Raw genomic sequence first — 55891 nt, 5'->3', positions numbered from 1 at the left:
TCCGACAAGTCGGGCATGCGCATCGTCATCGAACTGAAGCGCGGCGAGGTCGGCGAGGTCATCCTCAACAACCTGTACAAGCAGACGCAACTGCAGGACACCTTCGGCATGAACATGGTGGCGCTGGTCGACGGCCAGCCGCGCCTGTTGAACCTCAAGCAGATGCTCGAGTGCTTCCTGTCGCACCGTCGCGAAGTCGTCACCCGGCGCACCATCTACGAACTGCGCAAGGCGCGCGAACGCGGCCACATCCTCGAAGGCCTGGCCGTCGCACTGTCCAACGTCGATGAAATCATCGCCCTGATCAAGGCGGCGCCGACGCCGCCGGACGCCAAGCGCGGCCTGATGGAGCGCACCTGGCGCAGCCCGGTGGTCGAGGAAATGCTGCTGCGCGCGGCTTCCGACGTTTCTCGTCCAGACGGCTTGCTGCCGGAATTCGGCCTGTCCGAACAGGGTTACCGCCTGTCCGACGCCCAGGCCCAGGCCATCCTCGAACTGCGCCTGCAGCGCCTGACCGGTCTGGAGCAGGACAAGATCGTCGGCGAGTACAAGGAAGTCATGGCCAAGATTCTCGACTTGCTCGACATCCTGGCCCGCCCGGAACGGATCACCGAAATCATCGTCGGTGAGCTGACGGCGATGCGCGACCAGTTCGCCGACGAGCGCCGTTCGGAAATCGTGCTGCACACGCAGGAACTCGGCATCGAGGACTTCATCACGCCGCAGGACATGGTCGTCACCCTGTCGCACGGCGGCTACATCAAGGCCCAGCCGCTCGCCGACTACCGCGCCCAGCGCCGTGGCGGTCGCGGCAAGCAGGCGGCGGCGATCAAGGATGAGGATTTCGTCGATCACCTGTTCGTCGCCAACACCCACGACTACATCCTGTGCTTCTCGAACCGCGGCCGCTGCTACTGGCTGAAGGTGTTCGAGGCGCCGCAGGGGAGCCGGACCAGCCGCGGCAAACCGATCGTCAACCTGTTCCCGCTGGAAGAGGGCGAGCGCATCAATGCCGTGCTGCCGGTCAAGGAATTCGTCGACGACAAGTTCATCTTCATGGCCACCCGCGACGGCACGGTCAAGAAGACGCCGCTGTCCGACTTCTCCAACCCGCGCAAGGCCGGCATCATCGCCGTCGACCTGCTCGACGACGATTATTTGATCGGTGTCGAACTGACCACCGGCCAGAGCGACATCGTGCTCGTCTCGAACGCCGGCAAGGCGGTCTGGTTCGACGAGGAAGATGTCCGCCCGATGGGTCGCGGCGCCCGCGGCGTGCGCGGCATGAAGCTGCAGGAAGGACAGACCGTCATCTCGCTGCTGGTTGCCGAGGATGATCAACAGACGGTGCTGGTCGCCACCGAGAACGGCTTCGGCAAGCGCACCGTGCTTGCCGATTTCCGCCACTCCGGTCGCGGCACGCAGGGCGTCAAGGCGATTGCCGATTCCGAGCGTAACGGTGTCGTGGTCGGTGCCAAGCTGGTCGGCGACGACGACGAGGTGATGCTGATCACCACCGGCGGCGTGCTGATCCGCACCCGCGTCTCGGAAATTCGCGGCATGGGCCGGGCGACGCAGGGTGTGACGCTGATTTCGCTCGACGAAGGCGAGAAGCTGGCGGGCCTGGAGAAGGTTGCCGAGTCGGTCGCGGAAAACGACGCCGACAGCGAAACCGCCGTCGAAGGCGAAGCGCCGGCAGCCGACGAGCAAGGTGGAGAAGCCTAAATGACGCGTATCTGGAATTTCAGCGCCGGTCCGGCTGCACTTCCCGAGGAAGTCCTGCGCCAGGCGCAGGAAGAACTGCTCGACTGGCAGGGCGCCGGTTGCAGTGTCATGGAAATGAGCCATCGTGGCAAGGAATTCATGTCCATCCTGGCCCAGGCCGAAGCCGACCTGCGCGAGCTGATGGGGATTCCCGAACAGTACAAGGTGCTGTTCCTGCAAGGCGGCGCCACGCAGCAGTTCGCGCAGATTCCGATGAACCTGCTGGCCGGTCGTTCGGCCGACTACATCGTCACCGGTTCGTGGTCGAAGAAGGCGGTCAAGGAAGCACAGCGCATCGGGACCGTCCGCGTCGCGGCGACGACCGAGGACAGCGGCTTCACTCGCCTGCCGACGGCCGAGGAGATCAAGCTCGATCCCTTCGCCGCCTACCTGCATGTGTGCACCAACGAGACCATCCACGGCGTCGAGATTCCTGCCGAACGCATCGCCGACACCGGCGTGCCGCTGGTTGCCGACATGTCGTCTCACATCCTGTCGCGGCCGGTCAATGTCGAGAAATTCGGCCTGATCTATGCCGGCGCGCAGAAGAACATCGGCCCGTCGGGCGTCACGCTGGTCATCGTCCATCGTGACCTGCTCGGCATGGCGCCGCTGAACATCCCGACGGTGATGGATTACGCGGTGATGGCCGAGAACGGCTCGATGCTGAACACGCCGCCGACTTTCGGCATCTACATCGCCGGCCTGGTCTTCCAGTGGCTCAAGCGTCAGGGCGGTCTGGCCGGCATCGACGCGGTCAACGCCGAAAAGGCGCGCATTCTGTACGAGTGCATCGACAACTCCGGCGGTTTCTACACCAACCCGGTCGATCCCGACTGTCGTTCGCGCATGAACGTCCCGTTCGTGCTGGCCGACGCCGCGCTCGACGCGCCTTTCCTGGCGGCCGCCAAGGAAGCCGGCGTGCTCGGCCTGAAGGGCCACAAGTCGGTCGGCGGCATGCGTGCGTCGATCTACAACGCCGTCTCGCTCGACGCGGTCAAGGCGCTGGTCGGTTTCATGAACGATTTCGCCAAGCGGAACGGGTGAGCGCATGAACGACGATCTGCAGAAGGCTCTGGCCGGCGTGCGCGCCGATATCGACCGCATCGACGGCGACATCCTGCGCCTGTTGAACGAACGTGCCCGCTGCGCCCAGCGGGTCGGCGAGATCAAGGCCGAATTCGGCGACGCCGGCTTCATCTACCGTCCGGAGCGCGAGGCGCAAGTGCTGCGCCGGTTGCAGGACGTCAATCCCGGACCGCTGCCGAACGAAAACATCACCTTCTTCTTCCGCGAGGTGATGTCGGCCTGCCTGTCGCTCGAACAGCCGCTCGGCATCGCCTTCCTCGGCCCCCTCGGCACCTTTTCCGAATCGGCGGCGACCAAGCATTTCGGCCATGCCGCCCGCCTGCTGCCGCTGGATTCGATCGACGATGTCTTCCGCGAGGTTGAATCGGGCCACGCCCACTACGCTGTCGTCCCGGTCGAGAATTCGACCGAAGGCGCGGTCGGCCGGACGATGGACCTGCTGCTCGGTACCCAGTTGAAGATCTGTGGCGAAGTCGTGCTGCGCATCCACCAGAACCTGCTGTCCAAGGAAAGCGAGCTCGGCGCGATCACCCGCGTCTATTCGCATGCCCAGTCGCTGGCGCAGTGCCATGAATGGCTGAATCGCATGCTGCCGCAGGCGCAGCGCATCTCGGTCGGCAGCAATGCCCAGGCGGCGCAGAAGGCTGCCGAGGAGCCCGGTTCGGCAGCGATTGCCGGCGAGGCGGCGGCGGCTCGCTACGAACTGGCCAAGCTCGCCGAGAGCATCGAGGACGAGCCGAACAACACCACCCGTTTTCTGGTCCTCGGCCGCCACGATACCGGTGCCTCCGGACGCGACAAGACCTCGCTGATCATGTCGGCGGCCAACCGTGCCGGGGCGCTGCACGCACTGCTGGCGCCGTTTTCCGCCAATGGCGTGTCGATGTGCCGGCTGGAGTCGCGGCCGGCGCGCAATGCCCTGTGGCAATACGTCTACTACGTCGATATCGAAGGCCATTGCGACGAGCCAGCGGTCAAGGCCGCGCTCGCCGAACTGGCCGGCAACGCCGCCTATCTGAAAATCCTCGGCTCCTACCCGGTTGCCGTCTTCTGAGGAATGTCGATGTCCCTCACCGAACAAGCCCTCGCCTACGTCCGCGCCATCTCGCCCTATCAGCCGGGCAAGCCGATCACCGAACTGGCCCGCGAAATGGGTATCCCGGTGGACAGCATCGTCAAGCTCGCGTCCAACGAGAATCCGCTCGGTGTCAGCCCGAAGGCGAAGCGTGCGGTGGAAGCGGCGCTGGCCGGTGTTGAACGCTATCCGGACCAGTTCGAACTGATCGCCAAGATTGCCGGCCGCTGCGGTGTTGCTCAGAACCAGGTGGTGCTCGGCAACGGCTCCAACGACGTGCTCGACCTGATCGCCCGCGTCTTCCTCGCCCAGGGCCGCTCGGCGGTGTTCGCCCAGCATGCCTTTGCCGTCTATCCGCTGGCCACGCTGTCCACCGGTGCCGAACTGATCTGCGTGCCGGCCAAGGATTTCGGCCACGACCTCGACGCGATGCTCGCCGCGATCCGCCCGGACACCCGCGTCGTCTGGATCGCCAACCCGAATAATCCGACCGGCAACTTCCTGCCCTATCCGGAAGTGCGCGCCTTCCTGGAAAAGGTGCCGGCCGATGTCGTCGTCGTCCTCGACGAGGCCTACAACGAATACATCCCGCCCGAGGCGCGCGTCGATACCGCGGCCTGGGTCGCCGAATTCCCGAATCTGGTGGTCTGCCGCACCTTCTCGAAGATCTACGGCCTGGCCGGTCTGCGCGTTGGCTACGGCATTGCCTCGCCGGCGGTGGCCGACCTGATGAACCGCGTCCGCCAGCCATTCAACGTGAACAACCTGGCGCTCGCCGGCGCGCTTGCCGCGCTCGACGACGACGAATTCCTGCAGGCCAGCTACGAACTCAACCGGCGAGGCATGGCGCAGATCGTCGCCGCGCTGGAAAAGCTCGGCTTGGCCTACATCCCGTCCTACGGTAATTTCGTCACCTTCAAGGCTGGCGACGGTGCGGTGGTCAACCAGAAGTTGCTGCAGCAGGGCGTCATCGTCCGGCCGATCGGCGGCTACGGCATGCCCGAGTGGCTGCGCGTGACGATTGGCACCGAGGCCGAGAACGCGCGCTTCATTGCAGCGCTGGAAAAGGCCCTGTAAATGGACGCCGGTCAGCCCGAGTTCGGCAAGATCGTCGTCTTCGGCACCGGCCTGATCGGCGGTTCCTTTGCGCTCGGGCTGAAGGCGGCCGGCGCCGTCGAGGAGGTGGTCGGTTTCGGCCGCACGCCGTCGACGCTGCGTGTGGCGCAGGAACTCGGCGTCATCGACCGCGCCGGGATCAACCCGGCGCACGAAATCGGCGATGCCGACATCGTGCTGGTGGCGACCCCGGTGGCGCAGATGCCGGAAATCTTTGCCCGCATCGCGCCTTATCTCGGGCCGAACACCATCGTCACCGACGGCGGTTCGACCAAGGGCGACGTCGTCGCCGCGGCGCGCGCCGCCTTTCGCGGCCACATCGGCAAGTTCGTGCCGGCGCATCCGATTGCCGGCGCCGAGAACAGCGGGCCGTCGGCCGCAAGACACGACCTGTATCAGGGCAAGAAGGTCGTCGTCACGCCGCTGGACGAGAACAACGACGAGCGCCTCGACCGCGTCAAGCGCGCCTGGGCGCTGTGCGGCGCCGACATCTACGAGCTGACGCCGGAGATGCACGACCGTGTTTTCGCCGCCGTCAGCCACCTGCCACATCTGCTGTCCTTCGCCCTGGTCCATGACCTGGCAGTGCGCGACGACGCCGAGCTGTTCTTCACCTTTGCCGCCTCCGGTTTCCGCGACTTCACGCGGATCGCCGCCAGCCATCCGGAAATGTGGCGCGACATCTGCCTGGCCAATCGCCAGGCGCTGCTCGGCGAACTCGACAGCTACCGCGCCCAGCTCGACGATCTGCGTGATGCCCTCGACAAGGCCGACGGCGAGCGCCTCGAAGATGTCTTCGGCATCGCCCGCCAGGCGCGCCGGGAGTGGGCGGGAAGCTGAGCATGCGGCGGCTGCGCGCGCTGCTCTGCGGACTCGCGTTGCTGCTCTCGCTGCCGCTCGCCGCCGCGCCACCGGAACTCCTGCTGGCCAACGTTTACCGCGACAACATCGATGTTTCCGCTTATCTGGTCAGCGAGAAGCTCGACGGTGTGCGCGCCGTCTGGGATGGCGAAACGCTGCGTGCTCGCAGCGGCTACCGGGTCAATGCGCCGGCGTGGTTCACCGACCCCTTGCCGAAAACCGCCCTGGACGGCGAGCTCTGGCTGGCCCGCGGCCAGTTCGATCGGCTGTCCGGCATCGTGCGCCGGGATCAAGCCGTTGATGAGGAGTGGCGTCAGGTCCGCTACATGATCTTCGAGCTGCCGGGAGCGCCCGGCGATTTTTCCGAGCGCGCCGGTCGCATTCGGGAAATTGTCGCCGCCGCCGGCTTGCCCTGGCTGGAAGCCATACCGCAAACCCGAGTGTCCAGTCGGGAAGCACTGCAGCGGATGCTGGCGCAGACCGTCAAGGCTGGCGGCGAAGGCCTGATGCTGCACCGCGCCGATGCCCTCTACGAAACCGGTCGTTCCGATACCCTGCTCAAACTCAAGCCCTGGCTTGATGCCGAGGCTGTCGTCATTGCGCATCTGCCAGGCAAGGGAAAATATCTCGGGCTGATGGGCGCCTTGCGCCTGCGCATGCCGGACGGTCGTGAATTTCGTCTGGGTACGGGATTTACCGATGCGCAACGCAGAAACCCTCCGCCGCTTGGTGCGACGGTCACTTACCGCTATCGCGAACTGACGCCCAACGGTCTGCCGCGCTTCGCCAGTTTCCTGAGGATTCGTCAGGAATGAATGGCGGCTGGGATAAAATCCGGCTTATTTCGTAGGCAGCGACTTTCATGATCCTCGTCACAGGTGGCGCCGGCTTCATCGGCAGCAATTTCGTTCTTGACTGGTGCGCGCAGCATAACGAGAGCGTCATCAACCTCGATGCCCTGACTTACGCGGGCAATCTGGAAAATCTCGCGACGCTCGACGGGAATCCGGCGCATGTATTCGTCCGCGGCGACATCGGCGATTTCGGTCTGGTCGCCAGACTGCTTGCCGAGCACAAACCGCGCGCAGTCATCAATTTTGCCGCCGAGTCGCATGTCGATCGCAGCATTCATGGCCCGGAAGATTTCATCCAGACCAATATCGTCGGCACTTTCCGCCTGCTGGAAGCCGTGCGCGCCTATTTCGGCGGGCTGAACGAAACCGACAAGGCCGCCTTCCGTTTCCTGCACGTGTCGACCGACGAGGTGTACGGCTCGCTGGCCAAGGACGATCCGGCCTTTACCGAGACCAATCGCTACGAGCCGAACAGCCCGTACTCGGCGAGCAAGGCGGCGTCCGACCATCTGGTGCGCGCCTATCACCACACCTACGGGCTGCCGGTGCTGACCACCAACTGCTCGAACAACTACGGCCCTTACCATTTCCCGGAAAAGCTGATCCCGCTGTGCATCCACAACGCGCTGGCCGGCAAGCCCCTGCCGATCTACGGTGACGGCCAGCAGATCCGCGACTGGCTGTACGTCAAGGATCACTGCAGCGCCATCCGCCGTGTGCTCGAAGCTGGCCGGCTGGGCGAGGTGTACAACGTTGGCGGCTGGAACGAGAAGGCCAATCTCGACGTGGTGCACACGCTGTGCGCGATCCTGGACGAATTGAGTCCGCGTGCCGACGGCAAGTCGTACCGGGAACAGATCACCTTCGTGACCGACCGGCCGGGCCACGATCGCCGCTACGCCATCGATGCGACGAAGCTGGAGCGCGAACTCGGCTGGAAGCCGGCGGAAACCTTCGAAACCGGCATCCGCAAGACGGTCCGCTGGTATCTGGACAATCAGGACTGGGTGAAAAACGTCACCAGCGGCGCATATCGCGACTGGCTGGGCAAACACTATGGAGAGTGCGCATGAGTTCGGGAAAAAAACAGCGCAAGGGCATCATCCTTGCCGGCGGTTCCGGTACCCGCCTGTATCCGGTCACGCTGGCAGTTTCCAAGCAATTGCTGCCGATCCACGACAAACCGATGATTTATTACCCGCTGAGCACGCTGATGCTGGCAGGTATCCGTGACATCCTGATCATCTCGACGCCGCAGGACACCCCGCGCTTCCAGCAACTGCTCGGCGACGGCAGCCAGTGGGGACTGAACCTGCAATACGCGGTACAGCCGAGCCCGGACGGCCTCGCACAGGCCTTCATCATCGGCCGCGAATTCGTCGGCAACGACAATTCGACGCTGATCCTAGGTGACAATATTTTCTATGGCCATGAGTTGGCCGCCGATCTGGCGGAAGTTGGTGCCCAGGCCAGTGGTGCCACCGTTTTCGCCTATCATGTACATGATCCGGAACGTTATGGCGTCGTCGAGTTCGACCAGGAGGGTCGTGCGGTCAGTCTGGAGGAAAAGCCCAGGCTGCCGAAGTCACACTATGCTGTTACCGGTCTTTATTTCTATGATGATCAGGTGATCGACATGGCCCGCGATCTTCGCCCGTCGGCCAGAGGCGAATTGGAGATCACCGATATCAACCGCCTTTATCTTGAGCGCGGTCAGTTGAACGTCAGGCTCATGGGGCGCGGTCACGCCTGGCTAGATACCGGTACCCACGAGAGCCTGCTCGAGGCCAGCCAGTTCATAGCCACCATCGAGAAGCGACAGGGGTTGAAAATATCCTGTCCCGAGGAAATCGCCTTCCGTAAGGGCTGGATAGATGCCGGGCAACTTGAAGTGCTGGCTGCGCCGATGCTCAAGAACCCCTATGGTCAGTATTTGTCCGCTCTGTTGTCGGACAGGGCGATGTGATGCGCTTGCTCGCCATGCCCCTTCCCGGTGTCCTGCTGTTGGAGCCGACAGTATTCGGTGATACGCGCGGTTTTTTCTTCGAGAGTTTCAATCAGCGTGCCTTCGATGAACTCGTCGGGGAGCATGTCAGGTTTGTTCAGGATAATCACTCAAAAAGTACCATCGGAGTGCTCAGGGGCTTGCATTACCAACTGCCGCCCAAGGCTCAAGGCAAACTGATACGCGTCATTCAGGGCGAGGTTTACGATGTTGCGGTGGACCTGCGTCGCGATTCGGCGACTTTCGGTCATTGGTCCGGGACGTTGCTGTCGGCCGAAAACAAGCGGCAGATATGGATTCCGCCCGGTTTTGCGCACGGTTTCGTGACGTTGAGCGAAACGGCGGAGTTTCTGTACAAGACGACCGACTACTACTCGCCCGCGCATGAACGCTGCATTCGCTGGGACGATCCCGCCCTGGCCATCGACTGGGGCTTTGCCGGGACGCCGTTGCTGTCGGCCAAGGATGCGGTGGCGCCGAGTTTTGCCGAGGCCGAGAAGGGCTTCTGAGGTTTCGTGCTTCGGACTTTCGCAGTCCACGGGTAAACTGGCGGACTTTCCACACAGTCCCGTCGCCATGGAATTCCTCGACCTCCCGCAATTATTGTCTGCTGCCGGTACCGTTCGCCTGCCCGGTTCGAAGAGCATTTCCAACCGCGTCCTGCTGCTCGCTGCGCTGGCTGAGGGCGAGACCGAGGTGCGCGACCTGCTCGCGTCGGACGATACCGAGCGCATGCTCGAGGCGCTGCAGGCGCTGGGCGTTGGCGTCACGCACCTGGGCGGTGAGCACTGGAAAATTGCCGGTTGCGGCGGTCGCTTTCCGGTCAAGGCAGCGGAATTGTTCCTCGGCAACGCCGGCACCGCCTTCCGGCCGCTGACGGCGGCGTTGGCGCTGGTCGGCGGCGACTATGTGCTGAAGGGCGTCGCCCGCATGCATGAACGGCCGATTGGCGACCTGGTCGATGGTTTGCGCCAGCTCGGCGCCGATGTCACTTACCTCGGCAACGACGGTTACCCGCCGCTGCAGCTCAAGCCAGCGACCATCCGCCCTGGCGGCGTGGTCAAGGTGCGCGGCGATGTCTCCAGCCAGTTCCTGACCGGCCTGCTGATGGCCTTGCCGCTGACCGGCGAGACGGTGGCCGTCGAAGTGGTCGGCGAGCTGATTTCCAAGCCCTACATCGAGATCACGCTGGCGACCATGGCCCGCTTCGGGGTTGTCGTCGAGCGCGACGGCTGGCAGCGCTTTTCGGTCAGGGCCGGTAGCCGCTACCAGTCGCCGGGCACGGTGTATGTCGAAGGCGATGCCTCGTCGGCGTCCTACTTCCTGGCGCTCGGGGCGATTGGTGGCGGACCGGTGCGCGTCGAAGGCGTTGGCGCCGATTCGATCCAGGGCGACGTGAAATTCGCCGAAGCGCTGGCGCAGATGGGCGCCATCATCGAAACCGGGCCGAACTGGATGGCAGCGCGTGCGCCAGAGGGCGGGCTGGTCGCCGTCGACCTCGATTGCAACCACATTCCCGATGCGGCGATGACGCTGGCTACCGCTGCGCTGTTCGCCAAGGGCACGACCACGCTGCGCAACATCGCCAGCTGGCGGGTCAAGGAAACCGACCGCATCGCCGCGATGGCGACCGAACTGCGCAAGCTCGGCGCCCAAGTCGAGGAGGGCGCCGATTACATCCGCGTCACCCCGGCGCCGCTGAAGCCGGCGGCCATCGATACCTATGACGATCACCGCATGGCCATGTGCTTCTCGCTGGCGGCGTTTGCGACGCCGCTGCGGATCAACGATCCGAAGTGCGTCGGCAAGACCTTCCCCGATTACTTCGAGCGCTTTGCCGAAGTCACCCGGGCGGCGCCGGTGATTGCCATCGACGGCCCGTCGGCTTCCGGCAAGGGGACGGTGGCGGCGCGCGTGGCGGCGGCACTCGGTTTTGCCTATCTCGATTCCGGCGCACTCTACCGCCTGACTGCGCTGGCCGCACAGCGGGCCGGTGTGGCCTGGGGCGATGAGGCCGGCGTTGCCGCCATTGCCGCCGGTCTCGACGTGGTGTTTACTGGTGAGGATATTCGCCTGGCCGGCGTTCTGGTTGGCGATGCCATCCGCACCGAAGAGATTTCGGCGGGTGCCTCGAAAGTCGCGGCGCTGCCGGCCGTACGCGAGGCGCTGCTGTTCCGCCAGCGCGCCTTCAACACGGCACCCGGCCTGGTCGGCGACGGTCGCGACATGGGCTCGGTGGTCTTCCCGCGCGCACCGCTCAAGGTCTTCCTGACGGCGACGGCCGAGGCGCGCGCTGAACGTCGCTATAAGCAGTTGATCGAAAAAGGTTTCTCTGCTAATCTCCCGGACCTTCTGTCGGACCTGCAGCAACGTGATGCGCGCGATTCGCAACGCAGCGTGGCGCCGCTCAGGCAGGAGGCCGATGCCCGGCTGCTGGACACCACCCATCTCACCATCGAACAGGCGGTGAAGCAGGTGCTGGACTGGTTTGCCGAAGCATCGTTTCATTAACCTTCAACCCGTCGCGGGTCGTCTGATTCGTGGCAAGGAACTCACTCCGTAATGGAATCTTTTGCTCAACTTTTTGAAGAATCCCTGGCTCGCCAGGAAATGCGTCAAGGCGAAGTCATCACTGCAGAAGTGGTGCTCATCGACCACAATTTCGTCGTGGTCAATGCCGGCCTGAAATCCGAATCCTACGTTCCCGTAGAAGAATTCCTGAACGACCAGGGTGAAGTTGAAGTCGCCGTCGGCGATTTCGTCCAGGTCGCCATCGAAATGCTGGAAGACGGCTATGGTTCGACCCGTCTGTCCCGCGATCGCGCCAAGCGCATCGCCTCCTGGAACTTCCTCGAGCAAGCCCTCAACGACGGTGCCCTGGTTTCCGGCACCATCACCGGCAAGGTCAAGGGTGGTCTCACCGTCATGTCCAACGGCGTCCGTGCCTTCCTTCCGGGCTCGCTGGTCGACATGCGTCCGGTCAAGGACACCACGCCGTACGAAGGCAAGACCATGGAGTTCAAGGTCATCAAGCTTGACCGCAAGCGTAACAACGTCGTCCTGTCCCGTCGTGCCGTCCTCGAAGCGACCGCCGACAAGGATCGCGAAAAGCTGATGGAAAACCTCAAGGAAGGTGCTACCGTCAAGGGCATCGTCAAGAACATCACCGACTACGGCGCATTCGTCGACCTGGGCGGCATCGATGGCCTGCTGCACATCACCGACCTGGCCTGGCGCCGTGTCCGTCACCCGAGCGAAGTGCTCAACGTCGGTGACGAAGTGACCGCCAAGATCCTCAAGTTCGACGCCGAGAAGAACCGCGTCTCGCTGGGCATGAAGCAACTGGGCGACGATCCGTGGGTCGGTATTGCCCGCCGCTACCCGGCCGGCACCCGCCTGTTCGGCAAGGTCACCAACCTGACCGATTACGGCGGCTTCGTCGAAATCGAACAGGGCATCGAAGGCCTGGTGCACGTCTCCGAAATGGACTGGACCAACAAGAACGTCCACCCGTCCAAGGTTGTCTCGCTCGGCGACGAAGTCGAAGTCATGATCCTGGAAATCGACGAAGAGCGTCGCCGTATCTCGCTGGGCATGAAGCAGTGCCAGGCGAATCCGTGGGACGACTTCGCGATGAACCACAAGAAGGGCGACAAGGTGAAGGGCGGTATCAAGTCGATCACCGACTTCGGTATCTTCATCGGCCTGCCGGGTGGCATCGACGGTCTGGTTCACCTGTCCGACCTGTCCTGGTCCGCGACCGGCGAAGAGGCCATCCGCAACTTCAAGAAGGGTGACGAAGTCGAAGCCGTGGTTCTCGGCATCGACGTCGAGAAGGAGCGTATCTCCCTGGGCATCAAGCAGCTCGACGGAGACCCGTACGCCAACTTCATCGCTACCCACGAGAAGAACAGCATCGTTCGCGGCACCGTCAAGTCGGTCGACGCACGTGGTGCCGTGGTCACGCTGGACGGCGAGAACGAAGCCTACCTGCGCGCCTCCGAGTTCTCCCGCGAGCGTACCGAGGACCTGTCCCAGCACCTGAAGGTGGGCGACGAGATCGAAGCCATGATCATCAACGTGGATCGCAAGACCCGTGGCATCAATCTGTCCATCAAGGCCAAGGATCAAGCCGAGCAGCACGAAGCCATGCAGAAGTTCTCTGCTGACACTTCCGCCGCCACCGGTACGACCAACCTGGGTGCCCTGCTCAAGGCCAAGCTGAACCAGCAAGGCTGATAGGCAGGCGACATGACCAAATCCGAGCTCATCGCCCGGCTGGCGGAACGCTTTCCGCAGTTGGTGGCGAAAGATGCTGATTTCGCAGTCAAGATGATTCTCGATGCGATGTCCGAAGCGCTGGTGCGCGGGGACCGCATCGAGATCCGCGGATTCGGCAGCTTCGCGCTCAACTATCGGCCGCCGCGCGTTGGACGTAACCCGAAATCCGGGGAAAAGGTCAGCGTGCCGGCAAAGTGGGTTCCCCACTTCAAGGCCGGCAAGGAATTGCGCGAGCGGGTCGATCAGTCGATCTAAAGCCGGGCTTGGCCCAATGTGGTAGATTCGGGGCAGTGAATTTCACTGCCCCTTTTCATTGAATGTCATGACAGCGCTTACCTGGTTCCTGCGTTTCATCATCTTCGCCTTTCTGGTCGTCTTTGCCGTCCAGAATACGGCACCGGTCACCCTGAACCTGGTGCTCGACTATCAGTGGCAGACGCCGCTGGTCATCCTGCTGCTGGTCTTTTTTGCCGGCGGCGCCATTCTTGGCGTGCTGTCGCTGGTTGGCGTGGTCTTTCGCCAGCGTCGCGAACTGTCCCGACTCCGGCGCGCCGCAGGCCAGGCCGAGCCAGCCGCGCCCGTGCTGCCCGACGTGCCTCCCCCGCAATGAACGATATCTTCGAATACTGGCAACTCCTGCTGGTTCCGGTGTTTTTTGCCGTCGGCTGGATGGCTGCGCGCATTGACATGCGCCAGGTGGTGCACGAATCGCGCGCCCTGCCGCGCTCCTATTTCACGGGCCTGAATTTCCTGCTCAACGAGCAGCCGGACAAGGCCATCGACTCCTTCCTCGAAGTCGCCAAGGTCGATTCGCAGACCGTTGAACTGCATTTCGCCCTCGGCAACCTGTTCCGTCGCCGCGGCGAGACCGAGCGGGCCATCCGCATGCACCAGAACCTGCTGGGGCTGCCGGATATCGAGGAAAAGCACCGCTTGCAAGCCATGGTCGAACTCGGCCAGGACTTCCTCAAGGCCGGCCTGCTCGACCGGGCCGAGGAAATCTTCAACAAGCTGGTCGGCACGGCGCGCGATGCCGACGCCAAGCGTTCGCTGCTGGAGATCTACCAGGTCGGTAAAGAGTGGCAGAAAGCCATCGAGATCGCCCGCGAACTGCCCGATCTGGCCTCGCACAAGGAAATCGCCGAGTACTACTGCGAACTCGCAGCCGGCGAAATCATGCGCTCGCGCAGCGATTCGGCGAGGGCCTACCTTGATGTGGCGATGCAGGAGAACCGCAAGTGCGTTCGTGCCAGCATGCTGCTCGGCGACCTGCTTGCTCAGGAAGGCCGGACCGAAGAGGCGATTGCCGTCTGGCAGGGCATCGAACAGCAGGATCCTGCTTACTTGTCGCTGGTTGCCCAACGCCTGCTCGACGCCTACCTGAGGCTGTCGCGCCGCGATGAAGGCATCGCGCTGCTCAGCGGTTATCTCGAACACTATCCCTCGCTTGATCTGCTCGATGTGGTCTATCAACTGGTGCTCGAAGGCCAGGGCAATGAAGCGGCCTACCGGCTGGTGCGGGCCGAGTTGCAGCGCAATCCGACCCTGCTCGGCCTGGAGAAGCTGATGAGCGCGCGGCTGCCGCTGGCTTCGCCGGAGGTGCGCGGCGATGTCGAGCTGGCCAAGAGCATCATCCAGGGCTATACCCGCCGCCTGTCGCGCTATCGGTGCAATAATTGCGGCTTCAAGGCGCGCCAGTTTTACTGGCGCTGCCCGGCCTGCGGCGGCTGGGAAACCAATCCGCCGCGTCGCGGCGAAGAATTCGATCAATCCCTGTAGGACACCCATGCTGGAAAAACTCACGCAGGTCCGCCTGCTCGTCGTCGGCGACGTGATGCTGGACCGCTACTGGTTCGGCGACGTCAGCCGGATTTCGCCGGAAGCGCCGGTGCCGGTGGTCAAGGTCGAGCGCATGGAAGAGCGCCTCGGCGGTGCTGCCAACGTCGCCCGTAATGCCGCCTCGCTCGGTGCCAGGACGACCCTGCTGTCGGTTGTCGGTGATGACGATGCCGGTCGAGCGCTCAAGCGCCTGCTGCTTGAAGGGGAAATTGCTGCCGACCTGCAGGTCGACCGCGACATCGATACCACGGTCAAATTGCGGGTCATCGGTCGTCAGCAGCAATTGCTGCGCATCGATTTCGAAACCCCGCCATCGCATGAAATCCTGCAGGCCAAGCTCGCCGAATTCGAGCGCCGCCTGGCCGATTGCGACATCGTCATCCTGTCCGACTATGGCAAGGGGGGGCTGACCCATATTGCCGAGATGATCCGTCTCGCCCGCGCCGCTGCCAAGCCGGTGCTGGTCGATCCCAAGGGCGACGAGTGGGGCAAATACGCCGGGGCGACTGTCATCACCCCGAACCGTTCCGAACTGCGCGACGTCGTCGGTCGCTGGTCGTCGGACGCCGAACTGTTCGCCAAGGCGGAGAAACTGCGTGGCGAACTCGGCCTCGAAGCCCTGCTGGTCACCCGTAGCGAGGAGGGCATGACGCTCTTCGCCGACGGTCAGACCTTCCACCAGGCCGCGCAGGCCCGTGAAGTCTTCGACGTTTCCGGTGCCGGCGATACCGTCATCGCCACGCTGGCCGTGATGCTCGCCGCCGGCGCCGACTGGGCCGAGGCCATTCGGGTCGCCAACATCGCCGCCGGCATTGTCGTCGGCAAACTGGGTACCGCCGTTGTCACCCGCGACGAAATCGCGGGCGCCCTGTAAGGAGAAGGCATGAAAACCATCGTCACCGGCGCCGCCGGCTTCATCGGTTCCAACATCGTCAAGGCGCTCAACGAGCGCGGCGTGACCAAGATCATCGCCGTCGACAACCTGAGCAAGGCCGAGAAGTTCAAGAATCTGATCGACTGCGACATCGTCGATTACATCGACAAGCAGGACTTCATCGAGCGCATCCAGGCCGGTCATTTCGATGGCGATGTCGAAGCCATCTTCCACGAGGGGGCCTGCTCCGACACCATGGAAACCGACGGTCGCTACATGATGGAGAACAATTTCCGTTACTCCAGCATCCTGCTCGACTGGTGCCTCGATCAGGACGTGCAGTTCCTCTACGCCTCGTCGGCGGCGACCTATGGCGCTTCCAGCGTCTTCCGCGAGGAGCGCGAATTCGAGGGGCCGCTCAATGTTTACGGCTACTCCAAGTTCCTGTTTGACCAGATCGTCCGCAAGCGTCTGGCGCTGCAGCCCTCGTCGCAGATCGTCGGCTTCCGCTACTTCAACGTCTATGGCCCGCGCGAGAACCACAAGGGACGCATGGCCTCGGTGGCCTTCCACAACTTCCACCAGTTCCGCGCCGACGGCAAGGTCAAGCTGTTCGAGGGCTCGCACGGTTACGAGAACGGCGGCCAGATGCGCGACTTCGTCTTCGTCGGCGATGTGGCCAAGGTTAATCTGTTCTTCCTCGACCACCCGGAAAAGTCCGGCATCTTCAACCTCGGCTCGGGCCGTGCGCAAAGCTTCAACGATGTCGCCGTGGCCGCGGTCAACGGCTGCCGCAAGGCCAAGGGCGAAGCGCCGCTCGGTCTGGCGGAACTCCGGGCACAGGGTTTGCTCGAATACATCGCCTTCCCCGAAGCCTTGAAGGGCAAGTACCAGGCGTTCACGCAGGCGGATCTGACCAAGCTGCGCGACGCGGGCTACGACGCGCCGATGGCGACGGTCGAGGAGGGCGTTTCCCAATATATCGACTGGTTGCAAGCCCATGTATAAAACCCTGCAGGATTTTGTCGGAAACACGCCGCTGGTTCGCCTGCAGCGCATTCCCAGTGCCGACAACGAACGCCGCGGCAACGTCATCCTGGCCAAGCTCGAAGGCAACAACCCGGCCGGTTCGGTCAAGGATCGGCCGGCATTGTCGATGATCCAGCGCGCCGAAGCGCGCGGCGACATCAAGCCGGGCGACACGCTGATCGAGGCGACTTCCGGCAACACCGGCATCGCGCTGGCCATGGCGGCGGCGATCAAGGGCTACAAGATGATCCTGGTGATGCCCGAGAACCAGAGCATCGAGCGCCGCCAGAGCATGCGCGCCTATGGCGCCGAACTGGTGCTGACGCCCAAGGACGGCGGCATGGAACTGTGCCGCGACGTCGCCGAACGCATGCGCGACGAGGGCAAGGGCATCATCCTTGACCAGTTCGCCAACCCGGACAACCCCGTCGCCCATTACGAAGGCACCGGTCCGGAAATCTGGCGCGACACCAATGGCCGCGTCACCCATTTCGTTTCCAGCATGGGCACCACCGGCACCATCATGGGCACCAGCCGTTACCTCAAGGAAATGAACCCGGCGATCACCATCGTCGGCTGCCAGCCGGAAGACGGCAGCCAGATTCCCGGCATCCGCAAGTGGCCGGAAGCCTACCTGCCGAAGATCTACGCGCCGACCAATGTCGACCGCATCGAATACGTCAGCCAGGCCGACGCCGAGGCGATGACCCGGCGGCTCGCCGTCGAGGAAGGCATCTTCGCCGGCATCTCGTCCGGTGGTGCGCTTGCCGTGGCGCTGCGTCTGGCCCAGACCCTGGAAAACGCGACCATCGTCTCCATCGTCTGCGACCGCGGCGACCGCTACCTGTCGACCGGCGTCTTCCCTGCATGAAGCCGGTTCTCGTCTTCGATATCGAGACCATTCCCGATGTGCCGGGGCTGCGCCGGATCAACGACCTGCCGGCCGAACTGTCCGACGCCGAAGTCGCCGAATTGGCCTTCCAGCAGCGCCGGGCGAAGAGCGGCAACGACTTCCTGCCGCTGCACCTGCAGCGCATCGTCGCCATCTCCTGCGTACTGCGTACGCTCGAAGGCTTCAAGGTGTGGTCGCTGGCCGAGCCGGATCTCGACGAAGGCGCGATCATCCAGCGCTTCTTTGACGGCATCGAGAAATTCACGCCGCAGATCATTTCCTGGAACGGCAGCGGCTTCGACCTGCCGGTCCTGCATTACCGCGGCATGCTCCACGGCGTTTCGGCGCCGCGCTACTGGGATATGGGCGACGGCGACTACGCCGACTCGCGCGACTTCAAGTGGAACAACTACATCAGCCGCTACCACACCCGTCACCTCGACCTGATGGACCTGCTGGCGCTGTACAACGGCCGTGCCAACGCACCGCTCGACGACCTGGCCAAATTGTTCGGTTTTCCCGGCAAGCTCGGCATGGACGGCAGCAAGGTCTGGGAAGCCTGGCAGGCAGGGCAGGCGGCCGATATCCGCGATTACTGCGAGACCGACGTGGTCAATACCTACCTGGTCTACAATCGTTTCCGCCGCATGCGCGGCGAGTTGACCGCCGACGAGGAACTTGCCGAGCAGGCCTTCATCAAGGCCCAGTTGGCGAAAATCGATGCACAGCACTGGCGCGAGTTTCTTGCCGCCTGGCAATGATCCCGCGGTCGGGCAAGCTATAATTCCGAGGCTTCTTTTTCAAACTCAATCGCAGAGAGATAATAATGGCGCTTAACGACGTTCCCTCCGGCAAGTCCCTCCCCGACGACTTCAACGTGATCATCGAGATCACGGCGCATTCCGACCCGGTCAAGTACGAAGTCGACAAGGACAGCGGTGCCATCTTCGTCGACCGTTTCATGTCGACGGCGATGCACTACCCGTGCAACTACGGCTACATCCCGCACACCATCGCCGGCGACGGCGATCCGGTCGACGTGCTGGTGATCAGCCCCTTCCCGCTGCCGCCGGGCGTCGTCGTCCGCTGCCGTCCGCTGGGCCAGCTGTCGATGACCGACGAAGGTGGCGAGGATGCCAAGCTGCTGGCCGTGCCGGTGTCCAAGCTGACCCCGCTGTACAACGACGTCAAGACCTACGAAGACACGCCGGAACTGCTGCGCAAGCAGATTTCGCACTTCTTCGAGCACTACAAGGATCTGGAACCCGGCAAGTGGGTCAAGGTCAACGGCTGGCAGGGTATCGACGCCGCCCGTGAAGAAATCACCTCCGGCATCAAGCGTTACAACGACGCGAAAGACAAGCCGAACTACTAAGATGCTGCGTGTCGCCGTTGCCCAGTTCAATGCCGTTGTCGGTGACCTGACCGGCAACGTCGACCGTATCGTCGCCTGTGCTGCCGCGGCCAAGGCCCGCGGCGCGCAGGTGCTGCTGACGCCGGAACTGGCGCTCAGCGGCTATCCGCCGGAAGACCTGCTGCTGCGCCCGGATTTCTACCGGGCCTGCCAGCGGGCGCTCGACGATCTGGCTGCCCGTGTCGACGGGATTGCCTTGGTGGTCGGCCATCCGGAAGAATTCAACGGCGTCTGCCACAACGCCGCCTCGGTCATCGAAAATGGCCGGAAAACTGCGGTCTACCGCAAGATTCGCCTGCCCAACTACGACGTCTTCGACGAGAAACGCTATTTCGAGCCGGGGCAGGAAGCCTGCGTCGTCACCCTGGGTGGCGTCAATGTCGGCATCAACATCTGTGCCGACATCTGGGAAGCGGGCGCCTATGAGCTGGCCTGCGCCGCCGGTGCCGAACTGGTGCTGGTGCTCAACGCCTCGCCCTGTCATCTGGAGAAGCACCACGAGCGCGCCCGCGTGCTCGGCGAGCGGGTCGAGGCGACCGGCGTGCCCGCGATCTATTGCAACCTGGTTGGCGGCCAGGACGAACTGGTCTTCGATGGCGCTTCTTTCGCCATCGACGAACGCGAACAGATCTGCATGCGCCTGCCGCAGTTCGAGGAAGCGCTCGGCATCGTCGATTTCGATCGCGGCCGCCTGCAGTCCGACGAGCACGCCGAACCGCTCTCGCTGGAAGCCGAAGCCTACGCCGCGCTGGTCCTCGGCGTGCGCGACTACATCGGCAAGACCGGCTTCAAGGGCGCGATCATCGGCCTCTCCGGCGGCATCGATTCAGCATTGACGCTGTGCGTCGCCGTCGACGCGCTGGGCGCCGACAAGGTGCACGCGGTCATGATGCCGTCGCCCTACACCGCGCAGATGAGCCTCGACGACTCGCGCGAGATGATCCGCCAGCTCGGTTGCAGCTACGACGAAATCGCCATCGCCCCGGCCATGGCCACCTACGAAGCCATGCTGGCGCCGCTGTTCGCCGGCCTGCCCAGCGACACCACCGAAGAGAACATCCAGGCGCGGATTCGCGGCAACATCCTGATGGCGCTCTCGAACAAGACCGGCAAGCTGGTCCTGACCACCGGCAACAAGTCCGAGATGGCGGTCGGCTACTGCACGCTGTACGGCGACATGGCCGGCGGCTTCGCGGTGATCAAGGACGTCTACAAGACACTGGTCTATCGCCTGTCGCGCTACCGCAATACGCTGTGCGCAGGCGCGCCGGTGATCCCCGAGAACATCATCGTCCGCCCGCCGTCGGCCGAACTCAAGCCGGACCAGAAGGACCAGGATTCGCTGCCCGAGTACGAAGTGCTCGACGCCATCGTCCGCGCCTACATAGAAGAAGACCGCAGCCCGCGCGAGATCATCGCCGCCGGCCTGCCCGAAGCCGATGTCCGCCGCGTCGTCCGCCTGCTGCGCATCGCCGAGTACAAGCGCCGCCAGGCGCCGGTCGGCATCCGCATCACGCCGCGCGGTTTCGGCAAGGACTGGCGTTATCCGATCACCAATCGCTACGCCGACGAATATTGAGATTACACAGAGAGAAGGGGTATTCAACATGAAAAAAATCGAAGCCATCATCAAGCCGTTCAAGCTCGACGAAGTCCGTGAAGCCCTGTCCGAGGTCGGCATCACCGGCCTGACCGTGACCGAGGTCAAGGGTTTTGGCCGCCAGAAGGGTCATACCGAGTTGTATCGTGGCGCCGAATACGTCGTCGATTTCCTGCCCAAGATCAAGATCGAAATCGTCGTTGCCACCGAACAGGTCGATCCGGCCATCGATGCCATCGTCAAGGCGGCACGCACCGGCAAGATCGGTGACGGCAAGATCTTCGTCACCTCGGTCGAGCAGGTGGTCCGCATCCGTACCGGCGAAACCAACGAAGCCGCCATCTGACATTGTTCTTTTTTCCCGCTTGCGGCCTATTTGCATCAAGTCTGAGCAAACCGTTTGACCGAGTCCGGAAAAGGGGGTAATTTTCCCCACCAGAGGGGCATGCCCCCTCGTCCGTCAGTCAGGTTTCTCCAATGATTCAGTGGCAAGCGGGATTTCATGAAATTCATTCAGGCAGAGAGAAGATGTGACGGCACTCGCCGTCACTTATCCCCAGTCTTCCCCGCACACCTCAGGGTGTGTGACGATGGCAGGATCGGCGTGTCCGATCGTGTCACGTCCCTGAACTAAGGGTCAGCGCATGACGACGCGGCCAGCCTTCCTCGCAGAAACAGGAAGTGCTGCCGCGATCAAGGCAGTTTCCAGGGCAAGACCCCTGTCGGCACAGACCGACCAACCCCCGTTTCCCTTCACTTCCGCAAACGACGCGATTTGCCTCGCGTGGTTTTATGCTGTCCGGAAGGTTTTTCGGAGAAATAGCCTGTTCATTTGTTTGTCCGTTTAGAAGAGAGGGGAAATAATGTCTTCTGCATTGTGGTTGGCGTTGTTATGTGCCGTATTGGCGGTTGCCTACGGCTGGTTGTCCAGTCGTTCCATTCTTGCATTGCCGGCGGGGAACGCGCGCATGCAGGAAATCGCCAAGGCGATCCAGGAAGGGGCTGCGGCCTACCTGAATCGTCAGTACAAGACCATTGCGATGGTCGGCGTGGTGATGGCGGTGCTGATCGCCATCTTCCTGGGCATGGCGACGGCCGTTGGCTTCGTCATCGGTGCGGTGCTGTCCGGTGCGGCCGGCTTCATCGGCATGAACGTTTCCGTGCGGGCCAATGTGCGTACTGCCGAGGCAGCACGCGGGGGCATTGCGCCGGCACTGGACGTGGCCTTCAAGGGCGGCGCGATCACCGGCATGCTGGTGGTCGGTCTGGGCCTGCTCGGCGTGGCCGGCTATTACGGCGGTCTGCTGGCCTTCGGGCTGAACCAGGACACGGCGCTGCACGCGCTGATCGGCCTGGCTTTCGGCTCCTCGCTGATTTCCATCTTCGCCCGTCTCGGCGGCGGCATCTTCACCAAGGGCGCTGACGTCGGCGCCGACCTGGTCGGCAAGGTCGAGGCCGGCATTCCAGAGGACGATCCGCGCAACCCGGCGGTGATCGCCGACAACGTCGGCGACAACGTTGGCGACTGTGCCGGCATGGCTGCCGACCTGTTCGAAACCTACGTGGTGACCGTGGTCGCCACCATGGTGCTCGGCGCGCTCACGCTCAAGGCCTTCCCTGGCCTCGGCGACGCGCTGATCCTCTACCCGCTGGCGCTGGGTGCCGTCTCCATCATCGCCTCCATCGTCGGCTGCTACTTCGTCAAGACTTCCGACGGCGGCAAGATCATGGGCGCACTGTACAAGGGGCTGATCGTGGCCGGTGTGCTGGCGCTGGCCTTCTACTACCCGGTGACCTCGTGGCTGATTGGTGCTGGCGACCCGGCAGCAGGCATCACCACCGGCAGCATGTTCACCTGCGCCATCATCGGCCTGGTGCTGACCGCCGCCATGGTCTGGATCACAGAGTACTACACCGGCACCGAGTACGGTCCGGTCAAGCACGTGGCCTCGGCCTGCCAGACCGGGCATGCGACCAACATCATCGCCGGCATCGGCATTTCGATGAAGGCCACGGCGCTGCCGGTGCTTTCCGTGTGCGCCTCGATCTGGGCGGCGTATTCGGTCGGCGGCCTGTACGGCCTGGCGATTGCCGCCACCTCGATGCTGTCGATGGCCGGTATCGTCGTCGCCCTCGACGCCTACGGTCCGATTACCGACAACGCCGGTGGCATTGCCGAAATGGCCGAACTGCCGCCGGAAGTGCGCGCGGTGACCGATCCGCTCGACGCCGTCGGCAACACCACCAAGGCGGTGACCAAGGGCTACGCCATCGGCTCGGCCGGTCTGGCCGCGCTGGTGCTGTTTGCCGACTACACCCACGGCCTCGAAGCGGCCGGACTGACCGGCATCACCTTCGATTTGTCCAACCACATGGTGATCATCGGCCTCTTCATCGGCGGCCTGATTCCCTACCTGTTCGGTGCCATGGCCATGGAAGCGGTCGGCCGTTCGGCCGGTGCCGTGGTCGTCGAAGTTCGGCGCCAGTTCAAGGAAATCCCAGGGATCATGGAAGGCACGGCCAAGCCGGATTACTCACGGGCTGTCGACATGCTGACCGTCGCCGCGATCAAGGAAATGATGATTCCGTCGATCCTGCCGGTCGCCGTGCCGATTGTCGTCGGTCTGCTGCTCGGCCCGCAGGCGCTGGGCGGCCTGCTCGTCGGCACCATTGTGACCGGCCTGTTCGTGGCAATTTCGATGACCACCGGCGGCGGTGCCTGGGACAACGCCAAGAAGTACATCGAGGATGGTCATTACGGCGGCAAGGGCTCGGACGCCCACAAGGCAGCCGTGACCGGCGACACCGTCGGCGATCCCTACAAGGATACGGCCGGCCCGGCGGTCAATCCGCTGATCAAGATCATCAACTTGGTCGCTCTGCTGATCGTGCCGCTGATCGTCTGAGCGAAATCCCGGACCACCGAATGCGCCCTGCGGGGCGCATTTTTTTCAACCTCGGGGCGCGCGCAGCAGCACCAGCAGGGCGCCTTCGCCGCCGTCATGCGGCTTGGCCTGGCAGTAGGCGAGTACCTCGTGGCGCTGGGCCAGCCAGCCGCGTACCAGCTGGCGCAGGATCGACAGCTTTTGTGGCGAACCGTGCCCTTTACCATGGACGATGCGCACGCAGCGCTTGCCCTGATGCAGGCAGGTATGGAGGAAGCCGGCAACGAGATGGCGGGCCTGTTCGCGGTTCAGCCCGTGCAGGTCGACTTCGTCCTGAATCACCCAGCGGCCACGCCGCAGGTCGCGCAGGATGGTCTGCGCCAGACCGTCGCGCAGGTAGGCCGGCTCGTCGCCGCCTTCGAGCCGATCCTGCAGTGCGATCGGGGCGTGCAGGCTTTCGTGCAGCACGGCCTGGCGGTCGGCCAGCGATTGCTGAGGAGCAGGCTTTGGCGCCGGCTTGTTCAACTCGGCCAGATTCTTGTCGGGCAAGGGCGCGACGCCGACCATCGCCAGCATCAAGGCGGCCTGTTCGGGGTCGTCGGGCAGGCGGCGCGGGCGGGTATCGTCCTGCCAGCCAGCGGGCAGGGCATCGTCGCCGGCGCTGCGGTGTTTTGGCTGATCGTCGTCGGCCGGCGAGCGGGTGGCAACGATGCGCCGTGACGGCGGTTTGGCCAGGATCACGCGGTTGGCGTCGGGCAGCGGCTGGGCGCCGGCTACGGCCTGGCGGAACAAGGCCTGTTCGTCTGCTTCGTTGCCGGAACTGGCCGGTGGTTTGGCCGGTTTGGCAGGCGGCGCGGCGACCGGAGCCGCCGCGCGCTGTCGCCAGACGGCCCGCAGGCCGTCCTTCAGCGAGCCTGGGTCAGGCTTGGTGGCCAAGGTTGTCGAGGTAGCGCTCGGCATCGAGTGCTGCCATGCAACCACTGGCGGCCGAGGTGCAGGCCTGCTTGTAGATCTGGTCCTGTACGTCGCCGGCTGCGAACACGCCCGGGATGCTGGTCTGCGTCGCATTGCCGGTGCGACCGGCCTGGGTGACGAGGTAGCCGTGGTCCATCTCGAGCTGGCCGGCGAAGATGTCGGTGTTCGGCTTGTGGCCGATGGCGATGAACACGCCATGCACGTCGACCTGCTTCACTTCGCCGGTCTGTACATGCTTGACGGCCAGGCCGGTGACGCCGGAATCGTCGCCGAGCACTTCGTCGAGCGTGCTGTTCCACAGGATCGTGACCTTGCCTTCCTTCTCCTTCTGGAACAGCTTGTCCTGCATGATCTTCTCAGCCTTGAACTTGTCGCGGCGGTGGATCAGCGTGACATGGCTGGCAATGTTGGCCAGGTACAGCGCTTCCTCGACCGCCGTGTTGCCGCCGCCGACGACGGCGACCGGCTTGTTGCGGTAGAAGAAGCCATCACAGGTGGCGCAGGCAGACACGCCTTTGCCCTGGAAAGCCTGTTCGGACGGCAGGCCGAGGTACATGGCGGAAGCGCCGGTGGCGATGATTAGCGCGTCGCAGGTGTAGGTGCCGGCGTCGCCGATCAGCGTGAACGGCTTTTCGGTCAGCTTCGTCGTGTGGATGTGGTCGAAGATGATTTCGGTGTCGAAGCGGGTGGCGTGCTTCTCGAAGCGCTGCATCAGCTCCGGGCCCTGGACGCCGTCGGCGTCGGCCGGCCAGTTGTCGACTTCGGTGGTGGTCATCAGCTGGCCGCCCTGGGCCATGCCGGTGATCAGCACTGGCTTGAGATTGGCGCGGGCGGCGTAAACGGCGGCGGTGTAGCCGGCCGGGCCGGAACCGAGAATGATCAGCGGGGTGTGACGTGTGCTCATGTCTTTTTTCTGCCTGAGGATGGGATCGGCGAAAATTATAGCCGGCTAATGGACGATCGTTTTGTTGAGCTTCGTAACCGATCTATCAAAGCAGTTTATAATTCCATGCTAACTGTATGACGCAAAATGATTTAGCCCGTTTTCGACTAAGCCGGAAGCGGTAGAGGAAAAGCCGATGGCCAAGAGAAACGACCCCAGTCCGATGCCAGACAAGATCGGCAGCCTGCTGCAGGAATCCCGCTGGCTCGGTGTCGGTGCGCTGGCGGTATTCCTGGTGATGGCCCTGTGGGGCTTCCAGCGCAGCGATCCGGGCTGGTCGCATGCGGTCGGCGCCGCCGGCCTGCAGAATCCGGCCGGTCGCGCCGGGGCCTGGGTGGCCGACCTGATGCTTTACGTTTTCGGCCTGTCCGCCTGGTGGTGGGTGGTGCTGCTCGGGATGACCGTGTGGTGGGGCTTCCGCCGCCTGCACGGCCATCCCGAGAAACTGCCGCCGTCGCCCTACCTGGCGATTCCCGGTTTCCTGGCCTTGCTGCTCGCCAGCACCGCGCTCGAAGCCCTGCGCTTCCATACCCTGCAGGCCCAACTGCCGCTGGCTCCCGGCGGCATGGTCGGCCTCGAACTCAGCCGCTGGCTGGCCGACACGCTCGGTTTCACCGGCGCCACGCTGTTCCTGCTGGCGGTCATGGCCGCTGCCTGGAGCGCCTTTGCCGGCATGTCCTGGCTGTGGGCCTTCGAAAAACTCGGCCTGATCCTCGAAGCGCTGACCCTCTTCGTCTACGGCCGCATCGATGCCTGGCGCGACCGCAAGATCGGGCGCGAAGTTGCGCAGCAGCGCGAAGTCGTCGTTCAGGAAGAGAAGCTGCGCGTCGAACTGCATGAGCCGATCTTCATCGAACCGCCGGCGCCGGTCGAAGTGCCGGTCTCGAAGAAGGCCGAGAAGCGCGTCGAGCGCGAGAAGCAGGCGCTGCTCTTCCCCGAGGCGATCATCGGCGGCACCCTGCCGCCGCTGCACCTGCTCGACCCGGCGCCGCCGCCGACCGAGACGGTCAGCCCGGAAACGCTCGAATACACCTCGCGCCTGATCGAACGCAAACTCGCCGACTTCGGCGTTCAGGTCAAGGTGCTGGCGGCGATGCCCGGCCCGGTCATCACCCGCTACGAAATCGAACCGGCGGTCGGCGTCAAGGGCGCCCAGATCGTCAACCTGGCGCGCGACCTGGCGCGGGCGCTGGCCATGGTCTCGATCCGCGTCGTCGAAACCGTGCCCGGCAAGTCGTGCATGGCGCTCGAACTGCCGAACCCGAAGCGGCAGACGGTGAAGCTCTCGGAGATCATTTCCAGCAAGCCGTACAACGACATGAGCAGCCCGCTGACCGTCTGTCTGGGCAAGGACATCGGCGGCCTGCCGGTGGTCGCCGACCTGGCCAAGACGCCGCACCTGCTGGTCGCTGGCACTACTGGTTCGGGCAAGTCGGTCGGCGTCAATGCGATGATCCTGTCGATGCTCTACAAGTCCGAGCCGGAAAACGTCCGCCTGATCATGGTCGACCCCAAGATGCTCGAACTCTCCATCTACGAGGGCATTCCGCACCTGCTGGCGCCGGTCGTCACCGACATGAAGCAGGCGGCCAACGCGCTGCACTGGTGCGTCACCGAGATGGAAAAGCGCTACAAGCTGATGTCGGCCATGGGCGTGCGCAACATCGCCGGCCTCAACACCAAGATCAAGGACGCCGAGAAGCGCGGCGAGCACATTCCCAATCCGCTGTCGCTGACGCCGGAAGCCCCGGAGCCGCTCAAGCACATGCCGTACATCGTCGTCATCATCGACGAACTGGCCGACCTGATGATGGTCGTCGGCAAGAAGGTCGAGGAACAGATCGCCCGCCTGGCGCAGAAGGCCCGCGCCGCCGGCATCCACCTGGTGCTGGCGACGCAGCGCCCGTCGGTCGACGTGATCACCGGCCTGATCAAGGCCAACATCCCGACCCGGCTGTCCTTCCAGGTCTCCAGCAAGATCGACTCGCGCACCATCCTCGACCAGATGGGCGCCGAAGCCCTGCTCGGCCAGGGTGACATGCTCTATCTCGCGCCCGGCACCGGCTATCCGACCCGCGTTCATGGCGCTTTCGTTTCCGACGACGAAGTGCATCGCGTCGTCGAGCACCTCAAGACCACCGGCGCCCCGGAATACGTCGAGGACATCCTCAACGGTGCTGCCGGCGATGACGAAGGCGGCGGCGAAGCGGGCGAGGGCGGGGCTGGCGACGCCGAGAGCGATCCGCTTTATGACCAGGCCGTCGACATCGTGCTCAAGAACCAGCGTGCCTCGATCTCGCTCGTCCAGCGTCACTTGCGCATCGGCTACAACCGCTCGGCCCGCCTCATCGAAGCCATGGAGAACGCCGGCCTGGTGTCGGCCATGGACGGTCGCGGCGGTCGCGAAGTGCTGATGAAGAAACCGGCCGAATGATTTCCCGGCGGCCAATACAAAAACTTACACACTGACACAGCGCCGGCCATCGTGCCGGCGTAAGCTGCGCCCATGAAACTCGTCCGCCAACTCATCGCCAGTGCCGCCTTCGCCGCGCTGCCCATCCTCGCCCACGCCGGTGCCATCGACCAATTGCGCGGTTTTCTCAACGACACGCGCAGCTACAAGGCCGATTTCGAGCAGGCGGTGATCGCCCGCAACGGCCGCAAGCCGCAGGAGTCGTCGGGGACGCTGGCCATCCAGCGACCGGGCAAGCTGCGCTGGGAAATCCTCAAGCCCTATCCGCAACTCGTCGTCGGCGACGGCCAGAAAATCTGGATTCACGATCCCGAACTGCAACAGGTGACGGTCCGTCAGGCCGGCCAGGCCATCGGCGGCTCGCCGGCCGCGCTGCTCGCCGGCAGCAACGAACTGGAAAAGAATTTCACGCTCAGGGAAGCCGGCGACGCCGACGGCCTGGCCTGGGTCGAGGCCATCCCGAAATCCGCCGACAGCGGCTTCGAGAAGGTGCGCATCGGCATGGCCGGACGCGACATGAAGGCGATGGAACTGCACGACAACTTCGGCCAGACCACGCACATCCGCCTGCTGCGCGGCGAACGCAACCCGGCGCTGGCGGCCGGGCTGTTCCGCTTCACGCCGCCGCCGGGCAGCGACGTGATCGGGGAATAGCAGCGCGTTTCAGGATTATTGGCAGGACAGCAGCAGGGAGCTGATTACCTGGTCGACTTCCGATCTGCTCTGATCGTCGAAGTAGGTTTGAATGAAAGATAAAGCGTGCTGGTTTTTGATGCAGGCATAATATTTCTGATAAATATCTGCACCATTAACGCTTATGCGGGCGTCGAAATATCCGAGCGGCGCGTTGTTGATACTTTCCGTGTGGCAGTCATCGGTAACCTCCAATTCGATTGCTGCGTTTTTCAGCAACGAACGGGCGTGGAATAGATAGTCACAGCCGGTTTTTATACCCGGCATGACTTCGATATTCTCGGCAACGCCTATTACGCTTGGGTTGAATTTAACCGGTGTGCCAGGTTCGTGTTTGAAAAAAGCGAATATTGGCACGGTCGTTTTGATCGACTCTGCCAGAATGGCTTTCATGTTCTTGTCATCGCCGGCTACTACACGGGCCCCTTGCGAACTCTGTTTTATTGTTTGTTCCGGGTCCTGGGCGAACCAGCCTTCTGGCTTGTCGACCTGGATGTCAAAGTAGGCATTGGTGTATCTCTTGCCATCCGTGGATTGAGTGATTACGGAAGTGACTGGTTCTTTATCCGAGCACGCGAATAGGGACAGCGCCAGAACAGATAGAAAAATATATTTCATTTCAACGCTCAATATTGGTCGTCAAGCTTGCTGTTCAAAGCTGACGGGTTCCTTGTGGTTGCTTCTGATGACGACCGTTCCGGCAATCTTGTCATGCCAGCCCTGTTTTTTTCTGTCAATTCCGACCCAGATAATTCCCAGGAACAATGGGATCATCGAAACGTAGTAAGCAAGGTAACGGCCAATGAACTGTCCGGTTGAAGGCTTGCCGCCGGTTTTTGCGTCCACTATTGTCAGCCGGGTTGCCATTTTTCCCGGTGTGGCAGATTTGTACACCCAGAAAATAATGACTGCGATTGCCGGAATGACGTAATTGAACATCGCATCCCAAAAACCGAGAAAAAACGATTCGCTCTCCCAGTACTCAGTACCGTATATGGCGGTGAGTATCGGCAAGATTATGATCAGCATCAATACCGTATCTATAATTGCCGCGCCTGTTCGTATCCAAAATCCTGCATATTCTTGTTCGTTCATTTAGCCGCTCTCCCCAAGGCATGGTACATCGTTTGAAAATGACGACATCGTGCCGTGAATCATATGGAATATCAAGCGCTTCGTTGCCACTACGGTCTGTTTGAAGCGAGGCTCGCCCTTACAGGGCACCGACCAAAGCGTTGAGAGTTTTAGCGCCTGAGGGCGATAAAAACCAGCCGAGTGCTCCGCAATTGAGCACAACGGTGATCCAAAACGTGGCTTGAAACGACGCCTTGGCGGATTTGTGCCGAAGCAATCGCTGCGCGGCCAGGGCGCCGGGCCAGCCACCGAAAAGGGCGAATAAATGCAACGTGCTTTCCTGGGTTCGCCATCGATTCCGTAGGGCTGCGGATTTATCGAATGCGTAGGCGAAGAAGGCAATGATGCTGGCGACAGCGTATAGCGCGAGGACCGTAGCGGGGAGTCGGCCAGCGGCGACAGCACCAACGAGAAAGACCAAGAAACAAGCTGCGAATAGCGGGGGAAGATTGCTGCGCCCCTGAGCTTTAGGCGGTGTCGGCCGTTCGCCAACGAATGCAACAGTCTTCGCTTGCGAGCGGCCCTTTCCATCGACCGTGAGTTCGTAGGTGACGAGTACGTTTGCTTCCGGTCGGCGCTGCCGGCTGGAAAACGAGTTGATGTGCACAAAGACTTGCTCGCCACCGCCGTTGGGTGTGATGAATCCAAAGCCTTTGTCATCCTTCCATGTGGTAATTCGACCTTGATAGCGCATGTTGATCTGATGAGAGTATTAACGTCTGAATTCAACGGACTGAGTGGCTTTTCGCGAAGATTCGGAGGAATCAAATGTGAGCGCGGTGTCGGCCACTATTTGAAGGCCGGAGAGAGAGCACCGCAGTACATTACGGTGTTACAGACAACCCCCTGAGCTAGTAAGAAGCCAATGCTGGCACCTGTAGCTCCGAGAAGAATTGATGCAGCGGGGCCGTAAGTTGGACGATCTTGCAAGGACAAAGCAATAGCGCCGATTACAAGACCTGGCAGCGAAAGAAGATGGCCGACGACGAGAAACCCCTCTGGATTGGCCGAAAACCAATTGATACTGAGGTAGCTGACCAGGGTCAAATAAATGACTACAGCAACACCGGATAGATAGAAAGAACGTAGTTTTCTCCACGAGCAGATTTCAAGAGCAACGATTGGTGCTATGACGGGGTAGAGATATGCGGTGTAAAGAGAGTCGCCTGCAGCGACGACCATGCTAACCAATAGAAAATATCCACCCCATATGATGCGTTGCGGTACTCCAAAGGCAACTAGGCTAATCATGGCTAACGAATGACGAGAGGGCGTTGTTAGACCGGTTAAGACCGTATGCGCAGAACGGTACATTCTGTATTTCATAGTGATCATTTCCGAGTGGTTTTGCCCACATTGATTCTCCTTTGAACCGCCAACGGTTTGGAAGATCAATATGAATATTTACGAGATCATCGGTTTCCGTGTTCATAGGTCTGGTGCATCGCAGGGTTGGGCAGCCTGTGGCGCACGGCGGAAAGCTAAGACTTCTGCGGGGTGCAGCGATTCTGCAACACCTCTTCCCAGAGAGCCTTCACATTAACGTTTGTTAGGTAGTGACCGCTCCGTGGTTCTTGATAGGCGCCGATGCCGTGGAGGATTGCCCACTGAGGTTCGTAAGTCGGAGGCCCAATTTTCTTGAGTGCATCACAATATGCTTGTACTTGCGCTGGGTCCTTCTGAATTTCCTTGCTTATCTTCGAGGAGTTTTCTCGTTCGTCGTTCGTCAAGTCGGCGAATGCGTTCATGCTGAGAACGGTTCGCGCTCCTTGAGTGGAGCGATCAGCCAGTCGTTTCAAGTCGTAATAAGCAAAGCCATACCCGGTTGTAAGCAGCGCCCACGCCTTCGAGTACTCTTGCTCTTTGATGCACTTCTTCGCTGCGTAAATCAGCGCTGGCGGATTGAATTCACTAGTGACCTCGCCCATCGAAATGCATCCCAGATCGAAATTCGGTTTGAGACTTCCCGCGAACCTGACTTCTGTAATAACGGCTCCGTTGCTCAACTTTGTTTCCTTTACTTGAGCATTACGCAGCCGCTCTTCCAGTATTGGATTTGAGCCGACAACTGAATTCACATCTTGCGCATAAATGTTCTGCGCCAGCGAAATGAGCAGGCACGACAGACCAAGCAAATTCCTATTCATGGCAGGTTGTCTCATAGCGAATGGAGAAAGGTGGTAACAGCAGCGTTGCAATAAACTGCCTAAAGAAGTGAGCGGCCTTGCGCGGCTATTTGCGCAGGTCCGCTCGACTACCGGTTGGGCTACAGCTGTTTATCGAGAGCGGACAAAAGGCGACTCTCCCAATCCGCTGCGAATACGTTTGTGCTCATTGCGCGTTTATTTACCACCTCGACACGCGTTTGGACTTTGCCTTGAACCTCTTCCACAAAGATAGCGACATTTTCTCCGTAGCTGAACGCAGAAATTCCATTCTGAGCAAGAATTTGACCCCGAGCTTTGTCATCATTAACAAGACTTAAACCCGAAGCTTTTACAACCGTCAGCGTTGCATTCCAAACTTCTTCATAGGGCTTGTCATAGACCCGTGAACTACCAGTTCCCTTGGCTGCTTTTGCATCTGCAAGAGTCGAGCAACCTGTTGTCCCGAAAAGAGACAGAATTACACAAACGATCAAACATACTTTCTTCATTTATATCTCCCTGGTGATAATAAGGCCCAACGTGAATTAGATTTCGTCGCCACTACGGCAGCCGCTTTAAGTGACGAAACTGAGTTGCCGCACCAACGTCGTTGCCGTTCTCTTTGCGGACATAAGCAACGAGGTCACCTTCCGCAAACTGGACGTCGCTGAAGGTAAATGGCGTAACGACGAAAAAGACGTCCCACTCTTCGATGTGGTTGGCAACGTCAGTTCGCGTAACCGCGATTCGACCGGGACGATATAGGCGCCAAGTTGAAACGATTGGGTTCTTTCTTGCGACATCAAGGTCTGCGGCCTTCCCGAACGGACATGCAGCTTGCCCTGCGATGACGGCGTGCCTAAGTTCCCCGTTTGAATAGTAGCCGACGGCATCACATCTGACGGGCATTGGCCCAGCCGGACCTTGGCGCCCAGATTTTGGCGGAAACCGCAACTTCTGTGAGCTTTCAGGAAAAAGCCAAACGCCCTCAATATCTTTCTCTGTTGCAGGGCGTAGCTCCGGTCGGAACGGCGAGAACGGACATGGATATAGCGTCCACATGGACACCGCGAGCGTCTGAGCAGTTGCCGAGTTTTGTTCGCCCATCGTCTTCAAGTACGTAATGATGTTGGCGCGAACCGCGGGGGATGACGAACTATCGAGGCACATCGTTTTGGCTTGGTGCATCTGCGCCATATCTTGGATGAATTTTGTCAGCGGATCGGGCTCTTGTGCTCCGACATTTGCAGCTATACCGACCAGCAACAAGAACAATACGTTTGAAGATTTGAATAGTGGGCTCATGGCTTCAACAGAAAATAACCGGCGCTGCGGGGCTTCATCGCGCAGCGTCCAGCGACCGAAGGGAGCGAGGTCGACAGCTGGGTTAGCCGCGTTTAACGAGTGCATTGTTGGCGCGTGGCCTTAGTGAGCAACAGAAATAGGAAGGCCAAGAGCAGAACGGCGATGGCCCATGAAGCCACAGGCGCATCACCAACACTCAAGCGACCAATGAACCAGCTACCGAAGCGAATGAGCTGGGTGCCAACAGCAGCCAGGCCTAACCACCACGCCCAGGCAAAGCGGTGCCAAAGCCCAAATGCGACTAGGCTGCCAACGAAAACGGCGGCCAGCGTGGCGGGAAGCATAAGGCTGTACTTAAGAGTGCCGAGGTCGCCGGTGTTGAAAAAGTGAAGCAGCATGCCCCCTACAACAATCAAGACGTAGGCGATGGCAACAATACTGGCGAGCTTGGGGTGCGATGGTGTCATAGCGGCTCACGTTGGACATGAGCGGCAGCTGGAGGCCGCAGGCCGGAAGCTGTCCGCTCGATGGAGGGGTTAGCCGCCACTCTTTCTGCCCTTTCGAGTGCTTTGCTTTCTCTTCCGGAACAGTGTATCGACTGCTTCTTCGCCGTACTCCGCGCGTAACGCCTCCCGCGCGAGCCCAACATGGGCGTAGAAGACACCTCGTGCTAGACGCTCAGAAACTCCGGGTTCGTCGAAAATGCCGGAGTCTGCACGGAGTTCAGCAACGCGCTCACGGTCTGAGTTCTTTACGTGCTCGGTATGCCTGTTGAGAATCACCCGTAGTTGTTCGGGGGTCTCAATCTTTAGCGCAATGAGATCGGTGAGTAGGTCCGCGTAGGGCTCGTCTTCCTTCTTGTTCTCAGGGGGCAGCAGCTCCGCGAGGGCTGCCGCCAAAGAATCGACATTCAGCGGTTCCGTCGCGGCTTGTGGGGTCTGTGAGTCTTGAAGATAAGCTCGGCGCTCGTCAAGAACGCGCTCAAACTCCAAATCAACTGTCTCTAGCAGTGCCGACACACGATTAATTGTTCTACGAAGCGGCCGCGGTACCCCAGACTCCTGCTTGTACTGAAGCTTGTGCGATGCTGCAGCCCAGATGTGCTGTGCGATTGTCCTTACTTGAAGTTCGACGCAAAAGTCGTTGAGGCCCGCCAGACTTGGCAACAGAAGCCATGACTTAGGTAGACGAACTACGAAATGCTGCGACTGGTACCCGAATTCTGAATCCCCCAATCTCGCCGCCGTATCTTCAAGGGAGACAACGTCAAACGTGTTCTTAATGAGTTCTAAGACCCTTGCTAGGTCGGATCGAAACAGCAGGATTGCGCGTACTCCGATCAGATCATGTAGATGGAACAACGAATCAAGCGTCAGCTGCTTGCGATCCATCTTTTCCGCGAGAGATGCCCAAGTCTTGACTCGGCTTTCCATCGGGACGCCCAAAGTTACGTCGTTGGCCGCTAACAGAGCAGACAGCTGAACGACTACGGCCTCGCGAAGGCGCTCCGCGCGTCCAGCGTGATCTTGGTATTGAATGTGCAGAGCGTCGATGTCCATATTTGTGGTGGCTAACGTTGAAGTTGCGGGGCGGCGAAGCCGTCCCACACGAACGACCTGTTAGGCATGTTGCGCGGGCCTCTTCCATTGACCTTCATTGGCACACTCCACAAGATGCCCAAGGGTGAGTTCCGGAAGGTCCAAAAGGTCTCGCGCCGGAATGCCTCGAATGTAGCGTTGCCACAGATACAGAGGTAGACCGAGCGGATTCCCGCCAGCCTCCGGACCGAAATACTCGATCCAGTCGAAGTCCTTCATGTTGACGTCGAACTTCTGCGCGTATGCCGCCATGAATTCTTGCCCGTCTAGTCCTGCGATCTGGAAGTCGTGCGCAAGCGCTGTGCGTTCGGTGATCGCTGCGCGCAAGTCCCACAGTTCAGCAACCGCAAATGCGCGGATATCTTCGAATGTGAACCGACTCATAGATTGCTGCCTAACGTTTGAATTCACCGGCCTGCGCGGCTTTTTGCGCAGGTCCGGTGGAATGATGGGTTGGGCATCTTGTGGGGCTATGCAACATCGAATTGTGCTATCTCGCTCTTTGCGATCAGCCAGGTGCCAGTGGCGGACTCCATTCCGGGAAGAATGATTTCGTCACGCTTTTCTGGAGTGAGCTTCAGGTCAGGCAAGAATGGTGACGCGACCGCCTTAGCAATATCGGTACATCCGAGTTCACCAGCCGCAAACAACTTTTCGATTTTGAATACCTGATTTACAGCGGCTGACACTGGATCGTTACCCTCGGAGTAGAGCAACTCGCCAACATGAAACACTGTTTTTGACCGTAGCTGAAACGCGCTTCTTTTGTCAGGGTCGAGTGTTCGGTTCCACTCATACGAATAGAACTGCATACGGCTCTGAGTAGCTTCCCACCATTGATAAAGGTCGGTAAAGGACGAGAACAAAAATAGCCCGGCATCGCCAACGACCTTCAGAAAGTGCGCATAGCTCGTCGGTTCAGATATTCCAAGACTCTCTACGCAGGCGGTGATGAATGCTTCGACTCTACGCTTGTTAAGCTCGGCTCCAAGCGTTAGTGATGAAGCAGTCGCACCACTCAAATCAGTTAATGCGACGTAGTAAACGCCCGGTCTGAAAAGCTGTTGCTCCTCCATTCTTCGGACGTGAGCAATGGCTTCAATCGCGGCTTCACGACAGTATTTCGGGATGTGATCGAAGGCACCTCGGCCAAGACCAAGGATTGCGTCGATATCGTCTAGGTTAGTCACTGAGGCTCCATTAGCTTGAAGATGCCCAACGCCGGAGGTAAGGCCGCTGGCCGTTAGGCCAGTCGCGCCTTGACCGTGGAGTTAGAAGTCTGGTTGATAAGGAGATGGAAGTGACGCCAGAAGAAGCAGACAAGATGCATGAATGGGCCGGGATGAATGGCGCAATAGCGTGGCACCTGATAGACAGATATGCCGACAACTGGAACGAGGCCGGAATGATGATGGACGCTTGGCGGCGTGCAAACACGCCAAAAACCGGAAAGTGCCGAGCGTGTGGACATGAACACGAATTGCCTTCTAACGTTTGAATTCACCGGCCTGCGCGGCTTTTTGCGCAGGTCCGGTGGAATGATGAGTTAGGGAATCGGTTGAATAAACTTGATGTAAAACCATACGGCTAACCCAAGAGCGACAGCGCCACAGTAAATTCGAAACCAAGTCTTGCTTGAGTCGAGGACAAAATCATCCTTTCCAATAGCGGGTACAAGAGCTATCAAACCCTGGAGGATAAGAAGCTGAATCACAATCCACGCTAGGCCGAAAGCGCTATTTGTATCCTTCCAGATTGCAGAAGCCACAGCCAATCCGGCGATCACGCATGCGCTGACTGATGCAAAATCAAACGCCACCATGGATGGCCGAACTACGAAAAAGTTTACCGATCCGGGCAAAGGCGATGGGAGTGGACCACGAATGGCCACAATGAGTGACAAGGTAAACCAAGACATACTGCATAAAAATGCAATTGTCGAAAAAGCGAGGTGATCTTGCACCACTGACATTAAGGTGATTTGCCAATTGGGGTTGCCGACGGGATAGATTAGGCCTAGGGCAAGGCCGGGAAGAAGAAACGGCGCCCCATAGTCACGGTAGCTAGTCTTGGCAATTGTTAGCAGTTGAGAAAGCATGGATTCCCTAACGTGACATTAACCCGAAGCCCGTAAGGGCGGTCGGGTTAAATATAGTGTTAGGATTTATACGAGTGGAGTTATGATAAAAATTATGGGTTTTTGCTTGATTCATTTTTTAGCATGATCTCCAATTGCTGTTGAATCTCAATTATTTCGGTTTTATTTGTAATAATTTGGCGAGGTCGCCGTGAGCGAATTTTTATTAGTTCGGCAACAAAAATAAAAGCAAATAGAATAACAACTGCTACTTTAATCGTTTGAAATGACATGCCAAATTGTTCATGAATGACAAAGAAGAAAACTCCAAGTGCTAGTACACTGGCGAACAATTTGAGAAATGAGCAAAAGCGGAATTTCAGGCGCGACATATGCCCCTAACGTGAAGTGGACGGCATATTCGCCGTGTATTCTGGATTGCCGCCGTCTATTCTCGCTGGCATGTCAGCCGAAGAAGCCCGGCCAGCCTTGCCTTTTGCGGAATTAATCTGCATATCTCCAAGGATGGACGGCACTTGAACATGGCGCCGTGCCTGGATATCAGGCGCGGTCGCCTCATATGCTGGCTCCGTGCCGTATACGCTGGCGAACACGGCGCTCTCAAAGTCTCTTGTCATATCGGCGAAGATGGAATACTGTGTTTATGAACAGTTAATATCGATTGGCAGGTACGGCATGGAACTGAATCAATCATCGACCTTGCTGGGGCGGGTTCGGGAAGTCATTCGTTATAAGCACTACAGCATAAGGACAGAACGCTGTTATGTCGAGTGGGTGAGGCGGTTCGTGGCTTTTCATGGGCGCCGCCATCCCAGGGAGATGGGGGCTGACGAGGTTCGGGCGTTTCTCGGGCATCTGGCGGCAGACTTGCAGGTGGCGGCGTCAACGCACCAGCAAGCTTTGTCGGCGCTGCTCTTTCTGTATCGTGAAGTGCTCGGCGTCGATCTGCCCTGGCTGACCGATCTGGATCGGCCGAAAAAACCGAAGCGGACGCCCGTCGTGCTGTCGCGTGGTGAGGTCGAGCGTTTGCTGGCGGTGATGGAAGGAACGCACGCGTTGATGGCCCGTCTTCTCTACGGGACGGGCATGCGCTTGATGGAATGCGTGCGGTTGCGGGTCAAGGATGTCGATTTCGAGCGTAGCGAGTTGACGGTGCGTCATTCCTTCGCCACCCACTTGCTGGAGTCGGGCTACGACATCCGTACCGTGCAGGAACTGCTGGGCCACTCGGATGTGTCGACGACAATGATCTACACGCATGTGCTCAACCGGGGCGGGCGGGGTGTGGTGTCGCCGCTGGATGCGGTGCGCTGAGTGGATTTATTTGTTTGCTGCGCATACCATGCGCAGAGGAGATTGCCTGATGAAATCGATGCCCCAAACCTCGCCGGCCAAGCGCCCGGTCAATTTGTTGCTCAATGAGGGCAACGTCGAGCGGGCGCGGCAGTACACCGCCAATCTGTCGGCCACGGTCGATGCTTTGCTGGCCGAGTTCGTTGAGCGCGAGCGCCTGCGCCGCGACGAGCAGCGTCAGCATTACGCGGCGGTGGCCGAGGCGTGGAACCGCCTGGAGGCGCTGAACGGTTCGTTTGCCGACGAGCATTCGACGCTGTGAGCCAGTTCGATGTGCATCGCAACGCCGGGCGGCACGCGGCGCTGATTCCCTTTGTCGTGGTCGTGCAGTCGGCGGTCTTCGATGAGCGTCGACGCCGGGTCGTGGTACCGCTGGTGGCCAGCGATCTGGCGCAGCAGCAGGTGAGTTTGCCGGCGTCGCGGGTGACGCCGGAGTTTTTCGTCGAGGGGCGCAAGGTGATCCTGAATCCGCTGGAAATCGTTTCCGTGCCGCTCGATGCGCTGGGGCCATGCGTCGCTTCGCTGGCTGCCGAAGGCGAGGTCATCGTCGCCGCGCTGGACGAAGTGTTTTCGCGTGCCTGGGGCTGAGGTTATGAGCGATTTGTTTTCCACCAACGAAGTCGACCGTTCCGCGCCATTGGCCGAACAGCTACGCCCGCAGACGCCGGACGAAGTGATCGGCCAGCAGCATCTGCTCGGGCCGGGCAAGCCGCTGCGTCTGGCGTTTGCGTCCGGGCAGCCGCATTCGATGATCCTGTGGGGGCCGCCGGGTGTGGGCAAAACCACGCTGGCGCGGATGATGGCGACGCAGTTCCAGTGCGAGTTCATTGCCCTGTCGGCGGTGTTCTCCGGGATCAAGGAAGTGCGCGAGGCGGTGGCGCAGGCCGAGTTGTGGAAGGCGCAGGGCAAGCGGACCATCCTCTTCGTCGATGAAATTCACCGTTTCAACAAGTCGCAGCAGGACGGCTTTCTGCCTTTTGTCGAAAGCGGGCTGTTCACCTTCATCGGTGCGACGACTGAAAACCCCTCGTTCGAGGTCAATTCGGCGCTGTTGTCGCGGGCTTCGGTCTATGTGCTGAAGTCGCTCGACGAGGCCGAGATGGGGCAATTGTTCGACCGTGCCCAGGCGCGGGCGCTGGCCGATCTGGCGTTTGACGAGGAAGCAAAGACGCGCCTGATCGGGCTGGCCGACGGCGACGCGCGGCGCCTGCTCAACCTGCTGGAACAGGTGCGCACGGCGGCGCGGGCGGCGGGTGTTTCGGCGGTCGACGGCGCCTTCATCGAAGCCACCATGGCGCAGAACCTGCGCCGTTTCGACAAGGGCGGCGACGCCTTCTACGACCAGATTTCGGCGCTGCACAAGTCGGTGCGCGGCTCCAGCCCGGACGGCGCGCTCTACTGGTTCTGCCGCATGCTCGATGGCGGTGCCGACCCGCGTTACCTGGCGCGGCGGATCATCCGCATGGCCTGGGAAGACATCGGCCTGGCCGATCCGCGTGCCATGCAGATTGCCAACGACGCAGCCGAAACCTACGAGCGCCTGGGTTCGCCGGAAGGCGAGCTGGCGTTGGCGCAGGCAGTGACTTACCTGGCGGTGGCGGCCAAGTCGAACGCCGGCTACAACGCCTACAACGCGGCGCGCGCCTTCGTCGCCAAGAATGGCTCGCGGCCGGTGCCGGTGCATCTGCGCAACGCGCCGACCAAGCTGATGAAGGAACTCGGCTACGGCAAGGCCTACCGCTACGCGCACGACGAGCCGGAGGCCTACGCCGCCGGCGAAAGCTACCTGCCGGACGGCATGGCTGAGCCCGGCTGGTACGCACCGACGCCGCGCGGGCTGGAGGGCAAGATCGGCGAGAAACTGGCCCACCTGCGCGATCTGGATCGCAAGGCGGGCAAGAAGTAGGGCTCAGTCGATCTTGCGGTGATCGACGGCGCCCGGGCCGCGATGCGGTCCGTACTGTTCCGGGCGCCCGCCGGGCTGACCGAAGGCTGCTTGGCCGTTGCCGGCCTTGATGTTGCGGTCCATCCAGCCGAGCATGTCGTCCCACATCGTGCGCTGGTCGCGTAGCGGCGGCATCGTCGTGGCGTGCGGCAGTTCAATGGTGACCACCGGCACGCTCTTGTAATGGCCGCCGTAGTTGCCCAGCGAGCCGGGGTAGACGCCCAGCCGGTTGAGCGCCAGCCGGCCGAAGCGCAGCGGCTGCGGTGCCGGGCCGTCGTAGTCGAGCAGGTTGTAAGGAGCGTGCACGCTGATGATGACGTCCGGCTTGAACGCCTCGATCTGCTGCTCCAGCCAGCGCGTCTCGATTTCCGAGCCGGCGGCATCGCCGGGATAGCGGCGTGGATCGCGCCGGGTGCGCTCGATCCAGTACTTGTGCGCGTCCTGGTCCCAGTCCGGCGTCGGGAAATTGCGGTTGAGGTCGACGCCGTGGGCGTTGGCGCGGGTCGATGGCCGGCTGAACAGGCCATCCGGGTTGGACGCCGGGATCACGCGCCAGACGTATTTGCTGGCCTTGGGCTCGCCGACCCATTCCAGCCAGCGGAAGACGATCGAGACCGAGGTCAGCTCGTCGCCGTGGATGCCGCCGATGATCAGCACGCGCGGCGGATTGACGGCCTTGCGGGCAGCGGGGATGTCGCGCAGGACGAGCGCCCGGCCGCCGCTGGTGCGCTCGCTGACGGCGACGAAATCCTGGCTGCGGCAGTTTTCTGCGGAGACGCTGCGCAGCCGTCGGCCGAGGTCGTCGCACCAGGCATTGGTGACGCTGCGGTCGGCGGCGTGGGCGGGGAGGGCGAGTAGCAGGGCGGCGAGCAGGCCGGTCGTGGCGCGGGGCAGCAGCGAAAACATGGGCGAAATGACGAGGTCGTGAAAAACCGAATGATAACCGCTGAGCTGTCCGGTTCCGGCGTTTCCGGCCTCGCGTATAATTCGCCGCTTCAAGAATGCCGCTGTTTTCCGGGAACCACCATGCTCGACATCCAACAACTCCGCTCCAACCTTGACGCCGTCGCCGAAGGCCTTGCCAAGCGTGGCAAGCCGATCGACTTCTCCGCCTTCTCGGCGCTCGAAGCCGAACGCAAGACGCTGCAGACCCGTACCCAGGACCTGCAGGCGCAGCGCAACAGCCTGTCCAAGCAGATCGGCATGTTGAAGGGGCAGGGCAAGGATGCGTCCGAAGTCATGGCCCAGGTCGGCGCGTTGGGCGACGAGTTGAAGGCTTCCGAAGCGCGGCTGACCGAACTGCTCGGCGAGTTCAACGCCATCCTCGCGGCGCTGCCGAACATTCCCGACGCGTCGGTGCCGGTCGGCGCCGACGAAACCGCCAACGTCGAGATCAAGCGCTGGGGCACGCCGCGCGTTTTTGATTTCCCGGTCAAGGATCACACCGACGTCGGCGAGACCATCGGCCAGCTCGATTTTGCCACCGCCGCCAAGATTTCCGGCGCCCGCTTCTCGCTGTTGAAGGGCGGTCTGGCCCGCCTGCACCGCGCGCTCGCCCAGTTCATGCTCGACACGCATACCGCCGAGCACGGCTACACCGAGCTCTACGCCCCGTATCTGGTCAACGCCGCCAGCCTGTACGGCACCGGCCAGTTGCCCAAGTTCGAGGAAGACCTGTTCAAGGTTCTGCGCGGCGACCAGGATCCGCTCTACCTGATTCCGACCGCCGAAGTGCCGGTGACCAACATCGTCCGCGACGAAATCCTGGCGGCCGAAGCGCTGCCGCTGAAGTTCGTCTGCCACACACCGTGTTTCCGTTCGGAAGCCGGTTCGGGCGGTCGCGATGTGCGCGGCATGATCCGCCAGCACCAGTTCGACAAGGTTGAGTTGGTGCAGGTCGTCCATCCGGACATGTCGGCGGCGGCGCATGAGGAACTGACCCGTCACGCCGAAGTCATCCTGGAAAAGCTGGAACTGCCTTACCGCCGCATGGTGTTGTGTTCGGGCGACATGGGCTTCTCCGCCGCCAAGACCTACGACCTGGAAGTCTGGCTGCCGGCGCAGAATACCTACCGCGAAATCTCGTCGTGCTCCAATTTCGGCGCCTTCCAGGCGCGCCGCATGCAGGCGCGCTTCCGCAACGACAAGAACAAGCCGGAAATCTGCCACACGCTGAACGGTTCCGGCCTGGCTGTCGGTCGTACGCTGGTGGCGATTCTCGAGAACAACCAGCAGGCCGACGGCAGTGTCACCATCCCGGCCGTGCTGCGCCCCTACATGGGCGGTCTGGAAAGCCTGGGCGCCTGATCGGCGACACTCAGCGGCGGCTCGTTGCGCGACAGGATGTCGTAGTAACTGCGAATGTTCTCGGTCATGATCACCGCTTCGCCGCCGCGCGCCCGGCCAGACTTCAGCCGGCTGTAATATTGCGGCCGCGCTAGCAGGGGCAGGACGCGTTTCATGTCGTACCAGGCATCGGCATCGGCCTTGAGCTGGCGGGCGATGGTCCGCGCCGCGTTCAGGTGGCCGGGGCCGATGTTGTAGCCGGCCAGCGCCAGCCAGGTGCGGTCGGGTTCGGGAACGTCGGCCAGCCCGTCGCGCAGGATGTTCAGGTAACGGGCGCCGCCGATGATGCTTTCGCGCGCATCGAGCCGGTTGCCGACGCCGAGCCGGTCGGCGGTCTCCTCGGTCAGCATCATCATGCCGCGGACGTTGGTGTAGCTGGTGGCGAACGGGTCCCAGTGCGATTCCTGGTAGGCCAGCGCGGCGATCAGCCGCCAGTCGATGCCGGTCTGCCGTTCGGCCTCCTGGAAATGCTTGCGTAGCGCCGGCAGGGTGGTCCTGATCTGGCCGAGGAATTTCTCCACATCCGCCTGCTTGAGGCGCCGGACATGACCGAAGTAGCGTTCCTTCAGCCGGTTCAGCGTGCCGTCCTGGCGCACTTTCTCGATGAAGGCGGTAACCCGCGCGCGTAATTCCGGGTTCGGCGATTTGCCCAGCCACCACACGATGGGCGCGGCTTCGCTGAGTTTCAGCGTGCTGCGCAGCGAGGGTACGTACTGGTTGGCGAGTTCTTCCAGGTGCCCGTCCATGGCGACGTAGCTGACCTTCTGTTCACCCAGGGCTTCGAGCAGGTCGAGGATGTCGCCCTGGTCGACCACCTCGACGGTCAGCTCGGGAATTTCCTGGGCCAGCCGCTGCATCGTTGCCGCCTGCCGGGTGCCGGCCAGGACATGGACTGTCTTGCCGCTGAGCTGATCGAGGGATTGCAGCGGCAGCGAGGCCTCGTGCTGGGCCAGGATGTCGTGCGTGCTGAACAGCGGCGGCGTCGATTCGATGCTGGTATCGGCCGCCGGCGACAGCCAGGCGGCAGCGAGATGGTAGCCGCGGCCGTTGAGTCGGTCGCCGATCTCGCCCGGTTCGATGACCTCGTGGCGCACCGCGACACCGAGCTCTTCGGCCAGCAGTCGGGTCAGGTCGTGTTCCAGCCCGGTTGCCGCGCCGGCTTCGTCGGCACTGTAGGTCAACGGCCCGGTCTGGGTGACGACGACCAGATCCTGGCCGCCGGGTGTGGGGAAGGGCAGGGTGTCGCCGCAGGCGCTCAAGGTCAATGAGATGACCAAAATCGTGACGAGCCTGTTAAATCCTCGCATAAGCTGTGCTATTATCTCGGCCGCTGCGGAGAGGTGGCAGAGTGGTCGATTGTACCTGACTCGAAATCAGGCGTACTGAAAGGTACCGAGGGTTCGAATCCCTCCCTCTCCGCCAGCAACATCATCAAGCGCCCACCTGGGCGCTTTTTTGTTTTGGTCATCAAGGTGGCTACCCTCCTGGGGCTTGTGTCAGGCGAGAAGTAAGATATCCGGGAGGATTATGCCGTGGTTTTTCCCCGTTTTTTCAGGTAATTTTCGCCAATGGGTGATTCCTGGAGGCAGGCATGAGGCTGAGTGAAGAGCAACGGCGAGTGGTCAAGGTGGCGACAGCCGAGTGTTTTGAGCCGTCGGCGACGGTGCGTCTTTTTGGCTCGCGCGTTGATGACAATAAAAAAGGCGGCGATATCGATCTGCTGATCGAAACCTCACTCAATGACCCGGCCTTGATTGCTGCCGCGCACATCCGTTTCGTATCCCGGCTCTATCGTGAAATGGGAGAGCAAAAAATCGATCTTCTGATTGATTACCCCGGCCGTCGCCAGCATTTACCCATTTACGATGTTGCTCGAGCCCAGGGGGTTCGGCTATGAACGGGGCGCTGGTGCTTGACGAAGCCTGGCGCTAGTGCCAGAAACATCTCCATCATCTTCGACATGCAATGGGGGCGTTGGCTGCCAATTTTCCGGTCAAGGCCGAGGCACTCGCTGGAATGGATGACGAAACTGTTCAGGATTGGGATCAATTCATCCTCCGATTCACCAAGTTGCAAGATGCAATGGGCGGGCGCCTCTATCCGGCCTTGCTGGATTATCTCCAAGAGCCCTATGACAACCGGCCGATGCTGGATAAGCTGAATCGTCTTGAGCAATTGGGCTTTCTGGGTAGCATCGACGACTGGAATACGCTTCGGGTCATCAGGAACCATTTTGCCCATGATTACCCTGAAGATGATGCGGTGAAGGCGGCTTTTCTGAATCAGGCTGCTGCCGCTGTCCCCTTGCTTGAATCCTTGCTGAAACGCGTGGCGGCTGCAGTGCCAGGGTTTGAGGCGTGATCTGCCGGTACTGCGCCGGACCATAAACGCAAACCCATGATCGATACCCTTTTCCTGCCGCTGGCCCTGGCCTTCATCATGTTTTCGCTCGGCTTGTCCTTGCGCGTGGCCGATTTCCGGGCGGTGCTGGGCGACTGGCGGGCGCTCGGTGTCGGCCTGGTGGCCCAGGTTTTCCTGCTGCCGTTGGTGGCCCTGGCGATTGGTCTGGGCCTCGGGCTGTCGCCGACGATGCTGCTCGGTCTGGTCATCCTCGCCGCCTGTCCGGGGGGCGTCAGTTCGGCTTTCCTGACCCATCTGGCACGCGGCAACACCGCCCTGTCGCTGGTCATGACGACGATCAGCAGCCTGCTTGCGGCGCTGACCCTGCCGTTGGTGATCAACCTCCTGATGCTGTGGCAGGCGGGGGACTTGCCGGCGGGCGCCCTGTTCCGGCCGGGCGACATGCCGCTGGGCAAGTTGCTGGCCGGTGTGCTGCTGGTGACGACCCTGCCGGTGGTCGTCGGCATGCTACTGCGCCTGCGCGCCGGTCTGATCGGCGAACGCGGCGAGGCCTGGGTCAGCCGGCTGGCGACCGGTTTCTTCATCGCCATCGTCGTTGTCACCTTCATCAGCCATCGCCAGACCATCGTCGCCGGCCTGCCCGAGGTCGGGGCGGCGACCGTGCTGCTCAACGTCGTCGCCATGCTCGGTGGCGCGCTGCTGGCCTGGGCGGCCGGGCTGGCGCGCCGGGAAAATATTGCCATTTCGCTGGAATGCGGCCTGCAGAATGCCGGGATGGGCATCTTCGTCGCCATTTCGCTGTTCCGCCAGGCCGAGCTGGCCGTGCCCAGCGTGGTCTATGCGCTGACCATGAACCTCGGCGCCCTGGCTTTCCTGTACTTCGTCCGCCGCCAGCGTGCCGGCGGCCTGGCGCTTCCCTGAGTGATGACGGCGGCGGGACTTCTGCGATAATCGCCGACGATGCTTGCCTATATCTTCCGCCGCCTGTTGTACGCCTTGCCGATCCTGATCGGCGTCAACCTCATTACCTTCGCGCTGTTCTTCATCGTGAACACGCCGGACGACATGGCGCGCATGCAGCTTGGCGTCAAACGGGTGACGCCGGAGGCGATCGAGAAGTGGAAGCTTGATCGCGGCTACGACAAGCCCTTGTTCGTCAATGCGGCGGCCGGTGGTGTCGGTACGCTGACCGACACCATCTTCTTCGAGAAGTCGGTGCGCATGTTCGTCGGCGATTTCGGCCGGGCCGACGACGGTCGCGACATTGCCCGCGAAATCAAGGCGCGGATGTGGCCGTCGCTGGCAATTGCTTTACCGACCTTCATCCTCGGCCTGTTCGTGACCGTCAGCCTGGCCTTGCTGCTGGCTTTCTTCCGGGCGACGGCGCTGGATTTCTGGGGCGTCGTGCTGTGCGTCGCGCTGATGTCGATTTCCGGGCTGTTCTACATCATCGGCGGCCAGTACCTGATCGCCAAGGTGTGGAAACTGGTGCCCATTTCCGGTTTCGGCGACGGGCTCGACGCCTGGCGCTTCCTGATCCTGCCGGTGTTCATCGGCGTCGTTTCCGGGATCGGCTCGTCGACGCGCTGGTACCGGACCATCTTCCTTGAGGAAGTGTCGAAGGACTACGTGCGCACGGCCCGCGCCAAGGGGCTGGCCGAGACCGTGGTGTTCTTCCGCCACATCCTGCGCAACGCGATGATCCCGATCCTGACCGGCGTCGTCGTGGTCATTCCGCTGCTGTTCATGGGCTCGCTGCTGACCGAATCCTTCTTCGGCATTCCCGGGCTGGGCAGCTACACCATCGACGCGATCAACGCCCAGGACTTTGCCGTGGTCCGCTCGATGGTCTTCATCGGCTCGGTGCTGTACATCGTCGGCCTGATCCTGACCGACATTTCCTACACCCTGGTTGACCCGCGGATACGGTTCTCATGAGCGACTTCCAGATCGTCGTCCTGTGGTCCGATATCCTGGTCTGGCTGCTGCTGGCAGCCGGTATCGGGCTGGGTCTGCTGATTTCCCGCAGCCCGCCCTTGCTCGCCGCCTGGCGGCGGGTCGGCGCCAGCCGTCCGGGGATGGCGTCGGCGACGGTGCTGCTGGCCTTCGTGCTGGTCGGCCTGCTCGATTCGCTGCATTACCGCCCGGCGCTGGAAAGCCAGCCGGGCGAGCAGACGCAATACGCGATCGAGGTGCTGTCGGTGCTCGATGCGCTGGTCGGCCCCTTACGCACCGAAAACGAAAAGACCTATTCGTCGCCGCTGGCCACCCACCTGCATGCCAAGGAAACGACCGAGGTGCCCGGTGTCGGCACGGTGCGCGAATTCCCGCGCCTGAAGTTCGGCGGCGTCCATCTCGACGATCCGGCGCAACGAGGCGGCGATGTCGCCATGACCGCCTTGCGTGCGGTCGGCCTGGCGGCGCTCGTCTGGCTGGCCTTGGCCGCGCTGGTGGCGGCGCGTTGCGGTGGCTGGGCGGCGGTCTGGCGCGGGCGCACGCGCTTTGCCTGGAATGCCGTGCTGGCGACGCTCGGCGCGATGCTGCTGGTGCTGCTGCCGGTTTTCCTGCTGGCCGGCGATTACCACGTCTTCGGCACTGACAAGGTCGGCCAGGACGTGCTTTACCAGATTCTCAAGAGCGTGCGCACGGCGCTGATCATCGGCCTGGTGACGACGCTGGTGATGCTGCCGCTGGCGGTGGTGCTGGGCATCGTTGCCGGATATTTCCGGGGCTGGGTCGATGACCTGATCCAGTATCTGTATACCGTGCTGAACTCGATTCCCGGCGTGCTCTTGATCGCTGCTGCGGTACTGATGATGCAGGTGGTCATCGACACCCATCCGGAATGGTTCGCCACCGCCGCCGAGCGCGCCGACCTGCGCCTGCTGGCGCTCTGTTTCATCCTCGGCATCACTTCGTGGACCGGCCTGTGCCGCTTGCTGCGCGGCGAGACACTGAAGCTGCGCGAACTCGAATACATCCAGGCGGCGCAGGCCTTCGGCGTGTCGAACTGGCGGATCATCCTGCGCCACATCCTGCCCAACCTCATGCACATCGTCATCATCGCGCTGGTCATGGACTTTTCCGGGCTGGTGCTGGCCGAGGCGGTGCTGTCCTACGTCGGCATCGGCGTCGATCCGACGATGACCAGCTTCGGCACGATGATCAACAACGCGCGCATGGAGCTCGGCCGCGAGCCGGTCGTCTGGTGGTCGCTGGCGGCGGCCTTCAGCGCCATGTTCATCCTCGTGCTCGCCGCCAACCTGTTCGCCGACGCGGTCCGCGACGCATTCGACCCGAGGGCCGCCTGATGCTGCAAGTCAAGGATCTCCGTCTCGGCTTCGCCAGCGGCGAGCGGACACTGCTCGCCGTCGACGGCATTTCCTTCGCCATCGCACGCGGCGAAACCTTTGCCCTGCTGGGCGAATCGGGCTGCGGCAAGTCGGCCACCGCGCAGGGGCTGATGCGTCTCTTGCCGACGGCCGGGCGCATTGTCGGCGGTTCCGTGCAACTCGACGGCGAGGAATTGCTGGCGCGCTCCGAAGCCGAAATGCGCGCCTATCGCGGTGGGCGCATGGCGATGATCTTCCAGGAACCGGCGACCAGCCTGAACCCGGTGCTCACCGTCGGCCGCCAGATCGGCGAGGTGCTCGAACGCCATCGCGGCCTGCGCGGCGAGGCGGCGCGCGCGCGCATGCTCGACCTGCTGCGCCAGGTCGGCATCGCCGACCCCGAGCGCCGGCTCGACGAATATCCCTTCCAGTTGTCCGGCGGCATGAAGCAGCGGGTGATGATCGCCATCGCCCTGGCTGGCGAACCCGAATTGCTGATCGCCGACGAGCCGACGACGGCGCTCGACGTCACCGTGCAGGCGCAGATTCTCGACCTGCTGGCGCAACTGCAGGCCGAACGCGGCATGGGCATGCTGCTGATCACCCACGACCTCGGCGTGGTCGCCCGCATGGCCCATCGCATCGGCGTCATGTATGCCGGCGAACTGGTCGAAGTGGCCAGTCGCGAGGAATTTTTCACGACACCGCGCCATCCTTACACCCAGGCCTTGTTCGCCGCCTTGCCCGACATGACGCGGCGCGGCATGGCGCTGACCACGATTCCCGGCCAGGTGCCGTCGCTGGCGGCGATGCCGGCTGGTTGCCGGTTCGCCGACCGCTGCCCGCTGGTCATGCCGGTCTGCCGCGAGCAGTCGCCGGCCTGGCGCGAGGCGCAGCCCGGGCACGCGGTGCGCTGCCACTGGCAGGGCGCGCAGGCAGCGCCCGCCGTGGTTTCGTCCGTCGCCGATGCGCTGCCCAGCGGGCAGGCCCCGCTGCTCGACGTTGCCGACCTGAAAGTGCATTTCCCCATCCGCAAGGGCATCCTGCAGCGCACGGTCGGCCACGTGCATGCGGTCGATGGTGTGTCGCTGGCCATTTCGCCCGGCCGCACCCTGGCCCTGGTCGGCGAATCCGGTTGCGGCAAGACGACGGTGGGCAAGGCCCTGCTGCAGCTGATCCGGCCGACGGCGGGCAGCGTGCGGCTTGCTGGCGAGGAACTGACCGGCTTGTCCGGGCGCGATCTGCGCGCCGCGCGGCGGCAGTTGCAGATGATTTTCCAGGACCCGTTTGCTTCGCTCAACCCGCGTTTGCGCATCGGCGAAATCATCGCCGAAGGCATGACGGCGCTGGGTGTCGGGGGCGACGCAGCGGCGGCGGTGCGCGCGCTGTTGCAGCAGGTTGGTTTGCCGGACGACGCGGCCGAGCGCTTCCCGCACGAGTTCTCCGGCGGTCAGCGCCAGCGCATCGCCATCGCCCGCGCGCTGGCGGTGCAGCCGGCCTTGCTGGTCTGCGACGAGCCGACCTCGGCACTCGACGTTTCGGTGCAGGCGCAGATCCTCAACCTGCTCAAAACCCTGCAGGGCGAACTGGGCGTGGCCTACCTGTTCATCACCCACAACTTCGCCGTGGTCGAATACCTGGCGCACGACGTGGCGGTCATGTATCTCGGCCGTATCGTCGAGCGCGGTAGCGCCGACGAAGTGCTGGGCAATCCGCGTCACCCCTATACCCAGGCCCTGCTGTCGGCGGTGCCGGTTCCCCGGCTCGACGGTGCCGGCGAGCGCATCCGCCTGCCGGGTGAAACGCCGTCGCCAGCCAAGCCACCGTCAGGCTGTCATTTCCATCCGCGTTGCCCGCAGGCGACCGAGGTCTGCCGGGAGCGCTATCCCGATGGCAAGACCCTGAGCGACACGCATGTCGCGGTTTGCCACTGGGTGAACTGAGGGGCGCTGCCTACTTCTTGGTGTTTTTCTTGGTGGGCGTCGCCTTGACGACTTTTTTCGGTGCTGCCCGGCTGTTCTTGGCGGTGCCCGGTTTGCTGCTGGTCTTCTTGGTCAGCTTCTTTGCCTTGGGTTCCGGCTGGATGATGGCCGGCGACGACTCCATGCCCAGCATCCGCTGCAGGCCTTCCTGATTGCCGTTGCCCGGGATCAGTATCTTGGAGCCGGCAGCCAGGCGGACGTTGCCGGGCAGGCCGTTGGCCTGGATCAACTCGTTGGTGCTGACGCCGAGGCGGGCCGCAATTTCGCCGACGCGTTCGGCCGAGCGGACGGCATAGCCCTGCCATTGGGTGAGCGGGGCGGGGTGGTTGGCGAGGTTTTCGATGAAGGTGTCGACGCGATCGGCTGGCAAGACGACCGGCGTGTCTGCATTGATCACCGGGCGGTTGTGCGAGGGGTTGAGGTGGCGGAATTCCTCAAGCGTCATGTTGGCCAGGCGCGCTGCCGTCTTGACGTCCATCGGTCGGGGCGAGGCGGCGGTGGCCAGGTAGGTCTGGTTCGGAATGAACGGCAGGCCGAGCCGGGCGAAGGTTTCCGGGTTGCCGAGGATGTTCTTCAGCGCCTGCAGCTTGGGAACGTAGTGCCGGGTTTCCTTGGGCATCGTCAGGTTGGGGTAATCGGTCGGCAGGCCGCGTGCCTCGTTCTTTTCGATGGCTCGCTTGACCGCGCCTTCACCCCAGTTGTACGACGCCAGCGCCAGGTGCCAGTCGCCGTGCATCTCGTAGATGGTTTGCAGGTAGTCGAGCGCGGCATTGGTCGAGGCCATGACGTCGCGACGTTCGTCGCGCCACCAGTTCTGCTGCAGGTTGAAGCGCTTGCCGGTGGCCGGGATGAATTGCCACAGGCCGGAAGCGGCAGCCGGCGAATGGGCCATCGGGTTGAACGAGCTCTCGACCATCGGCAGCAGCGCCAGTTCGGTCGGCATGCCACGGGCTTCCAGTTCCTCGACGATGTGATGCAGGTAAGGCCGGCTGCGCTCGATCATCTGGCGCAATGCGCCGGGACGATTCTGGTACCACTGCTGGTAATGGAGAACGAGGTCGTCGTTCAGGTCGATCATGGCAAAGCCCTGGCGCAGCCGGTCCCAGAGATCGTGGGTACGCAGCGTCAGATCGATGGTCAGCGGCAATTCCGGCTGCGGCTGGATTTCCTGAACCTTGAACCCGTCCAGCGAAAGCATCTGCAGGCTCTCGGGGATCGCTGTCTTCAAACGCGGGTTGAAGTCGGTTTCGGCAAGCGCCGACAGGCTGGTAGTGCTGAACAGAAGCCCGAGAATCAGGCCGGCAAGGCGACGGGATGACGGCTGAACTTGGGAAAACGGCATTGACCGAGGCTCCGGGCGCGAAGTGGGGCAAACGCAGGATTATAACGGAGGAGAAAGCGTCAACTCGGTGTGGAAATGTAACACCGGCTACCGCCGCCCTTGTCGTTCACGCCTTGTCCCGGCTCAGGGCGCGCCAGGTCTCGCGGAAGATGAACTGCTCAACCTTCAGCCGCTGCTGCGCCGGGCAAGCGATTCGTACCACCAGCATCAGTTGCTTGGGGTCGGAAAAATCCCACAGCACCTTGCTGCGTGCCGACGGGAAGGCGATGAAACTCTCATCGGAAATTTTCCGGAAATGCGCTTCCGCCTCGGTCTGCCAGGTCCGGGTGGCTTCGTCGGCGGCGGCCAGGGCGGCAACCTCGACCTGATCGAGGTCGTGTGCCGCCCCTTCAGGGAGCGGCATCCGGAACAGATGGAGGACGTATTCTCCCGTCGGCGACGTGTTCTTCAGCGGGGTCGTCAGCAGCATTCCGTTGGGAAATTCGGCCACCTTTCCTGTCAGTTGCCCCGCGTATCCGAGTTCGGCCAGGGTGGTGGCAAACATGTCGATGTCGATGACCCGGCCGTTGAGCTGGTTGATCTCGATCAGGTCGCCGACCTTGAACGGACGAACCAGGGTGATGTAGAGATAGCCGAGCACGCACATCAGCAATTCCTTGCTGACGATCAGCATGGCGCCGGCGACCGCGGCCAGGGACAGGGCGAAGCCGGCGATGGTCGATGCCCAGACGGAAACGACGATGGTGAAGATCATGAACCAGATGACGTTTCTGGCCCAGACCAGATGCAGGCGCCGTTTTTCTGCCGAAATCTCTCCCCGGGAGAGGTAGCGGGCCCACAGATGGGAGAACAGCATGCCGATGGCGATCAGCGCGACAGTGGCGATCACCTTTTCCCATTGGCCGGGAATGGCGTTGAAGAGGTCGGTCAGTGTCGACATGGTTCAATCCGGATTTGCTGTTAATTTCGAAGTGTCGATCATCGGCGGCAGTATTTATCAAAAGAACTTCCTTGCCTACCCTGTATCGAACGATTGGCGGCGGATAGGCGGCGGCCTGGAAATGACCATCAACCGAGGAGACCCGGATGTTTTCCATTTACGGCATGACAGGTCAGGTGTTCAGTGGCAGCCTGGAGGCGATGAACCGCGTTCACCCGCTGCTTCAGGCACGTCGGGCACGCGGGGTCAGCCGCGATGGTGACGAGATCGGGGCAGAGAGTGTGGCGACACCATTGGCGCAGGAAGCCGTCTCGGCCTATCGGAAAATGCTGCCCGCCGATCTTGAGCGGGGGCCGCTGTTCCATGCCGCGCAGATCATGAGCCGGCCCGTCGCCGTCGTCGAGCACATGAGTTCAGTCGTGGATGCCTGGCATCTGCTGCAGGAACGCCAGATACATCAGGCGCCGGTCCTCGACGAAACACGGCGGCTGATCGGTCTGGTGACCGAACGCGATTTGCTGACGGTGATCGATATCGAGGGGGAACGCGTACTGGAAAACCTCAAGCGACGCGTCAGCGACGTGATGACTTCCCCGGTTGTCGCTGCCGCGCCGGTCACCGACATCAGGCGCATCGCGGACGTGATGATCCAGAGCGGGCTGAGTGCCGTGCCGATCCTCAATGAGGGGGAACGGATCGTCGGCATCGTTTCGCGGACGGATATCCTGCGTGCCGTGATGACGGACCCACCGTTGAGTCTTTGGCGTTGAAGGTTCGTGCGCCGAAAATGATGTGCTGAGCGACGTGGATTCAGACCGATGCACGATTCAGCAATATGCTCAGTTCAGGGTAGTAACCGAGGCGGCTGATGCTGATGAGCTTGCCGATGCGCAGCGATTCGGCAACTTCGCGGGCGGCAGCAGATTGTTCGATCAGGACCGGAAAGTGAATGGCTGGATCGAGCATCGAGAATATTTCCCTGAGCACTTTGCCGCAGGCCTGGTAACAACGTGGGTCGAGCTGGGTTGTCTGGTCTCCCTGGTCACACGCATCAAGGTAAGCCGCAGCGCTGATCGCCGATACGGCAAGGACGTCGATATTGTCCGGAGTGAAGTGACGCATGGTGACTCTCCTTGGATGAGGGTCTGAAACGATTACCCTGTGTGAGTTAACGCGTGATTTTCAGGAAAGTTGAGGGGAATCGTTGTGCACTCAATAGCGGATGACGGCGCGATTCTTTCTGCCTATTGTTCGACGAAGGCCCGTTCGATGACATAGTCACCCATCTCACCGATGTGCGGTGAGATTTTGAAGCCGAAGCCGTCGAGCATGGCGGAAACTTCCTTGAGCATGGCCGGGCTGCCACAGATCATGCCGCGGTCCGTGGCTGGGTCGAGCGGGGTTTCGCCGATGTCTGCAAACAGCTTGCCGGAAAGGATCAACTCGGTTTGCCGGCCTTCGTTGCGGAACGGCTCGCGGGTGACGGTCGGGTAGTAAATCAGTTTTTCGCGGATTTCATCACCCAGGTATTCGTGATTCCTGAGATCTTCTTCGATGTAGTCGTGATAGGCCAGTTCGTTGGTCCGGCGGACGCCGTGGATCAGGATCACCTTGTCAAAACGCTCATAGGTTTCCGGATCGTGAATCAGGCTCATGAAGGGGGCCAGGCCGGTGCCGGTGGCGAACAGGAACAGCCGCTTTCCCGGCTTCAGGTCGCGCAGGACAAGCGTGCCGGTTGGCTTGCGGCTGACTAGGAGCTTGTCACCCGGTTGCAGGTGTTGCAGGCGTGAGGTGAGCCGACCGTCCGGTACCTTGATGCTGAAAAACTCCAGATGTTCTTCGTAATTGGCGCTGGCGACACTGTAGGCACGCATCACCGGCCGGCCGTTGACTTCCAGACCGATGGTCACGAATTGTCCGTTGGTGAAACGCAGGCCGGGATCACGCGTGGTGCGGAAGCTGAATAGGCTGTCGTTCCAGTGGTGAACGGAAATGACCGTTTCGTGATTGAAGTTGCTCATGGTGAGGTCCGGTGGGAGGCAATGGTTTCAGCATAGGTGTTGTGCGTTAAATCAAAAAGCGGATAATTTGGCTATTGCTTATCTGCTGAGTCGATATGAGACTGACACTGCGTCAACTGGAGATCTTTGCCGCGGTGGCTCGCAGCGAGAATGTTTCGCAGGCAGCCGGGCGTCTTGCCATGTCGCAATCGGCGGCTAGCAGCGCATTGGTCGAACTGGAGCGTTTGTACGACTGTCCGTTGTTCGACCGGATTGGCAAGAGCCTGCACCTGAACAGTGCCGGGCGCGGGCTGTTACCGCTGGCCGAGAGCTTGATCGGGCAGGCCCGGGAACTTGAGGATTACCTGTCTGGCGGGCGGCCGGGGCCGCTGAATGTTGGCGCGACGCTGACGATCGGCAACTACCTGGCAACGCTGATTGTGGTCGACTACATGAAACAGTATCCGCAATCACCGGTGCAACTGCAGGTCGCCAATTCCGAAACCGTGGTCGAGCGCCTGCTGCGTTTCGAATGCGATCTCGGCTTGATCGAAGGCGAGGTGGTTCACCCTGATCTGGTGGTCGAACCCTGGCTGGCCGACGAATTGGTGGTTTTCTGCGCGCCCGGGCACGTGCTCGCTGGTAGCGCCAAGGTCGACAATGCCGCCTTGTCGGAACACGCCTGGATATTGCGCGAACCGGGATCGGGAACGCGCAGCCAGTTCAACCGCTGTATTGGCAGTCGGATGACCGAGTTCCGCTTGGGCCTGGAACTGGAGCATACCGAGGCGATCAAGCGCGCCGTCGAGTCGGGTCTCGGGCTGGGTTGCCTGTCGCGCTTGTCCCTGCGCGAGGCATTCCGGCGAGGCAGCCTGATCGAACTGCCGACGCCGCAATTTGACCTGCGCCGGCATTTTTATTTTGCCAGCCACCGGCGCCGCAATACGGGGGCGGCGGGTCGTCTGTTCAGGCAGGCCTGCCTTGCCGCCAGCGCAGGCGCCAGCAGTACAGGCGATCTTGCTTTGCCCTTCATCCGCTGAGGGGGGGCTGGGGTCATTCAAAACAAAACGCCTTGTAGTGTCGTGGAACCCACGATGCTACAAGGCGTTAATGTATGTTGGCGGAGTGGACGGGGCTCGAACCCGCGACCCCCGGCGTGACAGGCCGGTATTCTAACCAACTGAACTACCACTCCGCGCTAAAGCTTGGCGTCCCCACGGGGATTCGAACCCCGGTACCTACCGTGAAAGGGTAGTGTCCTAGGCCTCTAGACGATGGGGACCCGGACTGCGCAAACTTGTCGATTCGGTGCCTGGTGGAGGTAAGCGGGATCGAACCGCTGACCT

General features: G+C 61.8%; 58 protein-coding genes and 4 tRNA genes (2 of these 62 only partly in view). 38 read left to right on the top strand and 24 right to left on the bottom strand.

All coding sequences use genetic code 11. The features are described 5' to 3' along the window. The 22 genes from gyrA to G471_RS0110480 form a co-directional block, all read left to right on the top strand. A protein-coding gene (gene gyrA / locus G471_RS17395; RefSeq protein ID WP_043421460.1) for a DNA gyrase subunit A crosses the window boundary here: on the top strand, positions 1-1725 show its 3' portion. 885 nt of this gene lie to the left of the window's left edge; the window shows 1725 of its 2610 coding nt (coding positions 886-2610); its start codon lies beyond the left edge, outside the window; the stop codon is at positions 1723-1725. After that, entirely contained in the window at positions 1726-2811 is a 1086-nt protein-coding gene (gene serC, locus G471_RS0110580) for a 3-phosphoserine/phosphohydroxythreonine transaminase (protein WP_028995316.1), read from the top strand. It begins immediately after the preceding gene. A 4-nt stretch (positions 2812-2815) separates the two neighbouring features. Further along, positions 2816-3907, top strand: a complete 1092-nt coding sequence (pheA, locus tag G471_RS0110575) for a prephenate dehydratase (RefSeq protein WP_028995315.1) — start codon at positions 2816-2818, stop codon at positions 3905-3907. Between the two features lie 9 nt (positions 3908-3916). Continuing rightward, positions 3917-5005, top strand: coding sequence for a histidinol-phosphate transaminase (gene hisC, locus G471_RS0110570; RefSeq protein WP_028995314.1), 1089 nt, complete (start codon positions 3917-3919; stop codon positions 5003-5005). Continuing rightward, positions 5006-5884: a prephenate dehydrogenase gene (locus G471_RS0110565; protein ID WP_028995313.1), complete on the top strand. Its 879-nt coding sequence runs from the start codon at positions 5006-5008 to the stop codon at positions 5882-5884. Between the two features lie 2 nt (positions 5885-5886). Next, positions 5887-6720 carry a DNA ligase gene (locus G471_RS0110560; protein WP_028995312.1) on the top strand — a complete coding sequence of 278 codons (834 nt, stop codon included), beginning with the start codon at positions 5887-5889 and terminating at the stop codon, positions 6718-6720. A 47-nt stretch (positions 6721-6767) separates the two neighbouring features. Beyond that, positions 6768-7832, top strand: a complete 1065-nt coding sequence (gene rfbB, locus G471_RS0110555; protein ID WP_028995311.1) for a dTDP-glucose 4,6-dehydratase — start codon at positions 6768-6770, stop codon at positions 7830-7832. After that, complete coding sequence (rfbA, locus tag G471_RS0110550; protein ID WP_028995310.1) at positions 7829-8725, top strand: glucose-1-phosphate thymidylyltransferase RfbA; 897 nt, start codon at positions 7829-7831, stop codon at positions 8723-8725. The genes rfbB and rfbA overlap by 4 nt, the downstream gene beginning before the upstream one ends. Further along, complete coding sequence (gene rfbC / locus G471_RS0110545; RefSeq protein ID WP_028995309.1) at positions 8725-9273, top strand: dTDP-4-dehydrorhamnose 3,5-epimerase; 549 nt, start codon at positions 8725-8727, stop codon at positions 9271-9273. Before rfbA ends, rfbC begins: the two co-directional genes overlap by 1 nt. Positions 9274-9340: 67 nt before the next feature. Then, positions 9341-11275 carry a bifunctional 3-phosphoshikimate 1-carboxyvinyltransferase/cytidylate kinase gene (locus tag G471_RS0110540; protein ID WP_028995308.1) on the top strand — a complete coding sequence of 645 codons (1935 nt, stop codon included), beginning with the start codon at positions 9341-9343 and terminating at the stop codon, positions 11273-11275. 51 nt (positions 11276-11326) lie between these two features. Further along, entirely contained in the window at positions 11327-13003 is a 1677-nt protein-coding gene (rpsA, locus tag G471_RS0110535; RefSeq protein ID WP_028995307.1) for a 30S ribosomal protein S1, read from the top strand. Between the two features lie 12 nt (positions 13004-13015). Continuing rightward, positions 13016-13300 (top strand): integration host factor subunit beta, encoded by a 285-nt coding sequence (locus G471_RS0110530; RefSeq protein WP_028995306.1) that lies wholly within the window; start codon positions 13016-13018, stop codon positions 13298-13300. A 67-nt stretch (positions 13301-13367) separates the two neighbouring features. Further along, positions 13368-13655: a LapA family protein gene (locus G471_RS0110525; RefSeq protein ID WP_028995305.1), complete on the top strand. Its 288-nt coding sequence runs from the start codon at positions 13368-13370 to the stop codon at positions 13653-13655. After that, complete coding sequence (gene lapB / locus G471_RS0110520; RefSeq protein ID WP_028995304.1) at positions 13652-14824, top strand: lipopolysaccharide assembly protein LapB; 1173 nt, start codon at positions 13652-13654, stop codon at positions 14822-14824. Before G471_RS0110525 ends, lapB begins: the two co-directional genes overlap by 4 nt. A 7-nt stretch (positions 14825-14831) precedes the next feature. After that, positions 14832-15758: a D-glycero-beta-D-manno-heptose-7-phosphate kinase gene (gene rfaE1, locus G471_RS17390; RefSeq protein ID WP_043421499.1), complete on the top strand. Its 927-nt coding sequence runs from the start codon at positions 14832-14834 to the stop codon at positions 15756-15758. 9 nt (positions 15759-15767) lie between these two features. Next, positions 15768-16766: an ADP-glyceromanno-heptose 6-epimerase gene (gene rfaD, locus G471_RS0110510; protein WP_028995303.1), complete on the top strand. Its 999-nt coding sequence runs from the start codon at positions 15768-15770 to the stop codon at positions 16764-16766. After that, positions 16759-17658 carry a cysteine synthase CysM gene (gene cysM / locus G471_RS0110505; protein WP_028995302.1) on the top strand — a complete coding sequence of 300 codons (900 nt, stop codon included), beginning with the start codon at positions 16759-16761 and terminating at the stop codon, positions 17656-17658. The genes rfaD and cysM overlap by 8 nt, the downstream gene beginning before the upstream one ends. Next, positions 17655-18440 carry a 3'-5' exonuclease gene (locus G471_RS0110500; RefSeq protein ID WP_028995301.1) on the top strand — a complete coding sequence of 262 codons (786 nt, stop codon included), beginning with the start codon at positions 17655-17657 and terminating at the stop codon, positions 18438-18440. Before cysM ends, G471_RS0110500 begins: the two co-directional genes overlap by 4 nt. Positions 18441-18505: 65 nt before the next feature. Next, a complete protein-coding gene (ppa, locus tag G471_RS0110495; protein WP_028995300.1) occupies positions 18506-19054 on the top strand; it encodes an inorganic diphosphatase in 549 nt (182 codons plus the stop codon). Between the two features lies 1 nt (position 19055). Further along, positions 19056-20672 carry an NAD+ synthase gene (locus G471_RS0110490; RefSeq protein ID WP_028995299.1) on the top strand — a complete coding sequence of 539 codons (1617 nt, stop codon included), beginning with the start codon at positions 19056-19058 and terminating at the stop codon, positions 20670-20672. Positions 20673-20700: 28 nt separating this feature from the next. Continuing rightward, complete coding sequence (locus G471_RS0110485; protein ID WP_028995298.1) at positions 20701-21039, top strand: P-II family nitrogen regulator; 339 nt, start codon at positions 20701-20703, stop codon at positions 21037-21039. 517 nt (positions 21040-21556) lie between these two features. Next, the gene (locus tag G471_RS0110480) at positions 21557-23599 is read left to right on the top strand and encodes a sodium-translocating pyrophosphatase (protein ID WP_028995297.1); all 2043 of its coding nucleotides are present in this window, start codon (positions 21557-21559) and stop codon (positions 23597-23599) included. A 45-nt stretch (positions 23600-23644) separates the two neighbouring features. Here G471_RS0110480 and G471_RS18820 read toward each other — a convergent pair whose 3' ends face one another. Next, the gene (locus G471_RS18820) at positions 23645-24538 is read right to left on the bottom strand and encodes a Smr/MutS family protein (protein ID WP_081700219.1); all 894 of its coding nucleotides are present in this window, start codon (positions 24536-24538) and stop codon (positions 23645-23647) included. Continuing rightward, positions 24498-25457: a thioredoxin-disulfide reductase gene (gene trxB, locus G471_RS0110470; protein ID WP_028995296.1), complete on the bottom strand. Its 960-nt coding sequence runs from the start codon at positions 25455-25457 to the stop codon at positions 24498-24500. Before trxB ends, G471_RS18820 begins: the two co-directional genes overlap by 41 nt. A gap of 175 nt (positions 25458-25632) precedes the next feature. On the opposite strand from trxB, the gene G471_RS0110465 reads away from it, so the two are divergent. Together G471_RS0110465 and lolA are read left to right on the top strand one after the other, a co-directional pair. After that, positions 25633-27930, top strand: a complete 2298-nt coding sequence (locus G471_RS0110465) for a DNA translocase FtsK (protein WP_028995295.1) — start codon at positions 25633-25635, stop codon at positions 27928-27930. 72 nt (positions 27931-28002) lie between these two features. Further along, positions 28003-28623, top strand: coding sequence for an outer membrane lipoprotein periplasmic chaperone LolA (gene lolA, locus G471_RS0110460; RefSeq protein ID WP_043421457.1), 621 nt, complete (start codon positions 28003-28005; stop codon positions 28621-28623). Between the two features lie 15 nt (positions 28624-28638). Here the strand turns inward: lolA and G471_RS0110455 are convergent, their stop codons facing one another. The 13 genes from G471_RS0110455 to G471_RS19155 all read right to left on the bottom strand — a co-directional run bounded on the left by G471_RS0110455 (position 28639) and on the right by G471_RS19155 (position 37315). Beyond that, positions 28639-29280: a hypothetical protein gene (locus tag G471_RS0110455; protein WP_028995293.1), complete on the bottom strand. Its 642-nt coding sequence runs from the start codon at positions 29278-29280 to the stop codon at positions 28639-28641. Between the two features lie 21 nt (positions 29281-29301). Continuing rightward, complete coding sequence (locus G471_RS0110450; protein WP_028995292.1) at positions 29302-29757, bottom strand: RDD family protein; 456 nt, start codon at positions 29755-29757, stop codon at positions 29302-29304. Positions 29758-29875: 118 nt separating this feature from the next. Then, entirely contained in the window at positions 29876-30490 is a 615-nt protein-coding gene (locus G471_RS0110445) for a DUF1294 domain-containing protein (protein ID WP_028995291.1), read from the bottom strand. 95 nt (positions 30491-30585) lie between these two features. Continuing rightward, positions 30586-31122 carry a hypothetical protein gene (locus G471_RS19170; RefSeq protein ID WP_157272510.1) on the bottom strand — a complete coding sequence of 179 codons (537 nt, stop codon included), beginning with the start codon at positions 31120-31122 and terminating at the stop codon, positions 30586-30588. 155 nt (positions 31123-31277) lie between these two features. Continuing rightward, positions 31278-31943, bottom strand: coding sequence for a hypothetical protein (locus G471_RS0110440; RefSeq protein WP_028995290.1), 666 nt, complete (start codon positions 31941-31943; stop codon positions 31278-31280). A 119-nt stretch (positions 31944-32062) separates the two neighbouring features. Beyond that, the gene (locus G471_RS19165) at positions 32063-32452 is read right to left on the bottom strand and encodes a hypothetical protein (RefSeq protein ID WP_157272509.1); all 390 of its coding nucleotides are present in this window, start codon (positions 32450-32452) and stop codon (positions 32063-32065) included. Positions 32453-32504: 52 nt separating this feature from the next. Further along, positions 32505-33353 (bottom strand): hypothetical protein, encoded by an 849-nt coding sequence (locus tag G471_RS0110430; protein WP_169720493.1) that lies wholly within the window; start codon positions 33351-33353, stop codon positions 32505-32507. Further along, positions 33341-33715: a hypothetical protein gene (locus tag G471_RS0110425; RefSeq protein ID WP_028995288.1), complete on the bottom strand. Its 375-nt coding sequence runs from the start codon at positions 33713-33715 to the stop codon at positions 33341-33343. The genes G471_RS0110430 and G471_RS0110425 overlap by 13 nt, the downstream gene beginning before the upstream one ends. 69 nt (positions 33716-33784) lie before the next feature. After that, positions 33785-34807 carry a GTP pyrophosphokinase gene (locus G471_RS17380; RefSeq protein WP_051295438.1) on the bottom strand — a complete coding sequence of 341 codons (1023 nt, stop codon included), beginning with the start codon at positions 34805-34807 and terminating at the stop codon, positions 33785-33787. A 60-nt stretch (positions 34808-34867) separates the two neighbouring features. Then, positions 34868-35230, bottom strand: a complete 363-nt coding sequence (locus tag G471_RS0110415) for a DUF1493 family protein (protein WP_028995287.1) — start codon at positions 35228-35230, stop codon at positions 34868-34870. Between the two features lie 86 nt (positions 35231-35316). Next, positions 35317-36036, bottom strand: a complete 720-nt coding sequence (locus tag G471_RS0110410; protein WP_157272507.1) for a hypothetical protein — start codon at positions 36034-36036, stop codon at positions 35317-35319. A gap of 356 nt (positions 36037-36392) precedes the next feature. Next, positions 36393-36944 (bottom strand): hypothetical protein, encoded by a 552-nt coding sequence (locus tag G471_RS19160; RefSeq protein WP_157272506.1) that lies wholly within the window; start codon positions 36942-36944, stop codon positions 36393-36395. A gap of 92 nt (positions 36945-37036) precedes the next feature. Further along, positions 37037-37315 carry a hypothetical protein gene (locus G471_RS19155; protein ID WP_157272505.1) on the bottom strand — a complete coding sequence of 93 codons (279 nt, stop codon included), beginning with the start codon at positions 37313-37315 and terminating at the stop codon, positions 37037-37039. A gap of 256 nt (positions 37316-37571) precedes the next feature. Here G471_RS19155 and G471_RS0110395 point away from each other — a divergent pair, with 256 nt between their 5' ends. From G471_RS0110395 to G471_RS0110380, 4 genes are read left to right on the top strand one after another with little or no spacing between them, the layout of a single operon-like run. Then, positions 37572-38258, top strand: coding sequence for an integron integrase (locus G471_RS0110395; RefSeq protein ID WP_043421455.1), 687 nt, complete (start codon positions 37572-37574; stop codon positions 38256-38258). Between the two features lie 49 nt (positions 38259-38307). Beyond that, positions 38308-38559: a type II toxin-antitoxin system CcdA family antitoxin gene (locus tag G471_RS0110390; RefSeq protein WP_028995283.1), complete on the top strand. Its 252-nt coding sequence runs from the start codon at positions 38308-38310 to the stop codon at positions 38557-38559. Beyond that, positions 38556-38885: a CcdB family protein gene (locus G471_RS0110385; RefSeq protein ID WP_028995282.1), complete on the top strand. Its 330-nt coding sequence runs from the start codon at positions 38556-38558 to the stop codon at positions 38883-38885. Before G471_RS0110390 ends, G471_RS0110385 begins: the two co-directional genes overlap by 4 nt. Positions 38886-38889: 4 nt before the next feature. Then, positions 38890-40203, top strand: coding sequence for a replication-associated recombination protein A (locus tag G471_RS0110380; RefSeq protein WP_028995281.1), 1314 nt, complete (start codon positions 38890-38892; stop codon positions 40201-40203). Between the two features lie 3 nt (positions 40204-40206). On the opposite strand, the gene G471_RS17375 is transcribed toward G471_RS0110380, so the two are convergent. After that, entirely contained in the window at positions 40207-41148 is a 942-nt protein-coding gene (locus G471_RS17375) for a M14 family zinc carboxypeptidase (protein WP_081700217.1), read from the bottom strand. Between the two features lie 120 nt (positions 41149-41268). Between G471_RS17375 and serS the strand changes: the two genes are divergently transcribed. Further along, positions 41269-42549, top strand: a complete 1281-nt coding sequence (gene serS, locus G471_RS0110370; RefSeq protein ID WP_028995280.1) for a serine--tRNA ligase — start codon at positions 41269-41271, stop codon at positions 42547-42549. Here the strand turns inward: serS and mltF are convergent. Further along, positions 42516-43853, bottom strand: a complete 1338-nt coding sequence (gene mltF, locus G471_RS0110365) for a membrane-bound lytic murein transglycosylase MltF (protein WP_157272504.1) — start codon at positions 43851-43853, stop codon at positions 42516-42518. The genes serS and mltF overlap by 34 nt on opposite strands. 69 nt (positions 43854-43922) lie before the next feature. Between mltF and G471_RS0110360 the strand changes: the two genes are divergently transcribed. From G471_RS0110360 to G471_RS0110330, 7 genes are all read left to right on the top strand, one after another. Next, positions 43923-44010 (top strand) — tRNA-Ser (locus tag G471_RS0110360). A gap of 169 nt (positions 44011-44179) precedes the next feature. Continuing rightward, a complete protein-coding gene (locus G471_RS0110355; RefSeq protein WP_028995278.1) occupies positions 44180-44485 on the top strand; it encodes a hypothetical protein in 306 nt (101 codons plus the stop codon). A 77-nt stretch (positions 44486-44562) separates the two neighbouring features. Next, complete coding sequence (locus G471_RS0110350) at positions 44563-44949, top strand: hypothetical protein (RefSeq protein ID WP_211226420.1); 387 nt, start codon at positions 44563-44565, stop codon at positions 44947-44949. 36 nt (positions 44950-44985) lie between these two features. Next, on the top strand, positions 44986-45870 hold the full coding sequence (locus G471_RS0110345) for a bile acid:sodium symporter family protein (protein WP_028995276.1): 885 nt from the start codon (positions 44986-44988) through the stop codon (positions 45868-45870). A 39-nt stretch (positions 45871-45909) separates the two neighbouring features. Then, positions 45910-46887, top strand: coding sequence for an ABC transporter permease (locus G471_RS0110340; RefSeq protein WP_028995275.1), 978 nt, complete (start codon positions 45910-45912; stop codon positions 46885-46887). Then, positions 46884-48260, top strand: a complete 1377-nt coding sequence (locus G471_RS0110335) for an ABC transporter permease (protein WP_028995274.1) — start codon at positions 46884-46886, stop codon at positions 48258-48260. The genes G471_RS0110340 and G471_RS0110335 overlap by 4 nt, the downstream gene beginning before the upstream one ends. Continuing rightward, positions 48260-50224, top strand: a complete 1965-nt coding sequence (locus G471_RS0110330; RefSeq protein WP_028995273.1) for an ABC transporter ATP-binding protein — start codon at positions 48260-48262, stop codon at positions 50222-50224. The genes G471_RS0110335 and G471_RS0110330 overlap by 1 nt, the downstream gene beginning before the upstream one ends. Positions 50225-50234: 10 nt before the next feature. Here G471_RS0110330 and G471_RS17370 read toward each other — a convergent pair whose 3' ends face one another. Together G471_RS17370 and G471_RS17365 are read right to left on the bottom strand one after the other, a co-directional pair. Next, a complete protein-coding gene (locus G471_RS17370) occupies positions 50235-51605 on the bottom strand; it encodes a transglycosylase SLT domain-containing protein (RefSeq protein ID WP_051295436.1) in 1371 nt (456 codons plus the stop codon). A 106-nt stretch (positions 51606-51711) separates the two neighbouring features. Continuing rightward, positions 51712-52545 carry a mechanosensitive ion channel family protein gene (locus tag G471_RS17365; RefSeq protein WP_043421487.1) on the bottom strand — a complete coding sequence of 278 codons (834 nt, stop codon included), beginning with the start codon at positions 52543-52545 and terminating at the stop codon, positions 51712-51714. A gap of 146 nt (positions 52546-52691) precedes the next feature. Here G471_RS17365 and G471_RS0110315 point away from each other — a divergent pair, with 146 nt between their 5' ends. Continuing rightward, the gene (locus G471_RS0110315; RefSeq protein ID WP_028995272.1) at positions 52692-53315 is read left to right on the top strand and encodes a CBS domain-containing protein; all 624 of its coding nucleotides are present in this window, start codon (positions 52692-52694) and stop codon (positions 53313-53315) included. 40 nt (positions 53316-53355) lie between these two features. On the opposite strand, the gene G471_RS19150 is transcribed toward G471_RS0110315, so the two are convergent. Together G471_RS19150 and G471_RS0110305 are read right to left on the bottom strand one after the other, a co-directional pair. After that, on the bottom strand, positions 53356-53667 hold the full coding sequence (locus G471_RS19150) for a hypothetical protein (protein WP_157272503.1): 312 nt from the start codon (positions 53665-53667) through the stop codon (positions 53356-53358). A 122-nt stretch (positions 53668-53789) separates the two neighbouring features. After that, a complete protein-coding gene (locus G471_RS0110305; RefSeq protein WP_028995271.1) occupies positions 53790-54566 on the bottom strand; it encodes a ferredoxin--NADP reductase in 777 nt (258 codons plus the stop codon). A 95-nt stretch (positions 54567-54661) separates the two neighbouring features. Here G471_RS0110305 and G471_RS0110300 point away from each other — a divergent pair, with 95 nt between their 5' ends. Next, positions 54662-55585, top strand: coding sequence for a LysR substrate-binding domain-containing protein (locus G471_RS0110300; protein ID WP_028995270.1), 924 nt, complete (start codon positions 54662-54664; stop codon positions 55583-55585). Positions 55586-55663: 78 nt separating this feature from the next. On the opposite strand, the gene G471_RS0110295 is transcribed toward G471_RS0110300, so the two are convergent. The 3 genes from G471_RS0110295 to G471_RS0110285 form a co-directional block, all read right to left on the bottom strand. Then, positions 55664-55740, bottom strand: a tRNA-Asp gene (locus tag G471_RS0110295). An 11-nt stretch (positions 55741-55751) separates the two neighbouring features. Then, positions 55752-55827, bottom strand: a tRNA-Glu gene (locus G471_RS0110290). Between the two features lie 31 nt (positions 55828-55858). Continuing rightward, positions 55859-55891, bottom strand: a tRNA-Ala gene (locus tag G471_RS0110285); it runs 43 nt beyond the window's last position.

The sequence above is a fragment of the Azonexus hydrophilus DSM 23864 genome (assembly GCF_000429605.1).
GTDB classification, from domain to species: domain Bacteria; phylum Pseudomonadota; class Gammaproteobacteria; order Burkholderiales; family Rhodocyclaceae; genus Azonexus; species Azonexus hydrophilus.
This window is presented reverse-complemented; position numbering and strand designations above follow the sequence as displayed.

Coding starts and splice junctions, on each gene's coding strand:
- G471_RS0110335 (WP_028995274.1), top strand. CDS start 46,884: ATGAGCGACTTCCAGATCGTCGTCCTGTGGTCCGATATCCTGGTCTGG.
- serC (WP_028995316.1), top strand. CDS start 1,726: ATGACGCGTATCTGGAATTTCAGCGCCGGTCCGGCTGCACTTCCCGAG.
- G471_RS19165 (WP_157272509.1), bottom strand. CDS start 32,452: ATGAAGAAAGTATGTTTGATCGTTTGTGTAATTCTGTCTCTTTTCGGG.
- G471_RS0110340 (WP_028995275.1), top strand. CDS start 45,910: ATGCTTGCCTATATCTTCCGCCGCCTGTTGTACGCCTTGCCGATCCTG.
- G471_RS0110540 (WP_028995308.1), top strand. CDS start 9,341: ATGGAATTCCTCGACCTCCCGCAATTATTGTCTGCTGCCGGTACCGTT.
- G471_RS0110330 (WP_028995273.1), top strand. CDS start 48,260: ATGCTGCAAGTCAAGGATCTCCGTCTCGGCTTCGCCAGCGGCGAGCGG.
- G471_RS0110525 (WP_028995305.1), top strand. CDS start 13,368: ATGACAGCGCTTACCTGGTTCCTGCGTTTCATCATCTTCGCCTTTCTG.
- G471_RS0110390 (WP_028995283.1), top strand. CDS start 38,308: ATGAAATCGATGCCCCAAACCTCGCCGGCCAAGCGCCCGGTCAATTTG.
- trxB (WP_028995296.1), bottom strand. CDS start 25,457: ATGAGCACACGTCACACCCCGCTGATCATTCTCGGTTCCGGCCCGGCC.
- lolA (WP_043421457.1), top strand. CDS start 28,003: ATGAAACTCGTCCGCCAACTCATCGCCAGTGCCGCCTTCGCCGCGCTG.
- rpsA (WP_028995307.1), top strand. CDS start 11,327: ATGGAATCTTTTGCTCAACTTTTTGAAGAATCCCTGGCTCGCCAGGAA.
- rfaE1 (WP_043421499.1), top strand. CDS start 14,832: ATGCTGGAAAAACTCACGCAGGTCCGCCTGCTCGTCGTCGGCGACGTG.
- G471_RS0110560 (WP_028995312.1), top strand. CDS start 5,887: ATGCGGCGGCTGCGCGCGCTGCTCTGCGGACTCGCGTTGCTGCTCTCG.
- G471_RS0110355 (WP_028995278.1), top strand. CDS start 44,180: ATGAGGCTGAGTGAAGAGCAACGGCGAGTGGTCAAGGTGGCGACAGCC.
- rfbB (WP_028995311.1), top strand. CDS start 6,768: ATGATCCTCGTCACAGGTGGCGCCGGCTTCATCGGCAGCAATTTCGTT.
- G471_RS0110500 (WP_028995301.1), top strand. CDS start 17,655: ATGAAGCCGGTTCTCGTCTTCGATATCGAGACCATTCCCGATGTGCCG.
- G471_RS0110480 (WP_028995297.1), top strand. CDS start 21,557: ATGTCTTCTGCATTGTGGTTGGCGTTGTTATGTGCCGTATTGGCGGTT.
- ppa (WP_028995300.1), top strand. CDS start 18,506: ATGGCGCTTAACGACGTTCCCTCCGGCAAGTCCCTCCCCGACGACTTC.
- hisC (WP_028995314.1), top strand. CDS start 3,917: ATGTCCCTCACCGAACAAGCCCTCGCCTACGTCCGCGCCATCTCGCCC.
- G471_RS17370 (WP_051295436.1), bottom strand. CDS start 51,605: ATGCCGTTTTCCCAAGTTCAGCCGTCATCCCGTCGCCTTGCCGGCCTG.
- G471_RS0110300 (WP_028995270.1), top strand. CDS start 54,662: ATGAGACTGACACTGCGTCAACTGGAGATCTTTGCCGCGGTGGCTCGC.
- G471_RS0110425 (WP_028995288.1), bottom strand. CDS start 33,715: ATGACACCATCGCACCCCAAGCTCGCCAGTATTGTTGCCATCGCCTAC.
- G471_RS17365 (WP_043421487.1), bottom strand. CDS start 52,545: ATGTCGACACTGACCGACCTCTTCAACGCCATTCCCGGCCAATGGGAA.
- G471_RS19155 (WP_157272505.1), bottom strand. CDS start 37,315: ATGTCGCGCCTGAAATTCCGCTTTTGCTCATTTCTCAAATTGTTCGCC.
- G471_RS0110530 (WP_028995306.1), top strand. CDS start 13,016: ATGACCAAATCCGAGCTCATCGCCCGGCTGGCGGAACGCTTTCCGCAG.
- rfaD (WP_028995303.1), top strand. CDS start 15,768: ATGAAAACCATCGTCACCGGCGCCGCCGGCTTCATCGGTTCCAACATC.
- G471_RS19150 (WP_157272503.1), bottom strand. CDS start 53,667: ATGCGTCACTTCACTCCGGACAATATCGACGTCCTTGCCGTATCGGCG.
- G471_RS0110315 (WP_028995272.1), top strand. CDS start 52,692: ATGTTTTCCATTTACGGCATGACAGGTCAGGTGTTCAGTGGCAGCCTG.
- G471_RS0110450 (WP_028995292.1), bottom strand. CDS start 29,757: ATGAACGAACAAGAATATGCAGGATTTTGGATACGAACAGGCGCGGCA.
- pheA (WP_028995315.1), top strand. CDS start 2,816: ATGAACGACGATCTGCAGAAGGCTCTGGCCGGCGTGCGCGCCGATATC.
- G471_RS19170 (WP_157272510.1), bottom strand. CDS start 31,122: ATGAAATACAGAATGTACCGTTCTGCGCATACGGTCTTAACCGGTCTA.
- G471_RS0110490 (WP_028995299.1), top strand. CDS start 19,056: ATGCTGCGTGTCGCCGTTGCCCAGTTCAATGCCGTTGTCGGTGACCTG.
- rfbC (WP_028995309.1), top strand. CDS start 8,725: ATGCGCTTGCTCGCCATGCCCCTTCCCGGTGTCCTGCTGTTGGAGCCG.
- cysM (WP_028995302.1), top strand. CDS start 16,759: ATGTATAAAACCCTGCAGGATTTTGTCGGAAACACGCCGCTGGTTCGC.
- G471_RS19160 (WP_157272506.1), bottom strand. CDS start 36,944: ATGCTTTCTCAACTGCTAACAATTGCCAAGACTAGCTACCGTGACTAT.
- G471_RS0110485 (WP_028995298.1), top strand. CDS start 20,701: ATGAAAAAAATCGAAGCCATCATCAAGCCGTTCAAGCTCGACGAAGTC.
- G471_RS17375 (WP_081700217.1), bottom strand. CDS start 41,148: ATGTTTTCGCTGCTGCCCCGCGCCACGACCGGCCTGCTCGCCGCCCTG.
- G471_RS0110380 (WP_028995281.1), top strand. CDS start 38,890: ATGAGCGATTTGTTTTCCACCAACGAAGTCGACCGTTCCGCGCCATTG.
- G471_RS17380 (WP_051295438.1), bottom strand. CDS start 34,807: ATGGACATCGACGCTCTGCACATTCAATACCAAGATCACGCTGGACGC.
- G471_RS0110415 (WP_028995287.1), bottom strand. CDS start 35,230: ATGAGTCGGTTCACATTCGAAGATATCCGCGCATTTGCGGTTGCTGAA.
- G471_RS0110305 (WP_028995271.1), bottom strand. CDS start 54,566: ATGAGCAACTTCAATCACGAAACGGTCATTTCCGTTCACCACTGGAAC.
- serS (WP_028995280.1), top strand. CDS start 41,269: ATGCTCGACATCCAACAACTCCGCTCCAACCTTGACGCCGTCGCCGAA.
- G471_RS0110445 (WP_028995291.1), bottom strand. CDS start 30,490: ATGCGCTATCAAGGTCGAATTACCACATGGAAGGATGACAAAGGCTTT.
- G471_RS0110395 (WP_043421455.1), top strand. CDS start 37,572: ATGGAATACTGTGTTTATGAACAGTTAATATCGATTGGCAGGTACGGC.
- G471_RS18820 (WP_081700219.1), bottom strand. CDS start 24,538: ATGCCGAGCGCTACCTCGACAACCTTGGCCACCAAGCCTGACCCAGGC.
- G471_RS0110465 (WP_028995295.1), top strand. CDS start 25,633: ATGGCCAAGAGAAACGACCCCAGTCCGATGCCAGACAAGATCGGCAGC.
- G471_RS0110455 (WP_028995293.1), bottom strand. CDS start 29,280: ATGAAATATATTTTTCTATCTGTTCTGGCGCTGTCCCTATTCGCGTGC.
- G471_RS0110565 (WP_028995313.1), top strand. CDS start 5,006: ATGGACGCCGGTCAGCCCGAGTTCGGCAAGATCGTCGTCTTCGGCACC.
- G471_RS0110440 (WP_028995290.1), bottom strand. CDS start 31,943: ATGAATAGGAATTTGCTTGGTCTGTCGTGCCTGCTCATTTCGCTGGCG.
- rfbA (WP_028995310.1), top strand. CDS start 7,829: ATGAGTTCGGGAAAAAAACAGCGCAAGGGCATCATCCTTGCCGGCGGT.
- G471_RS0110345 (WP_028995276.1), top strand. CDS start 44,986: ATGATCGATACCCTTTTCCTGCCGCTGGCCCTGGCCTTCATCATGTTT.
- lapB (WP_028995304.1), top strand. CDS start 13,652: ATGAACGATATCTTCGAATACTGGCAACTCCTGCTGGTTCCGGTGTTT.
- G471_RS0110430 (WP_169720493.1), bottom strand. CDS start 33,353: ATGCACTCGTTAAACGCGGCTAACCCAGCTGTCGACCTCGCTCCCTTC.